This window comes from Mycobacteroides saopaulense (assembly GCF_001456355.1).
Lineage (GTDB): Bacteria > Actinomycetota > Actinomycetes > Mycobacteriales > Mycobacteriaceae > Mycobacterium > Mycobacterium saopaulense.
The window spans coordinates 4,484,972-4,542,642 of the sequence record NZ_CP010271.1; the positions used below are offsets into that span (position 1 = coordinate 4,484,972).

A 57,671-nucleotide genomic window follows, 5' to 3' on the forward strand; every position below is an offset into this window, starting at 1 on the left:
AAATGGGGCCTGGCCACCGGACAATCGCCGTGCCGATCCACCGCCACCGGCGGACCATCATCTTTCGCTTCGGCTCGAATAGTCCGAAACGACTACCGAAACCTATGACGGCCGGGACCAGCGTCACTGCGACGGCAACCGCCACCGCCATGCCGATAGCAGCGGGTACGCCCATCGTCTGGAAGTAGGGCAGGCGAGTGAAACTGAGACAAAATATCGCGCCCGCAATCGTGAGCCCGGAGGCCACGACAACCTTCGCGACACTGCTATAGGTGATGTAGAAGGCCGCCTGGCGATCTTCGCCGGACTGGCGTGCCTCCTGATACCGCCCGGTGAAGAATATGCCGTAATCCGTTCCCACCGCGATGCCCAGCGATACCAACAGGTTGACCGAGAAAGTCGAAAGCCCAATGACCCCATGGTCACCCAGAAGCGCGACGATTCCCCGGGCCGCCTGTACCTGCATCCCCACCATGATCAGCAGCAGCACGACGGTGACCACCGAGCGGTACACGAAAAGCAACATCGTGAAGATCACCACGAGTGTGACGACGGTGATCTTCACGATGGACGAGTTGCCCGCATGGTTCATATCCGTCACCAACGGCGCGGGCCCCGTGACGTAGGCCTGCACCCCGGGCGGCGGAGCAGTGCGGTCCACGATGCTCCGGACCGCCTCCACGGATTTGTTCGCCAGGGCCTGCCCTTGGTTACCCGCGAGGTTCAGCTGCACGTACACGCTCTTGCCGTCGGCGCTCTGCACACCTGTCGCCGTGAGCGGATCGCCCCAATAGTCTTGAACGTGCTGCACATGGGTCGTATCGGCCCTCAGTTGCCGAACCAGGCCGTCGTAGTAAGCGTGAGCGTCGTCCCCGAGGGGTTGCTGCCCCTCCAACACAACCATCGCCACGCTATCGGAATTGGATTCACCGAAAACCGCGCCCATGCGCTGCATGGCCTGAAACGACGGCGCCGCTTGAGGAACCAGGGACACCGAGCTCTCACGTCCGACCTGTTCCAACGACGGAACGGCGAAGGTGACGATGGCGACGACCATCAGCCAGCCCACGATGATCGGCACAGAGAGCTTACGGATCAGCCCGGCTGCGAACGGCGGCCTGGCCGGCATCCGGTGGATACTCATGCGGTTGTCACCCCGCGACAGACAAAGACACTCATCGCGTTTAGCGCTCTTCCTTCTGGAGAAGGAAGCTCACCAGCGGTCGTGGGCCGGCCGAAGCCCGGATTGTTCTGGCCGGACGCTGAAGCACTCGTTGGGGCCACCAGAACCACCGCCCCAGCAGCGCCGCGATCGACGGGGTCATGAACGCGCGCACCACCAGGGTGTCGAACAACAATCCGATACCGATGGTCGAACCGAGCTGCCCGATGGTCACGAGGTCACTGACCACCATGGACATCATGGTGAAGGCGAACACCAGACCCGCCGAGGTGACCACCTTGCCGGTACCACCCATGGCCCGAATGATGCCCGTATTGATCCCGGCGCCTATCTCCTCCTTCATCCGTGACACCAACAGCAGGTTGTAGTCCGAACCCACCGCCAACAAGATGATCACCGACATCGCAAGGACCACCCAGTTCAACGGGATACCCAGGATGCTCTGCCAGATCAGCACCGACAACCCGAATGCGGCGCCCAGCGAAAGTGCCACTGTCCCAACGATTACCAGAGAAGCGACAAAACTACGCGTCATCACCAGCATGATGCCGAAGATCAGACACAGGGCGGCCGTCGCCGCGATCAACAGATCGTATGTGGAACCGTCGACGATGTCCTTCACTGATGCCGCAGTGCCTGTCATGTAAATCTTGGCGTTTCGTAGCGGAGTGCCCTTGAGCGCTTCCGCCGCCGCCGTCTCTATCGGCTGAACCAGTGACATGCCCTCACGTGTCGCGGGATCACCACGCTGTGAAATCAGTAGTCGAGCGGCCTTCCCGTCCGGTGACAGGAAGATGTTCATCATGCGTTTGAAATCTTCGTTCTCGAATACCTCGGGAGGCAGATAGAACGAGTCGTCGTTCTGCGCGGCGTCGAAAGCCTTACCCATGGCAGTCGAGTTATTGGTCGTTTGTTCCATCTGGTCGAAGATCCCCGACATGGTGCTGTGCATGGACAGCATCATTTTTCGTGTGGACTCCATCGTCTCGATCATCACCGGGAACTGCTCGGCCATTTGCGGGAGCAGTTCATCCAGACGGTCCAGATTCGCGACCAGATCACTCAGCTTGTCGGAGACCTCATCGACGCCGTCGAGCGTGTCGAAAACCGAACGGATGGCTTGACATACCGGAATGTCATAGCAGTGCTTTTCCCAATAGAGGTAGTTGCGAATCGGCCTGATGAAGTCATCGAAATCCATCACGTGATCCCGCAGGTCATTCATGATGTCCTCGAGCTCATGGGTGGTCCCGACCATGTCGTGGGTCGTGCCGACCATCTGCTCGGTCAGCGCTTGCATGCGCTTCATGATCGCTATCGTCTTCAGCATGTCGTCGGCCTGTACCAGGAGGTCGTCCATGCGATTCCGCTGAAACGGCATCAAATGCGATTGGCTGGCGCTGCTCATGCTGAGCATGTACGGAATGGTGGTGTGTTTGAGAGGTTCGCCGCCAGGTCGCGTGACCGCCTGGACCCGCGAAACACCGGGGACGGCTTGCACTCCCCTGGCCAGCTTGTTCAGTACCAGAAAATCGGTCGGATTGCGCATATCGTGGTCCGCTTCGACCAACAGAATGTCGGGGGCCATCATCAACGACTGCGGGAAATGTCTTGATGCAGCGGCATATCCAACATTGGCGGGAATATCTTGGGGTATGTACTTCTGATCGTTATAGCTTGGCTGGTACACCGGCAACGTCAAGAGTCCGACCAGCGCCACCGCACACGTCGCGACGAGAATCGGTGCCGGCCATCGCACGATCGCGGTGCCGATCTGTCGCCACCGGCGGACCGCGACCTTTCGTTTGGGTTCAAACAATCCGTAACGGCTACCGACGGCGATGACCGCCGGGACGAGCGTGATGGCGACCGCCACCGCGACGACCATGCCGACAGCGGTAGCCACGCCCAGCGTTTGATACACGGGTAGCCGCGTGAAGTGCAGGCAGAGAACGGCGCCGGCAATCGTCAGACCCGAACCCAGGACCACCTTGGCGACACTACGAAAGGTGGTGTAGAAGGCGGCTTCCCGGTCCTCGCCGGCCTGACGCGCCTCCTGATACCGCCCGGTGAAGAATATGCCGTAATCGGTTCCGGCCGCGATGGCGAGCGCCACAAGCAGGTTGACGACGAACGTGGTGATACCGATGAGTCCGAGATTCCCGAGGAGCGCCACAAACCCCCGTGCCACCGTCAACTCTATTCCGACGACTACCAACATGAGGATGACGGAAACAATCGATCGGTACACCAGGAGGAGCATCGTGAAGATCACCGCCAGGCTCAGCCCCGTCACCAGCAGGACGGTCCTGTTGCCGGCCGGACCCAGATCCGCCGCGAAGGCGGCCGGACCCGTAACGTAGGCATTGACTCCGGGCGGGGCCGGTGTCCTGCCCACAATCGCACGTACGGCTTCGACGGACTGGTTAGCCGAGGCCCCTTGCCGGGGATCGGTAAGGGCCACTTGCACATAGGTGGCTTTGCCGTCGAGGCTCTGCGCGGCGGCCTGCGTCATCTGATCGCCCCAGAAATCCTGCACATGCTGCACATGTGTCGCGTCGGCCTTCAGCTGGCGAATCAGGTCGTCGTAGTAACGATGTGTGTCGTCGCCAAGGGGCTGTTGTCCCTCCACCACGATCATCGCGACAATGCTGGAATTCGACTCGTCGAACAGCTTGCCCATCCGCTGTGTCGCCTGAAACGACGGAGCCGCGTCGGGGTTCATCGCGACCGCGTGCTCCTTCTCGACCTGTTCGAGTGAGGGAACGCTGATGCTCAGGATGACAGCGATCGCCAGCCAACCAAGGATGATCGGAATCGACAGACGACGGATCGTCCGCGCCAGGAACGGTGGACGGCCCACCACCGGCAACGGCTCTGTCGGGGGTTCGCCGGGAGTACTCATGCAGCCTTCAGCATGCAGAAGGTCAACGCGCTGACGCCATACCGGATTTTCTCGTCCTTGACTTTGTCGCCCACCAAGATGCGGCATCCGATGCTGTCGGCGTCGCCCTGCGCCGTGATGTTTCCCATCGCGGTCGCCTCGGTGATCGGAAACTCCACCGACCAGGGAAGTGCGGCCTGCTTGATGACCTGCGGTTCGGCATCTGCGTCGAAGTAGCTGATAGTGGCCACCGTGCCCGGCGGTCCGAACACTTCGTACACCAGATACTTGGGATCATGCGGTCGCTTCTCTTCGCGTTCAGCGCTGGCGTATTCGGGGCGACGTTCGTTACCAAAGACACCGTGCAGCCGCGACACCGTAAATCCGCCCGCAACTCCCACCACCACAAGGACCAACGGAATCCACACACGCTTCAAGATCCTGAAAATCTCGAGTCCCTCCGACTGTCATTCGCGCTTGGCAGCATGTCAGCTGCACAAACATGTATCTCCAGATCGGATGTGAACACAACGGATAACCGAACCTCGAATGCAGCGGCACCCATGCTCGGTCTTGTGCGAAGCACCGCCAACCTGCGGCACGCCTCGTCGCGCGCGACCCGATTCCGACGAGTAAATCATGTCGTTGCGTACCGAAGGGCACAATCAGAAATCTAGGTCTGGCAACGTCTAATGCCTTGATATCAACCGATTTTGGGAATGGACTGCTCGTCCAGAAATTCGCCTTGTGCCGTGCCGCCGGCTCGCTGCACTATTCGTCCGCAGCCACCGAATCCGGATCGATCTCCGGCTGGATCCATCGGAATCCCGACTTGTCACGATCCATGAATCGGCGCTCGTATGTCCCGTGGATCTGCTTGCCGTCCACCTCGCCGCTGAGTACCAGCAGGTCGGCACTGGGCTGTCGTACGTCAATCACCTGTTGCGGCGCATCGGATTTGCGCTTACGTAACTCCAGCCGGTCGCCGTTGACCTCCAGCATCCACCGCGAGATGCGGCCGTCGGGTGTCTGAGAAACAAATGTCTCCACACCGAACTCCTGCACCTTGTCGCGATGGGCGATGGCGATGTTGGTCCACGGCCCGGGGTTAGCCTGATTCAACGTGGCCTCGCGCCCGTCCACAGTGAATGACGTTGCGTGCCAAACACCGTCGAGTGTCGAGGTCGGAGTCTTGTAGGTCGATTACACGAGGACGCTCTGATAGACGCAGAGGATCGTCAAGGCCGATGCCAGACCGAACTTCAGCACGATGCCCGTCTTCAACAGCCACCGTCGGCCCGAGCCCAGTGGCGACCACAGCTGTACCGGCTGGGTCTCTCTGTTGAAGACCACCCGGACTAGATTCGGCCAGAGCGGCGCGGTGATGGCCACCGCAATCAGGAAGAGCTCACCGGACACCTGCTTGACCTGTACGTCATAGGTCATGTTGAGCAGGAATACCTGACCCATGGCGAAGACCGATCCCAAGGCGCCCAAGATCCACGTACGGTTCCACAGCAAGAGTAATCCGGATACCAGTTCCACGAGACCCGTGGCTATCGAGTAGGGCTCCGAAGCTCCCATGAACCCCCATAGTGTGGTGAAAAGACTTGTATCGCCCACTAATTGGAGTTGACGATCCGGCAGGGCCATGAATCCCATTTGCGTGGGGATGGTCTTGGCCATCCCATACAGGATCATCGACAGCGCCAATCCGTATCGCGCGAACACCCACAGCGAGGCATCCAGTGATCGGTAGTTGGACCGATCACGATCCAACAGCGTCCATATCGCGGTGATCGCCAGTGCCACCACTATCCATCCGAGGTGATAGCACCACATCCACAGCAGGTCACCACCCGCCGACACGGTCAGTTCGATGCCCCGGCCGCGGACGAGGAGGCTTCCGATCTGAGCAGTCAGCCACAGTGCCGGCTCGAACACACCGAACAATCCGAGGTTGTCGTATACGGACAGCAGCAGGATGCCGCCGCCCACCGTGAACAGCAGGCGAAATCCACACTTCTGCAACGGAGTCCATCGCGCTGCAGTTTCGGCTCCATCGCCTTCGGCGGTGCCGGGTTGTTCGGGCGCAACGGTTGTCATGCAAGCGAGCCTAGTCGTCCGCCGGGCACGTGCGCCTCCGGGAAAACCCTGAGACACATCCTGATTCGATGAGCGCTAGTCCCCCAGTGCGCTTCGTATCCAACGCAGGACGCTGGGCATGGCCCAGCCGGCCGCAATCAGATGTTCGCCGGGCACCGGCAGGTAGTCCACCATCGCGCCCTGTGATCGCCAGCTCTCGGCGAGCTCGGTGGCGCCCTCCTCCGGAATGAACTGGTCGCCCATGAAACGATCACGCGAACCGTGGTACAGGAGCACCGGCATGATCGGCGCCGAGGCACCCGGCTTGTTCGCGGCGATCACATCCTGCGCGATCTCAGAATCGAAAGGTGCCGGGATCGCGGCCAACACGTCCAGATCGATGCGTGCCACCCCGGCCGCTGCCAGTGCGGGCTGCGGCAGGTCCTTGATACGGGTCGCCATGTAGAAGGCGAAGTCACCGAAGAGCTCCATCATGCCCGGGTACTCGCGTGCCTGGCCGATCGTGGCCGCAGCGAACAGGCCAGAACCCAACGCCGCGTTCATACTGCGATACAGCAGGGCGTAATCCGTGGGCGTTCCACCGGCGACGGCACCACTGAATCTCAGCTCCGGCGCATAGGTCGGCTGCTCCTGCGCGGCCCATACCGTCGCGATGGCTCCACCGCTGTACCCATCCATCACCATGGGCGATTCGAGGAGATCCGTTCGCAATCGCTGCATTCCGCGCACCGAGTCCAGCACCGCGTGCGCAGCCATGATGCCCGCCGAATACGCCATCCGCGGTCCCTCATGGTCGGGTATGAGCACCGCATAGTTGCGGGCTAGCAGTAAGGGCGCCAGCGGCGGGACATCGATGTACATGCCTCGTTCGATCCGGTAGGAAGGCGCCGCCTTGAATCCCAGTGAGTTGATCGGCTGGTTGCGCACGACCACCGGCCGTGCGCCCGGGCCTCGCCACGGACGACTCGGCTCGATCAGCGTCGCCGTCACGGGAACAGAGTTGCCTGCAGTGTCGGTCGAGCGCACCATGAATCGTTCAATGGTGGTCCCTGGCAAAGGGACACGCGGCAGCACATACTGCCGACGGACGACTTCTCCGTTGACATGACCGGTGAGGTCACCCGGGCTCGAGTAGAAGTCAAGCCCAGGGATCGGAGTCGGCAGGATGGCGGCATGCCGGTCCGCTCGCTGTTCATCGGTCAACCGGCGGGCGGCCCAACTGTTCAGCCGCCGCAGCACCGCAGGACTACGCAGGGCCGCGGCCGAACCCGCGACCCCGGCGACGGCGGTCCCCACACTAGCCAGTGCGGTTCCACCGAGTACCGCCATGGGACTCCTTGCCATGAGTTACCTCCTGGGTCACACAGAGTAGATCTGCGGCCTTGTCTTCCCCTAGATACCCACGTACTCGGCCAGGTGCTGACCCGTCAGCGTCGATCGCCCGGCGACGAGATCCTCTGGTGTGCCCTCGAAGACAATGCGCCCGCCATCATGCCCGGCGCCCGGTCCCAGATCGATGATCCAGTCGGCGTGTGCCATCACGGCCTGATGGTGCTCTATGACGATCACCGACTTCCCCGAATCCACCAACGCGTCCAGCAGGTTGAGCAGCTGCTGGACATCGGCGAGGTGCAAACCCGTTGTCGGCTCGTCCAGCACGTAGATGCCCCCGTCTGAGCCCATATGTGTGGCAAGCTTCAGACGCTGTCGTTCTCCCCCAGACAGGGTGGTGAGGGGCTGCCCCAGGCTCAGATAGCCCAGCCCGACATCGTTAAGGCATGTCAGAATCTTATGTGCAGTACTAACTTTCGCATCTCCGTCACCGAAGAACATCTGGGCTTCGGCGATCGGCATGGCCAGCACCTGACTGATGTCACGACCGCCGAATTGGTAACGCAACACCGCGGCGTCGAATCTCTTGCCTTCGCACACATCACATGTGCTGGCGATTCCCGCCATCATGCCCAGATCGGTGTACATGACGCCCGCGCCGTTGCAGTTGGGGCACGCCCCCTCCGAATTCGCGCTGAACAGTGCGGGCTTCACTCCGTTCGCCTTCGCGAATGCCTTGCGGATCGGTTCCAGAAGGCCGGTGTAGGTCGCCGGGTTGCTACGGCGTGATCCGCGGATGGGGGCCTGGTCGATGGCGACCACCTCGGTGAGCTTGGACACCGAGCCGTCGATCAGAGAGCTCTTCCCCGACCCCGCCACCCCGGTGATGACCACCAACACACCCAGCGGGATATCGATATCGACCTTCTGCAAATTGTGCGCATCAGTGCCACGAATTTTCAAGCAGGACAATGACTTACGTAGAGATTGCTTCAGCGCGGCGCGGTCGTCGAGATGCCTGCCGGTGATCGTGTCGCTGGCGCGCAACTCCTCCACGGTGCCCTCGAAACAGACGTTCCCTCCCTCGGTGCCCGCTCCGGGCCCCAGATCCACGACATGGTCGGCTATCTGAATGGCCTCCGGTTTGTGCTCCACTACCAGCACCGTGTTGCCCTTGTCCCGCAGCTGTAGCAGCAGCTTGTTCATCCGCTGAATGTCGTGCGAATGCAAACCGATCGTCGGTTCGTCGAAGATGTAGGTGACATCGGTGAGCGAAGACCCCAGATGGCGAATCATCTTGGTGCGCTGCGCCTCTCCACCAGAGAGTGTTCCCGCGGGGCGGTCCAGGGAAAGATAGCCCAGACCGATCTCCACAAAGGAGTCGAGCGTATGCACCAGTTTCTCCAGCAGCGGGGCGACCGATGGCTCCTTGAGACTGCCCACCCACTGAGCCAGATCGTTGATCTGCATTGCGCATACCTCGGCGATGTTCTTACCCTCGATCTTCGACGAGCGCGCCAGCTCCGATAGTCGTGTGCCGTCGCAATCCGGGCAGGTAGAGAAGGTGGCGACCCGATCCACAAAGGCGCGGACATGCGGCTGCATAGACTCAATGTCCTTGGACAGGTAAGACTTCTGTATCTGCGGGATCAGACCAAGGTACGTCAGATTGACACCGTCGACCTTGAGCTTGGTCGCCTCCTTGTAGAGGAAGTCATGCAGTTCCTTCTTCGAGTACTTGCGAATCGGCTTGTCGGGGTCCAGGAATCCGCAGCCGCGATAGATGCGCCCGTACCACCCGTCCATGCTGTACCCGGGAATTGTCAGCGCACCCTCGTTGAGCGACTTGCTGTCGTCGTAGAGCGCGGAGAGATCGATGTCGTTGACCGCACCACGCCCCTCACAGCGTGCACACATCCCTCCGACGATGCTGAACTCGCGACGTTCCTTTGTCGGCTGCGAGCCGCGTTGAACGGTGACCGCGCCGGCGCCGCTGATGGAGGCGACATTGAACGAAAAAGCTTGATCTGAACCAATATAAGGCTGACCGAGCCTGCTGAAGAGAATGCGCAACATCGCGCTTGCGTCGGTGGCGGTGCCGACCGTGGACCGCGGGTCGGATCCGATGCGTTCTTGATCGACGATGATCGCCGTCGTCAACCCGTCAAGCACGTCGACATCCGGTCGGGCCAGCGACGGCATGAATCCCTGCACGAAGGCGCTGTAGGTCTCGTTGATCAGGCGTTGGGATTCGGCGGCGATGGTCCCGAAAACCAACGAGCTCTTTCCCGAACCGGATATGCCGGTGCACACGGTGAGACGACGTTTGGGTAGCTCGACACTGACATTCTTCAGGTTGTTGACCCGGGCGCCGTGTACCCGGATCAGATCATGACCATCGGCAGGGTGGATGCGGGTTGCCTTGGACATCATCGCCATTCAGGACAGTTCCTGTATGCGGACGGTACATCCCGCCGGATCCCGGAATGCACAGTCCCGCGATCCCCAGGGCTGATCGGTGGGTTCCTGCATGACCTCGGCGCCGGTGGCCTGGACACGCTCGAACAGACCGTTCAGATCGTCGGTGGCCAGCATGATGCCGGCGTAGGTGCCCTTGGCCATCATCTCGGTGATGGTCCGACGCTCCTCATCGGTGACTCCGGGATCTGCGGCGGGTGGCGTCAGCACGATGTTCATCTCGGGACGTCCGGCAGGTCCCAGGGTGATCCACCGCATCCCTTCATATCCGACGTCTTTACGGACCTCGAATCCGAGGGCGTCACGATAGAAGGCCAGAGATGCCTCGGGATCGGTGTGGGGAAGAAAGCTCGCATTGATCGTGATGTCCATGCCGGTCACGCTAGCCGTGCCCCGCAGGGGTTGCTTCTCGATTCCTGATCGGTCTGGTGACTTGTTTGGCGACACAGGAGGGGATTCCGACGATGTGCTCGACGGCGCGTTCCCGGTAGACGCTCGGCGGAACACCGACCAGCTCGGAAAAACGGGTGCTGAAGGTACCCAGCGATGAGCATCCGACCGCGAAGCAGACTTCGGTAACGCTCATGTCCCCGCGGCGCAGCAGCATCATGGCGCGCTCTATGCGCCGCGTCATCAAATAGGAGTACGGCGACTCTCCGTAGGCGCTCTTGAACTGTCGACTGAGATGGCCCGCCGACATGTGTGCGTCGCGAGCCAGCGCTTCGACGTTCAACGGTTGGGCGTACTCGCGGTCAATGCGGTCGCGCACCCGGCGTAACCGAGCGAGGTCGCGCAGCCGCTGCCCCTCGCCTGCATTGGTCACAGCGCCAAGATTAGTCCCGGCGGTCCAGAAGTCCTGCCACTATTCGCATCACGCTTCGCCTCTGCGAATCTTCGTCCACCACCCCACGAACCGCATAGGCCAATGCCAGTCCATCAAGACACGCGATGAGATCGGCGGTGCGCTCGGTGGCCTCGCGAATTCCCAGCGCCTGCACCCGTTGCTCCACGAGCGCTCTGATGTGTTCGGTCGCGGCATCGAGAATGCGCCGCGTCTCGGGATGATGCGCGGATTCCAGCAGCAGTTCATGGCGCGCGAGGACCAACACGCCGCCGTTGGCCGTCCACGTCTGCGCGGCCAGTACCGCCAGTTGCGCCAATTCGGAGTCGTCGAGGTCCGCGCCGGCAGCCAGTGGATTCACCACTGTCATCGTCCGCTCCCCGAGACGGACGGCGCAGGCTCGCAACAGCGCGGCCCGGGTCCGAAAGTAGTAGGAGGTGGAACCCTCCGGCAGTGCGGCGGCCCTGTCGACCGCGCGATGAGTCAGACCCCGCGCGCCGGCGGCTGCGAGCACACTCAACGCGGCGTCAGCCAACTGAAGTCGCCGGTCGTCGATCATCTTGCCTCCTCTACATTCGTAGAGTACCGTCCCTCTACAAATGTAGAGGGAGCTGTCATGGGCATACACGTCGTGGTGGGCGGCAACGGAGCAACCGGAACCGTTCTCTGCAGGGAGCTGCTGGCCGCCGGTCACACCGTGCGCGCAGTCAGCCGGACCGGGAAAGGCGCGCCCACAGGAATCGACGCGATCGCGGCGGATGCGACGGATACCTCACGGATGATCGAGATCAGCTCCGGCGCCGTCAGCATCTATCACTGCGCGCTGCCGCCGATGCAGTCGTGGCTCCCGACTTATGTCGATATCACGCGTTCATTGATCGCGACGGCCGGCAGCGTCGGAGCACGACTCGTCTACGCCGACGACACCTGGATGTACGGCAGGGTCGACGGCCCGATGCGCGAGGACAGCCCGATCCGTCCGGTGGTCTACAAAGGTGCGCTGCGCGCACTCGCCGCCGAGATGATCCAGTCGGCCCATTCGCGAGGGCAAACCGAGACCGTGATCGGGCGGGCGGCCGAACTGTACGGCCCACGGGTCGAATCGTTACTCGGCGCAGCGCTGTTCACCGCCGGGTTGAGCGGCCGAAGGGCAACGTGGCCGGGCGATCCCGATCTTCCGATGACGGCGACCTTCATCGAGGACTTCGGCCGTGCGCTGGCCGACCTCGGCCAGCACCCGCCGGCAGCGGGGCAGGTCTTCCATGTTCCGGTCGCGCCCGCCATCACCGGAAGAGAATTCATCGAGACCATCGGCAAGATCGCCGGCACGTCACCCCGCGTCGGCCGGCTCACCCCGCGACTGATCGGGCTCCTCAAGTTGATAGCGCCCATAGCACGCGAAGGTGCCGAACTGCTCTATCAATTCGAGCGGCCATTCCTGGTGGACGACACCCGGTTTCGTGCGCTCACCGGGCGCGGCGCCACCAGTTGGGAGGTCGGCATCGGCCGGACCCTCGATTGGTACCGCGCCGATCCCGACCCTGCCCGATATCGGCTGCTTCCGGAAGACGCCGGTAGCGCCCCGAACGGATACCGACTAGATCAGACCCAACAGTTCGATGTCGGTGGCGTACTTCAAGATCAGGTCCTTGGTGACATGCGGTATCTCGCCCGGTGTCTGGTCCAACCCGCCGACCTTCGCCTCACGCACAGCACCACTGAATTCTGCTGTGGGTAGGGCGGATCCATCGATCGCACGCTGCGGCTTCTGGTACATCTTCAACAACGGCAGCACGGATTGTTGGCGCTGCTGCTCCGGCAGGCTCTTAAGGGCCGTCTCGAATCGTGCGAGCCACTGCCCGTAGTCGTCGATCCGCGCGATCCTGTACCCGGCTTCGATCAGCCAGTCCACGAAGGTGTCCATCGAGACGCCGTCGTGGTGCGGGTTGAACACGTCGAAGCTGCGGTAGCCATCGGTCACATTCACACCGCCGATCGCGGTGATCGACGCTGCGGTGAAATCACCTGGCACACCGTCGTAGTGGGCCCGCTGACGATTTCCATCGGCGTCCAGCTCGTAGAAGCTGAACGGTGCGACACCGGTGAGCAGCAGGCTCTGAATGGTTCGGGTAAACACGTCGGTGACATTGAGCTGGCCACGGTAGTCGCTGTGGGCCAGGATCATGTCGGAGCGGAACACGCGCACCGGCAGCCCTACCGAGTCGTGGGCCTCGCGCAGCAAGACCTCGCCTGCCCACTTCGAGTTGCCGTATCCGTTCGCGTACCCGTCATTGATCTGGCGCTGCGCGGACATCACGCGAACGTCGGAGTCCTCTTCGAACTGTGTCACCGGTATCTGGTCGGCGATACCGACCGTCGACAGGTATGTCACCGGCTTGAGCCGCTCGGAGATCGCCAGCTTGATGATCTCGGCAGTACCCGCCACGTTGGGGCCGAAGAGCTGGCTGTACGGCAGTACGTGATTCACCAAGGCGCCGGAGTGGACAATCAGATCCACATCCTTGGCCAGCTTCTGCCATACATCCTGAGACAGGCCCAGATCCCGGTCGCCGAAATCACCGGCGATCACCTCAAGGCCCTTGTCCGCCAACTGGCGGAAGTGCGCAGACAGCTTGGGGTCACCCGACTCGTAGACGGCGTCCAGCCGCGCGCGCGCCGACTCGGCGTCGGCACCGCGAATCAGCGCGTAGACCTTTCCACCCTCGGGCACCAGCCGTTCGAGCCAATCCAGCACCAGCCACCGCCCAAGCCAGCCGTTGCCACCGGTCACCAGCACCGTACGTACGTCGGCGGTCGGTGCCGCAGCATTCTCGGCAGCCTTCAACAGAGACTCGTCGATGAACTTGTCCAACGTGAGCTCGGCCGCGGTGATGGTCGTGGCGTCTTTACCGTGCACCGATGCGAACGTCGGCTGGGTTGCGGCCCCTGACTGCTGTGCCTCGATGTGCCGGGCGATCGCCGCGAGGTCGTTTGCGGCGCTGTTGATGACACCCACCGGCACGTCCACCTCGAAGATGTCGCGCAACAGCTCCGAATACGACAGCGCCGACAACGAGTCACCGCCGAGGTCGATGAATCGCACATCGGGAGCCAGGTCGGAAGATGAAGCACCCAGCAGCGCGGCCGCCGCGTCAGTGACCGTGTCCAGCACCGGACGATCGGAAGCCTCCCGCGCCAGCTGACGCAGGCGCTCATTCTGGCTTTCCGCCAGCTCGACGTACAGGGCCTCCAGACGCTCGCCGTAGTGATCCTTGAGTTTGGGGCGCAATAGCTTTCGGGCATCCGACAACAATCCGGACTCGACCGTGAACGGCACGGTCTCGACAATGAAGTCGCGCGGGATCTCGTACGACTGCAGCTCCGCGTCCTTGGCAACCTGCTGCAGCGAGTCTTGGATCAACGGCTTGAGCGCATCGGGTGAATCCGCATACCGCTCAAGTGCTTCCGGTGTCGGGACCACGACGGCGAGCAGGAACGAGCGCTCGCTGTTGCCGTAGACGAAGATCTGGCGAACCAGCGGGCTACTGGTGTAGGCGGCCTCCAACTTCGACACCGCGATGAACTCGCCCTGGGCAAGCTTCAGCACGTTCTTCACACGATCGAGGTATTTAAGGTGATCCGGACCGAGCTCGGCGACCACGTCGCCGGTCTTGTAGTACCCGTCCTCGTCGAAGACGTCGGCCGTGGTTTCTGGGCGCTTGTAATAGCCCGGGAACATAGTCTCCGACTTCAGCCGCAACTCGCCGCGCGGGTGCGGGGAATCTGTTGTGAAATAACCCAGTTCGGGCACATCCACCAGCTTGTAGTCGGTGACGGGCGGGCGCTGCAGCACTCCGTCACGCCACACCCCGCCAGCCTCAGTGGAGCCGTAACCGTCACGCAGCGGAATCTGCAACAGAGACTCCATGAACTCGGTCATCTCCGGGGACAACGGCGCCGAGCCGGAACCTGCGCTCAATACCCGTCCGCCGAAGTCCTCCTCGCGGATGCGGACTTTGATCTGCTCGGCAACATCGGCATCGCTCTGTCCCGGGGCAAGGTTGCGATCCAATTCGGCCTGATAACGCTGGAAGACCATCTCCACCACGCGGGGCACGAACAGCACCTCGGTGGGGCGGATAAGCGCGATGTCCTCGAAGAACGTCGACAGGTCACTGGAAGCGATGTAGTACGCCGCCCCTCCGCCGGAGAGCGTCCCCATGAGAGTCAGACGGCCCGCCAGGTGACTCATCGGCATGAAGTTCACACCGATTGACGGGATCACGTCATCGGTGAGCCACTTCTTCTGCCACAGGTTGGCAACCAGCCACTGCGGGTACATGGCGCCCTTGGGGGTTCCGGTGCTACCGGAGGTGTAGATCAGCAGGCGCAGCGCGTCAGGGTCAGCATTGGGCAGCGGTGCCGGAGCCAGCTCGCGTCCCCGTGCAAGAGCCTCGTTCAGGGTTTCGATGGTGATGGTCCGGCCCGCGGCCGCCAGGCGAGTGCGCACAGCGTCCAGCGCCTCGCGGTGGCCATCCAGCTCAGGGTGGTAATCGAACACGGAAAGCAGGCGCACCGACGGCGTCGCGAGCACCGATTCCACTGCGGCGTCGAGGTATTCGACGCTGGCCGCGAAGACTGTGGGCTGCGTCTCTTCCAGGATCGCATTGCGCTGCTGCAGTGAGGCGCCGGTCTGCAGCGGTACCGAGACGGTGCCGTGCCGCAATCCGGCAACATCCAGGGAGGCGAAGTCCGTGCTGGTGAAGCCGAGCTGGGCGACGAAGTCACCGTCGCGGATTCCGTGGTCTTCCCAGGCCGCGGCGATGGCTTCGGCACGGTTCCACAGTTCGCGATAAGAAACGGTGGCGTATTCGGGCTTGAGTACGAGCACGGTCGCGCCGCTGTCGCCGGTGACGAATTCGTAGGCGCGCTGTCCCAGGGCCGGGCGATCCCCATAGCCCTCCAGTAACCGGCGAATCACCTCGACGAGGGGCAAATTAGGCTCGTTGACAGCGGCGGTGACCGCCCCATCGGGAAGCAGCGCCTGCAGCTGCGGGTCGCCGGACACGACCTCCGCAATGCGTCGTCGCACCTGCTCCTCGAGATCCGGCGTGGTCGGGACAGCTGTGGTGGAGATCGTTTCAGTCATGCCTAGATACCTCGGGAGAATTAGGTGTTACGTGAGGGGCGCCACTGCCCACATGATGAAAGTACATACCTAAGCTAACTATTCCCTGTGAGCGTCGACGGACTCACCCCCGGCCAGTGGACATTCATGCTGGTCTTCGGCCGCGGCCACCCCCATGAGTGTCATCTCGACGTGAGCAGGATCACCACCGCTTGACGCGAAAGTGTCAACTGGTCACCGTGATTCGCCACAGTCGACGCGGCAAATCACCTTCTTCGAATGCGTGCACTTCGTGGAGGGTCCACCCCGCAGCCAGGTCCTCCACGAGTTCACGCGGGAAGAAGTGCACCGCGAATCCGCCGTGCTCGAAAATGTCGTCGCCACGCGATTCGCCGGCGCAGTAGTGCGCATCACCGGTGTGGCGAACCGTGTAGATGAGTGTTCCGCCTGGGCGCAACACCCGACGAATCTCAGCCATGGCGCGCTGAATCTCGGCTGTGGAGAAGGCCATGCACAACGCCATGTGCGCGAAGACCGCGTCAAATGCGCCATCGTCCACCGGCAGTGGCTGACGCAGGTCATGCACCGTCGCCACGAGATTGGCGGCGACACCCTGAACCTGGGCGGTGTGCCGGATCTGCTCGACCGCAACCTCGCTGAAATCGGTGGCCACCACCGAGAATCCCTCCCGCGCGAAGTAGAGCGCGTCACGACCGTGCCCGGCCGCCAACTCGAGCACCGATTCGACGCCGGCGTCCTTGAACACCTGCGCCGCATGCACTGCCGGTGACGAAGGCTCGGTGCCGTACATAGCGGGGTGCGCCTGATAGGTGCCATCCCAATGTTCGCGCTGAGCGGCGGCCAAGTCCGCCTGCATATCGGCCCCTTTCATGCCCTCTAAGTCAGTTTTCAATAATTCTATTGAATAGTGGATCCGAGGATCTATAGTAATCCCGTGCCCGTTGCACCAGAGGTCAAACGCGACTTCAAAAACCGGCTGTACGGCGAGTTCTCTCGCATCGGCAAGGCCCTGTCGAGCGGGCCCCGGCTAGAGATTCTCGACGTGCTGGCGCAGGGGGCACGGACCGTCGAGTCACTGGCAGTCGAGACCGCGCTCTCCGTCGCCAACACCTCGCGCCACCTCCAGGTACTGCGCCAGGTGCAGCTTGTGACGTCCCAAAGGGACGGGACATATGTCCGCTACCAGCTTTCCGGTCCGGAGGTCACCGCTGTCGTGTTGGCGCTGCGGCACACCGCCGAGCAGCACCTGGCCGAGGTGGACCGGGTGGTGCGTGACTACCTGGGCGACCGCGACAGCCTTGAGCCGATAACCCCGGACGAGCTAGCCCGTCGCATGGCGCACGACGACGTCGTGCTGCTTGATGTGCGCCCCGCCCAGGAGTATGCGGCCGGTCATATCGACGGGGCGGTGTCCCTACCCGTCGACAAGCTTCACGAACGACTCGCTGCACTCCCCCGCGACAAGCATTACATCGCCTATTGCCGCGGCCCGTACTGCGTGTACGCCGACGAAGCCGTTGACCTACTGCAGTCCAGCGGCATTCGTGCACAACGTCTTACCGAGGGATATCCGGAATGGAGGTTGGCCGGACGCCCGGTGAGTCCCATTAGGAGGCCAGCATGAAACGCGTGGTGATCGTCGGATACGGAGTCATCTCCTACCTGATATTCCTTGCGGCATTTCTCTATTCGATTGGGTTCGTCGGAAATTTCGTGGTGCCGCGTACCGTCGACAACGGCCTGCCGGCATCGACCGCCACTGCCCTGGCGATCGACGTCGTGCTGCTCGGACTGTTCGCCGTGCCGCACAGTGTGATGGCCCGCCCCGGCTTCAAGCTCTGGTGGACTCGGCTGATTCCCGACACCATCGAGCGCAGTACCTACGTGCTGGTGTCGAGCCTTCTTCTGATCCTTCTGTTCTGGCAGTGGCGGACGCTCCCCGCACCTGTCTGGGAGATCGGCTGGACACCAGGACGCATCGCCCTACACGCCCTCTTCTGGATCGGGTGGGCCATCGTGCTTGCGTCGACCTTCATGATCAACCATTTCGACCTGTTCGGGCTACGTCAGGTCTACCTCGTATGGCAGGCAAAGCCTTACAGCCACCTTCCATTTCGCGCGACCATGCTCTATCGGCTGGTGCGCCACCCCTTGATGTTCGGTTTCCTCATCGCCTTCTGGGCAACCCCGTCGATGTCCGCCGGTCACCTTCTCTTCTCGGTGGCGACCACGGCCTACGTATTGATAGCCCTGCGCTTCGAGGAGCGTGATCTGCGCGCGGCCCTGGGCGAGCCGTACCGGGAGTACAGCGCTCGGGTACCCATGTTGGTCCCGGGCCTACGCCCTCATAAGTCGTCGTAATATTCAGTGCTGCAATGCTTGTGGTACGAACTCCCGTGCCGCCGCGAGCACCTGACGCTTCGACGGATTGACCATGGCCCGGCCCGCGACGCTGACGGTCGGGACGGTCTCATTGCCGTCGGCGACGGAGCGTACATAAGCGGCCGCGTCCGGCGATTCCCAGATGTTCACCTCCGAGTAGCGCAGTCGAGTAAAGCGCAACTGAGCCCTCAGCTTGATGCAGTACGGACACCCGGGCCGCCAGTACACGACGACCTCATCCGGGCCTGGAACAGAACTCGTCATGACTCCCTGTCTACACGCGCGTGCCCGCGGTAGCACCGGGCTTGAGCGTGTAGACGTCGTCGACGGCGATCACCACGGCGCACCGAGGGGGCTTCATGCCGCGCTCCTCGGCGAACGCGATGGCATCGTCGAAGGCCGGGCCCGATTCGAAAATCCGCGCCCGACCGACGAATCGATAACCGTCGAGCGCCTCACGGTCGATGACCGCCACCGAAACCCTCGACCCCGCAAGGATGTTGGCCAACGTCTGCCCACCGGTGTTCTCGTTGAATATGAGCGAGTGGTCGTCATAGACCCGCAGCGAGCGCTTGGGGCCGATGTTGGGAGTTTGGCCATCCGTCACCGTAGCCAGCACCGCAAGCTGTGCACCCAGCATCCGCTTCATGTCGTCGGTAAGAGCAGGCATGGTATCGATGGACTCCTGGACTAGTTGTGCTGGAACAAATTCGGGTATGCATGGCGGAGCAGCCGAGGCCCGGGCGATATCGATCAATCGCCGGATGCCGGGTAGCGGTGCCGCCCGAATCAACACCGACAGCAGATGCAGTAGCCCCTCGGACACCAACAACTGCTGACCGCTCGTGCGCAATATGTGCGCCGCCGAAACCTTGTCGCCGGTCGAGACCGCCTGAACCACCGCCACGGTCTCCAACCATGCCGCCTCGCGTAGCTCCACCTCGCGTCCATGATTTCGGGTCACCGAACTATTATATTCGTAACTCCAAAAATGAATCAACACCTTCGTTCTTGCCGCTCACGGGGAGTAGTGGCTCCCCAGACTCCGTAGGGCTCGCGCGCGTCGATGGCGTGGCGGCCGCACGGCTCGCGCACCGGACACTGATGGCATATCTGTTTTGCGCGTCGCTCCCTGACCAACCGCGCGTTGCCACGTTCATGATCAGGCGAGTAGAAGACCTCCGAGGGCATGCCCCGGCACAACGCTTCCTCGTGCCATGTGATGAATATCTGCATGGTGTCATTCCCGTTGCTGCACAATGCTATTGGCCGGGCGCTACCCGATAATGGTCTGCGCGACCTTGACGCCGACCAGCACCACAGCCACCACAAGATACCCGCGCAGGGCGATCATCCCCGCGGTCCGCAACGGCGACCACGCGGGACGCTCCAACGTGTCAAGTGCCGGCGTACGCCAGGTTTCACGTTGCTGCCGCAGGACTTCCCGGCGCAGGGCGCGATCACGCGGTGCAGATTCCAGGTCCTCCACCTGCTCTGGATCCAACCCACCGAGATCCGCGGCGGTAACACGGGCGGCGGCGCGATCGGCCCGCTTCCTTGCGGCATAGATCACCGCACCACCGAGAAGCCCGACAACCGCGCCGACCACGAAGAATGCCTTGAGCTGGGCCGTGCTCAGGTCGGGAAAGAAGGTCGCCGCGGTCAGCGACAACGACAGCAGTACCAGGGCCCAGACAATCAGTCCCGCAACGACATTCTGACGTGCCGTATTGACCCATGGACCCAGAACCGCTTTGTCGTTGCAGAGCAGCACCAAGAAGACCGTTGCGGACGGCAAGAGCACACCGGCCAGCGCCTGCACACCCTGAGTGAGCACGCCCAACACCGGATCGGGGCTGAACGACACCGCGGCGGCGACCGCGAGCAGCACGCCGTAGCCCAGGTAGAAGGCCGGCGCCTCACTCAGCTTCCAGTGCAGTGAGTGACGCTTGCCGAAGGTGTCCCCCAGCGCGTAGGTAGTGGCCAGGCCCACTGCGTTGGCACCGATGAGAGAGGCATCCAGTAACAGGATGGCGAACAGTGCCCCGACCGTGGGGCTAACATGCTCATGCAGCAGCCGTGCCACGGCACCGGCGTCGGTGAAGTTTCCGACGGCATCGGTGCCCGCCAGCCCGAACGCCGCCGCCCCCATGATGCAGACCGCACCAATCATCACCACGACGATCCCCACTGCGAGATCGATTCGCTCGTAACGGATCCAGCGCGGTGTCAGTCGCTTGTCGACGATGTTGGACTGCTGGAAGAACAACTGCCATGGTGCCACCGTGGTGCCCACGATCGCGACGATCAGCATCAGTAGTTCGGCATTGAGGCCACCCGGGAAGGACGGCACGAACCCGGACGCCGTGGTGGTGAGCGATGGGCGTACCAGGATCACCATGGGAACCATCACTACGTTGAGTGCGATGAGCGCGAAGAGGAATCGCTCCCAACGCCGGAACGAACCACCGGCGACCACCGCGAACAACAGCACCGCGGCCAGCGGCACCGAGATCCAGCGGGGCAGACCGAAGTAGCTCAATGCCATTGCCACCCCGATGAATTCGGTGACAATGGTCAATGCGTTGACCACAAACAGGTCACCGACGCTGAAAGCGCCCCAAAAACGTCCGAACCGGCTGAAGATGAGCCGCGCATGGCCCACCCCGGCGACCGCTCCCAGCCGGACCACCATCTCCTGGTTGACGTAGAGCACGGGAATCAGCAGCGCCAACGTCCAGAGCAGCGCCATGCCGTAGTTCTGGCCGGCCTGCGCGTAGGTGGCCACCCCACCCGCGTCGTTGTCGCCGACCATGACGATGAGACCGGGACCCAAGACCGCCAACAACATCCGGAACCGCTGCCAGCGGCTGCGACCTTCGGTGCTCTCGTGTTGTCCGATGGTGCCCAGCGCGCCGACGATGTCGCCGACATGCGCACTGTCCATCACAGCGCCGTTGGGCGCATGCCCGTCGCCGTCGTATCGGCGTGGGACGCCGTTGAAGAATGCCATTGCAGTTGCCGCCCTTTCTCAGGGTTTGGTCCGCTGCGCGCATATCCGGGCACGCCAAATTAGGCCTGGCGCAAAGATTCTCGCGGCAGGTCAGGCGTGTGCGGTGTCGCAGCGGAAGGCTGGGAACACGTGTATGTGCTGGCTTAAGCCAGGTTTTCGATCCGGACTGGGATACGGACTATCGCCGGACTGCATGTCGTCCCTCACCTCCTCGCTGCCAGGGCGGTTGTGCCGCAAAGGTTTCACGTCAGCACACGTCAAGCGCGCTCAGACAGGAGAGACCACCCACCACCAGACGGGTTTACACCTCTCTCGTCAGAGCTTCGGCACTGCACGACGTGATCCCGGTAGGGAAGCCACCTCGGATCACCCCTTAAGCCGGGGAGATCTGTCCTAACCCTGGGCGTCTCTCGACGTCGTCGGATCAGTGGCCTGTGTTCGTGCAGGAGCCTCGCCTAGCGAGGTGCTGACGTTCCGTACTGTATGCCCGAGTGGTGCTGTGCGTCAACGCTCCTGGTTAATGGATAGCCCCAAGGCCGATGCACCTGAAAAAATGCCGATCATGTACGTACCGAAGAACTTCGCAATGAACGACCGTGAAACCGCGGTCGCTTTGACTGAGGCGCGTCTCGCCCAACTCGTCAGCCATGGTTCCGCAGGCTTCATGGTGACGCCGCTGCCCCTGCTCTACCGACCGGCGAGCCATACTCTTGTGGGGCACGTCTCGCGCGCCAATCCACATTGGCAGCAAGCCGGTGACTGCGTCGCGATCTTCTCCGGTCCGCAGGCATACATCTCGCCCAGTTTCTATGCCACCAAGTCGGAAACCGGCAAAGTCGTGCCTACGTGGAACTACGAAGTGGTTACCGTGTACGGCGAGCTCACCGCGCGCGACGATCCTCATTGGGTCCACGCCCTCGTCACCGAGCTCACCGCGCACCTCGAGCGAGGCAGGCCCAAGCCATGGGGAATCGACGATGCTCCAAGGGAATTCACAGCTGCGCAAATCCGGGCCATCGTCGGGGTGGAATTGAGCATCGACCGCATCGAAGGCAAAGCAAAGATGTCTCAGAACCAACCCGAACGGAACCGGGTTGGTGTCATCGACGGATTGCGCCGCTCCCCCGACCCGTCCGACCATCGCGCTGCGGATTGTGTGGAGACTTTCAACACTCGGTGAGTCCGACGATCAGCCCACGTCCCCGTATTCGTCGAACCAGTAGGCGAGCTTGCCGCGTCTGCTCACCGCGCGCAGCCGCGACTCGGTCAATGCCCTGGTCTTGCTGGTAGTGACGATCATCAGTTCGTCGTCCGACTCGATTCGGGTATCCGGCAGCGGGACGAAGGTGTGGCCCTGCCGGATGATCAGCGTGACGACGGCAGGATCGGGCAGCCTAAGTTCGAGGATGGTGACGTTGCGCAGCCGAGATCCCGGTTGCACTTTCATGGTGAGTAGCTCGGCATCCAGCACATCCAAAGGAGCTGCCTCGACCTGGATCTCACGCGTGGCCTCGCGGGTGATCAACCCCAGCAGATGCGCGACGGGCCGCAGGCTCGGTCCCTGCACCAGGGTGAACACCACCACCAGGACGAACACGATGTTCAGCAGGCGATAACTGTTCGGCACGCCCTCCACGATCGGGAAAGTCGCCAGCACCACCGGGACCGCCCCGCGTAAACCGGCCCAGGACAGAAATGCTTGCTCGCGCCATGGAACACCAAATCCAACAAGCGATCCCAGCACGGACAACGGCCTGGCGGCCAGTAGCAGCACCAGACCCACCACGATCGCGGGAACCAGATCGTCCAGCAGCTCACTGGGATTGACCAGCAATCCCAGCAGGACGAAGAGCCCGATCTGCGCCAGCCAACCCAAACCCTCGGCGAAAGAGCGGGTGGCAGAGCGGTGCGGCAGACCTGAGTTGGCGAGCACCACCGCCGCCAGGTAGGCGGCGATGAAGCCGCTGGCATGCACGCTGCCGGAGGCTGCGAACGCCACCAGACCGATGCCGAAGGTCGCGATGGGATACAGCCCCGAGGCGGGCAGGGCGACGCGGCGCAGCGCCATCGCGCCGAGGAAGCCGCACACCAGGCCTATGGCCGATCCGGCCAGCAGTTCGTACACGATCTGAACCACCGCGCTCTTCGGCTCGAATACGAAGGGCACGATGCTGAACATCAACACCAAGATCACCGCAGGTGCGTCGTTGAATCCGGACTCCGCCTCGAGTAGACCGGCCAACCGCCTCGGCAGCGGAAGCACTCGCAGCACCGAGAAGACCGCAGCGGCGTCCGTGGACGACACGATCGCCCCGAGAAGCAGTGCCAGCTGCCAGTCCATCCGCAGCAGAACGTGCGCGCCGACCGCGGTCACCAGCGTGCTGATCACGACACCGACCGTCGCCATCGCACCGGCAGGGGCGAGCACCTTTCGGATATCGGAGAACCGTGTGGTCAGACCGCCCTCGACAAGGATGACCGCGAGCGCGGCGGTACACACATTGCGGGCCAGCTCCACATTGTCGAACTCCAGACCCAGCCCATCCTCACCGAGCACGACGCCGACCAGGAGGAAGAACAGCAGGCTGGGAAATCCGATGCGCGTGGCCACCCGGGTGCCGACGATGCTGGCGAGCAGCACCAGCCCACCGATGAGCAAGGCCAGGTACAGCTGGTGCAGGCTCACTTCGTTCCCGTCGGTCGACTCCGGTTAATAGGGCACGATAGCGGGGTGGTGGAACGGAAGATGCGAGTCGCGATCGCCGGGGCAGGCAAGGTCGGCCGTTCCGTGGCGCGCGAGCTGCTCGACTACGGCCACAAAATCCTGCTGATCGAACGTGAGCGCACCAACTTCGAACCCCCAGCGGTACCCGGGGCCGACTGGCTCAACGCCGACGCCTGCGAGCTGGACACCCTGGAGGAAGCGGGAATACAAACCTGCGACGTCATGGTCGCCGCCACCGGAGACGACAAGGCCAACCTCGTCGTGGGGCTACTGACCAAGACCGAGTTCGGCGTACCGCGAGTGGTCGCTCGCATCAACGACATCCGCAACCAATGGCTCTTCGGCCAGGCCTGGGGGGTCGACGTCGCGGTCTCCACACCCGGGGCCATGGTGGCGGGAATCGAGGGCGCGATCGACATCGGACACCTGGTGCGCCTGATGGGGTTGCGCGGAGGCCACGCGGATCTGACAAAACTGACTCTGCCCCAAGATAATCCGCTGGTGGGTCGGCGCGTGGCAGACCTGGATATGCCGCCGAACGCCGCGTTGGTCACCGTGGTTCGCAGCGGCACGGTGCTACTGCCCACCCCCGAAGATGTCTTGGAGGCGGGCGACGAGATGCTGTTCGTCGCGAACAGTGCGGCCGAACTCGCGATTCGCGCCGCGATTCACGGCGCCGGCGCATCGCCCGACCAATAGCTCGCTACACGCTGAGCAGGGCAAGTTCCTCGCGTGCGCGCCGCTCAACCAGCAGCGGAACGTAATCGCGCAGTGGACTGTCGTCGAAGCGGGAGTGCTCGGCGCGAACCACTGCCTCCACGATGTCGCGGGTCAGACCGGGATGCCGACCATGTAACTGCTCCACCAGGTCACTGATCCCTGCCTGCTCACTGAGTACCGCCACAGGGACAAAATTTGCACCACGTTTACAGTTTCGTCAACTGCCCGTCGTGGCGCTAGAGGCGGCCAGCCAAGCTTCCGACAATCGGGTTTGTACACTTTGGTGACGGACCCGACGGAGGTGGATGCCACGGTGCAGGTCGGCTGTAATACGTTTATCGCCTGCGACTTTCGTGATAGCTATATGCGCGCCACGGTGGCCCGATGAGCAGGGCCACTGTCGTCGGCAGCGGACCCAACGGTCTGGCCGCAGCAATTACTCTCGCGCGCGCGGGGATCTCGGTCACAGTGTTGGAGGCCACTGACACGCCGGGCGGTGGATGTCGTTCCTCGGAGATGCTGGCACCCGGACTGATCCACGACGACTGCGCTGCCACGCACCCGATGGCCATCGGCTCGTCCTTCCTGACGAGTCTTGACCTGGCTCGTCGCGGAGTGCGTTGGCTGCTGCCTGAAGTCGACTGCGTTCACCCGCTCGATGACGGCTCTGCAGGCGTCCTGTACCGGTCGATCGATCGCACGGCCCTCCAGATGGGACGTGACGGCAATCGTTGGCGTGCCCTGTTCGGCTATCCCTCGAGACACTTTGACACCCTTGCTCAGGACATCACGGCACCGCTGTTGCGCGTGCCCCGCCACCCGATCCAGATGGCCCGATTCGGACTGCCGGCTGCCCTGCCCGCATCCGCGGTCGGCAGACTGCTTCGCACCGAATCTGCCCGGGCCCTGTACGGCGGTGTCGCCGCGCACGCCTTCCGCCCCCTGCACTACCCGATGACGGCAGCGGTGGGCCTGGGAATCATGACGGCCGGACACCGCTACGGCTGGCCCGTGGTCTCTGGCGGCACCGGATCCCTCGTCGGGGCCATGACCGCAGCCCTCACCGAACTCGGCGCGACAGTCCACACTGGGGTCCGCATTGACAACGCCGCGCAACTGCCCGATGCCGATGTGACGCTATTCGACCTCGAACCCGGCTCTGTGGCAAAGATTCTTGGCGAGCGGCTGCCTGCACGGGTCTTCCGTGCATTGACGCGGTTTCGTCACGGTCCCGGCGCTTTCAAGGTCGACTTCGCGATCGACGGCGGGGTCCCGTGGACCAATGTCGATGCCAGCCAGGCCGGCACAGTGCACCTCGGCGGCCCCTACGCTGAGCTCGCCTCCACCGAACGGCAGATCCACGCCGGCACCATGCCCGAGCGACCATTCGTACTCGTCGGCCAGCAGTATCTGGCCGATCCGCAACGTTCGGCCGGCACGATCCACCCGCTATGGACCTACGCGCACGTGCCTTCCGGATATACCGGAGATGCGACCGAAGCGATCATCGGCCAGATAGAACGATTCGCCCCCGGTTTCCGTGAGCGCATAGTCGGCACGGCGGTGCGCTCGACGACCGAACTGTCCCGATACAACGCCAACTACGTCGGCGGAGACATCATGACGGGCGCCAAAGACATTCGGCAGCTGGTGTTCGGTCCCCGCATCACGCTCACCCCTTATGGCCTCGGCACCCGCGGGATGTTCATCTGCTCGGCAGCAACCCCGCCCGGACCCGGGGCTCACGGCATGTGCGGGGTGCACGCCGCCAACGCCGCACTCGCGGAAATCAGCAGACGCTGACTTCGACAAGCTTATAGTGATCATCAATTCCATTGTCGGGCAACCAGTTAGCGGAGCCCAAGCGCCCAGCCCAGGCGGCCGGGTGCTGATTCTTCAACTTCTCCCCCAAAGACACTGTGCGGCGTATAGTTGACGTCGTAAACAAATGCATCACGCGTGAAAACCGGCATTGGGATAGGTGAGGGCCATGATCATCCTCGGAGCCATCGCGCTGGCAGCCGGTTTCTTCCTCGACATCGGGTGGCTATGGACCGGCGGGGTGGTACTCATCGTCATCGGCCTGATCTTGATGGTCGCGGGCCGGATGGGACACGCCATCGGCGGCCGCCGCCACTACTACTGACCCGCGACCGAAAACTGGGAGACACCATGCGATACGCCGGAATACTGTTGGCCATCTGGTTGATCGTGGGGGCGATCGCGGTGGCCCAGCGCGGGTACTTCACCAGCAGTCCGCAGACCTGCGCCAGCGCGGGAACAATCGCACTGACCGTCATCGCCGGCCCCCTCAACTATGCGGGACTCAATCCGACGGTCAATCAGTGCAATATCCCTCAGCCCAGTCCCTGATCCCCGCGCAGCGCCGCACCTACGCGAACCAGTACGTCGAGCTGGGCGGGATTGAACAGATCCCACAGTGCCTGCGCCACGGTTCGTTCAGCGAACTGTTGCCCCCGGGGGGCGTCCGCGGTCGAGTCCAGCATCCCCGGATGCTCGGCGTACAACTTGCGGGCGTGCAGGGCCATCCGCTGGGCAAGATCGGCTCGTGTCGGCTCGTCGGCATCGGTGGGCAGACTTTCCAGTTCATGATCGAGGTCGCGGTCCTGCTGGTCCAGGAACATCCCGATGAATGCCTGCATACCGATGGGACCGAGCACCCTGGACATGACGAACGCGAGCGAGCGGTCCGTATCGGATAGCTCCATATTGACTGCAGCCGAACCGAATTCGGGCGGTAGGTCAGCCGCCATCTCGCTGGAGAGTATCTGCCCCAGCTCGTCGCGCACCCGCTGTAGCCGCTCGATGGTGGCGGCCAGCTCCTCATCGAGCGCCCTAAGCGCCTCGTGCGGATCCTCATCGGCCTCGTCCATCTCCGCAATCTGCTTCAAGGAAAGGCCCAGCCCAGTAAGGCGTTTGATCTGCAAGACCCGGACCAAATGCGCGACGCCGTAACTCTTGTAACCGTTGGAACGACGTTCGGGCTCGCCGAGCAGTCCGATGTCGTGATAGTGACGCACAGTGCGCAGGCTGGTGCCGGCGAGCTCAGCAAGCTCCCGAGTACTCCAGCCCACCGTCACTCCTTCTGCATTCGCCTGCACACCTTCTACTGGACACTATGCCGCCGCGGCATGGTCAATTCGCGAAACCCTCGCCCCATCAGCCATGACGCGCAACCTCACACCATGTGGTTTGCCATACATTCAGGTTAGGTTAGCCGAAGAATTCATAAAGGGCGCCACTACCTGCTAGTTTTCCGATCACATGTGTGTCACGCAGGGTTATCAATGTGTTGCTGAGGGCGTGTGGCGGTGCTAGCTTGTGTCTGCGACCCGATGTGCAGGGCTCACCCATGTCCCTGCCCTACCCAAGAGAGGAAGCCGTGCAGACCATCGCGAGTACGCCCGACGTGGTTCGTGAACTGCGTCGGCGGCTTCTCCGGTCGGTGTGCATCACCGCGCTGTTCATGGCGCCCGCACTGGTCACACGGATCGGCGGGCTACATCCGAATCCGGTGGCGGCACTCGTCATCTACGGCGCTGCCGTGGTGGCCGCGAGTTTCATCCTGGCCTGGGCTGCGGAAGCCGCGCAGATGGACGTATCCGGCGGCTTGGCCATCGCGGTACTGGCCCTGATCGCGGTACTACCCGAGTACGCCGTCGACCTCTACTACGCCTACATCTCCGGCCGAGTTCCCGAGTACAGCCAATACGCGGCGGCGAACATGACCGGATCAAACCGGCTGCTGATGGGCCTGGGCTGGCCTGTTGTCGTCCTCATTGCACTCGCGGTGGCCCGCAAGACATCCGGACGTCCTACCAACCTGCTGTCGCTGGAGCCGTCCAACCGCATCGAGCTGGGGTTCCTGATGGTGGCCGGTGTGGTGGCATTTGTCATCCCGGCAAGCGGTCACATTCACCTTGTGCTGGGCATCGCCTTGCTGGCCTGGTTCGGGTTCTACCTGTTCACGATCAGTCACGGCGAGGCCGAGGAGCCCGACTTGGTGGGCACAGCGGCGGCCATCGGCATGCTGCCCAAGCACATGCGCCGCAGCACCGTCGTCACGATGTTCATTATGGCCGCGTCGGTCATCCTTTTGTGTGCCGAGCCCTTTGCCAACAGCCTGGTAAGTGCCGGAACACAATTGGGCGTCGATCAGTTCCTCCTGGTGCAGTGGCTCGCACCGCTGGCATCTGAAGCGCCAGAGTTCATCATCGCCGCGATCTTCGCCGCCCGAGGCAAGGGAACCGCCGCCATCGCCACGTTGATCTCGTCCAAGGTCAACCAGTGGACTCTCTTGATCGGTTCGCTGCCGATCGCCCATCTCGTGGGCGGTGGCGGTTACTCACTGGTTCTGGACTCCCGTCAGATCGAAGAAACCCTGCTGACCGCAACGCAAACCATGATGGGCGTGGCCCTGATCCTGGCCCTGCGATTCCATCGCGGCACCGCATGGGCTCTGTTGGCGCTGTTCATCATCCAGTTCCCGATCACCTCTACCCACGGCCGGCTCATCCTCTGCGGGGTGTACGGCGTACTGGCGATCGTCGGCTTGATCGTCAACCGCCGCCACGTCATCGCGACAATCCGTGCACCGTTTAGCAGGTCAGCGCACCTGCACTTGACTGTGCCGTAGCGGCATAGTTTCTCCTGGTGTTACCCGACACCGAGAGGAACTTCCCATGGCGCTGCCCGCGCTCATCACCGTCGAAGAATTCTTCGATCCGCCCGTCCGTGCCTCCGCGTCGATCTCACCGGATGGCACCAAGATCGGATACCTGGCGCCGCGCGACAATCGCCTCAACGTGTGGGTACAGAGTCTCGATTCGGACGACGCCCGCTGTGTCACCCATGACGAAACTCGAAGCGTCACAGGTTTTCTCTGGACAGACGATCCGCGCTGGCTGCTCTACGTGCAGGACTCCGGGGGCGACGAGAACTGGCATCTGTATCGGGTGAACTTGGACGACCCTGACACGCCGCCACTGGATCTGACGCCGTACCCCGATGTGCGCCTGCTGGGCCTGGAGCGCCCGCACGGGCGACCCGGGAAGCTTTTCGTCCAGCTCAACCACCGCAAGATCGACGAAATCGACTTGTACGAACTCGATATCGCATCCGGTGAGCTGACCATGCTCGCCGAGAATCCCGGCGGCGTCATGGCCTGGTTCTGCGGACCGAACCACGAGGTGTTCACGCAGTCGCTGACACGCGAAGGCGATATCGAGTTCTCCCGATACGAGTCCGGAACCCTGCATCCTCTCGTCGTCTACAACGGTGCGGACTACCCGGTCGGCATGCACCCGACGCAGATCACACCGGATGGCACCGGGTTGTGGATGGGATCCAGCCGCGACACCGATCGCACACGTCTGGTCCGACTAGACCTGTCCAGCGGTGAGGAATCCGAGGTCGACAGCCACCCCACCTTCGACCTATCCGCAGCACTGGGTCTGGCCCCGGCCCTGATCCGGCATCGGAGAACCGGTGAACTACTGGCAGTTCGATATCTGGGCGAGCGACAGGAGATCCGGGTACTCGATCCAGATTTCGCTCCGGTGCTGACGAAACTTGAGGGGCTTTCGGAGGGAGACCTCGCGGAGATCTCCTCCGACGAGGACGGCCGACGTTGGGTGGTCAGTTTTACGCATGACCGCGATCCAGGGGTCACGTACTTCTACGACCATGCCACGGGCGAGAGCAGACAGCTCTTCCGGCCGTTCCCCCACCTGGACCCGGCGACTCTGGCGCCGATGGCTCCGGTCACCATCACCTCACGTGACGGCCTGAGCCTGCATTCCTATCTGACGCTGCCCGTCGGGGTGGAGCCCGCGGGGTTGCCGCTGGTGCTCGTCGTCCACGGTGGTCCGTGGCATCGCGACAGTTGGTGCTTCGATCCGGCGGTGCAGTTCCTCGCGAACCGCGGATACGCGGTGTTACAGGTCAACTTCCGTGGATCTACTGGTTACGGAAAGGCCTTCACGAAGGCCGCTATCGGAGAGTTCGCCGGCAAGATGCACGACGACCTGATCGATGCGGTGGACTGGGCGGTCAAGCAGGGCTACGCCGATCCCAGCCGCGTAGCGATATTCGGAGGCTCGTACGGCGGATACTCGGCGCTGGTGGGGGTCGCCTTTACGCCAGATGTCTTCGCGGGCGCTATCGACTACGTGGGCATCTCCAATCTGGCGAATTTCATGCGTACCCTCCCGCCGTTCGTGCGGCCGAACCTGGCCAACAACTGGTACCGCTACGTCGGCGACCCTGCGGTGCCGGAACAAGAGGCGGACATGCTGGCTCGATCCCCCATCAGCCGGGTGGACCAGATCCGCACTCCGCTACTGGTTGCCCAGGGCGCCAACGATGTACGCGTAGTGCAAGCTGAATCCGACAACATCGTGGCGGCCCTGCGTGCCCGGGGTGTCGAGGTCGAATACATGGTCAAGGCGGATGAGGGCCACGGATTCCTCAACCCGGAGAATCAGATCGACCTGTACCGTGCGACGGAAAGATTTCTGTCCGAGCATCTAGGCGGACGGCAGGTCCTGTGACCGGGGTTTCCGAACCTTCCGAACCGACCGAACGCAAACTGACACTGCTCGAACAAGCCGGTGGGCTCCCCGGGCTCATCTACGCTGGCCTGCCGAGCGTGACGTTCGCGTTGGGCAACAGCGCTTTTGGCCTGGCTGGTGCCATCTGGATCTCCACCGCGACCGCAGCGGCAATCGCCGCATGGCGGTGGTTACGCAGCCAGCCATTGCAACCGGCTGTGTCCGGACTGTTCGGGGTGGTGATCTCGGCGGCAATCGCCTACCAGATCGGTTCGGCCAAAGGCTTCTTTCTCATGGGCATCTGGACCAACCTCATCGCCGCGATCGTCTTCACGGGCTCGGTGTTCATGGGTTGGCCGCTCGCGGGCGTGATATGGCACGGTTTCACCGGCACTGGGCAGCGCTGGCGCGACGACAAGCCGTCACGGTTCGCCTTTTCGGTGGCGACCTTGTCGCTGGCCACGGTGTTCTTATCCAGATTCATTGTGCAAGAGTGGCTATACACCCAAGATTCGGTGGGCTGGCTGGCCTTCACGCGGATCGCCATGGGATACCCGCTCTTCGGTATCGCGTTGCTCGTGGTCATCTGGGCTGTGCGGCGTTCGAAACGGCGGGCATATCGCTCTGATTCAGCCAGCGCGGCAGACGATCCCGCCCGATGAGCTCACACCTACTGGTCACGGCCAGTGCTTGGGCCTGGCGGGTGAAGTCCTGGTTGCTGACCACCATGGCGCGGGTGCAGTCGTAGTGCCGCGCGCCCGCGACGGCCTCCTGAACCGCCCTGACACCGACCGTTCTCGAATAGCGTTTGCACTGCACGGCAACGACATCGCGCCGATTCGTGGCTATCAGATCGACCCCGTAGTCACTGGACGCCGGGGTGATTTCGACATGCCATCCGGCATTCTGCATGCGCGCCGCCACGAAGGTCTCGAAATCGACGCCGGACATCTCGTCGATCTCCGCAAGCCCGGATAGCGTCGTATACCTTCGCAGTTGGGCATCGTATCGGCGCTCGGCCACAACCTCGCCCAGGCCTCGCAGACCCCACCCGGCAGCGCGCAGGAGCAGGTATACAGCGTAGGGCGCGGCGAGGTAGGCCACCTGCGCCAACGCCGCCAGCAGTGGGTCCCCGGTGTTCCGATACACGAGGATGCCTGGCCAGATGAGCAGCGCGACAACGGGCCCGGCCAGCACCACGACCAGAAACGTAACCAATGCGCGCGACAAACGGCGGCGCGCTCGAAGCGCTCTACGCCTCCACCTCCGCAGCATCATCGAGTCGAACCTTAGGCCAACCCTCCGACATCGATCATCGCTGGCAGCTAGGGCACCAATAGGCCACACGCGGAGAACTCTGGTCGCGTGCGATCGGAGTTCCGCAGCGGCGACACGGTTTTCCATGGCGACCGTAGACCCATAACTCACGCCCGGGCCGCCGGTCACCAGTCGTTGTCCGGTGGTAGTCATTCTTGTTCGCCTGCAGCAACGTGTGGGCGTGCGCGACGAGGCGCTCGGGGTCTGCCAGGTTCTTCACCGGCGTGGTGGGCACCACACCCGCCAGAAAGCACAGTTCGTTGCAGTACACGTTGCCAATGCCTGCCATGACCCTCTGATCGAGCAGCACCACGCTCAGCGGATCCTCCGACCGCACGATCAATCGCTCTACCGCGACGGCTGAATCCCAATCCGGCCCAAGTAGATCCGGGCCCAGATGCCCTACTACGTCGCCTTCACGTGCACGCTCGACCACATTCAAGACACCCAGGCTTATTCCGAGCGCTACGGACTCTTCCGTCATCAGTATGGCTCTGACTCGATGGTCCCAGGTAGGGACGGGCCGCTGGGCGGACACGATCCGCCAGCTGCCATCCATTTTCAGATGGGAGTGAATGCTGGCCCAGCCCACACGAATCAAGAGATGCTTTCCACGCGCAACCACACCGTCGACGCGTTCCCCGCTCACATCGACTGTGGCGAAACGCGGAACCCGGATATCGCAACCCGTGAGTATCCGACCGGTCAGCGCATCGTCCAGGCGCTGTGCTGTCCGGAAGACCGTGTCGCCCTCTGGCATTCCGACGACCTCCTCGCAATAGCGATCATAGTGCGCAGGTCAGACAGCGGACGGAATCTCACGTCCCGTGCTCGGCGCAGCCGAGCTCTCGGCACGACCCCAACGCCCCGCCAGGGCGGCGCAGGTGATCAGCTGGATTTGATGGAAGATCATCAGCGGCAGCACGATCAGACCGACCGGATGTCCTGCGAAGAGCACCGTGGCCATCGGCAAGCCCGTCGCCAGGCTCTTCTTGGAGCCGCAGAAGATCACGACAATGCGGTCGGCCCTGTCGAACCGCAGCAGCCGCGCCACGCCCGCCGTGACACCCAGCACCACCGCCAGTAGCACGATGCTGACCGCGACGACGGCCAACAGCCGGGAGATCTGTAGGTCCTGCCAGACGTGTTCGACCATCCCGGCGCTGAACGCCGCGTAGACCACCAGGTAGACCGAACCACGGTCGACGACCTTGGTGAGCGTGGTGTGCGACAGCACCCGATACAGCTTGGGCCGCAACAACTGACCGGCGACAAATGGCAGCAGCAACTGCACCACGATCTCGAGAATCGCGGTGGGTGAGACCGTCGCCTCCCCGGTGGTCTGCATCAACAGCATCACCAGCGCGGGGGTCAGGAAGACGCCCAGCATGTTGGACACCGACGCGCTGACCACCGCTGCCGCGACATTGCCGCGGGCGATGGAGGTGAAGGCGATGGAAGACTGCACCGTCGAGGGCAACAGGCACAGGTACAGCACACCCGTATAGAGATCATCCGTCAGCACGGAGGGCACCAGCAGTCGCATCGCCAGCCCGAGCAGCGGGAATAGCACGTATGTCGCAGCCAGCACCGTGGTGTGCAGTTTCCAGTGTTTGAGACCCTCGAGTGCCTCGCGCGGCTCCAGCCGCGTTCCGTAGAGGAAGAACAGCACCGCGATGGCGATCTTGGTCGCCCAGCCCAGCACGTCGGCGGCCTCACCCCGCGCGGGGATCAGCAGACCGATCCCCATCGCGACGAACAGTCCCAACAGGAACGCGTCAATACGGAGTTTGGCCAGCCACTTCACTATGCCACCGTACGAGGACCAATACTGATTACAAAAGCCGATAGAAACGATATCTATAAACGCGTATCGTGATGGGGATGCTGGACCCTGAGTTGTTGCGGACTTTTCTGACCGTTGAACGCGCAGGAGGATTCACCGCGGCCGGCCGCATTCTGGGACTGCGTCAATCCACCGTCAGCGGGCATATCGCGCGATTGGAGCAGTCGGTCGGCCGTGAGCTGTTCCGCCGCGATACCCGCAACCTGGCGCTGACCGCCGACGGCGCGGCGATGGTCGGCTTCGCCCGCTCGATCCTGGACGCCCAGGCCCAGGCCGATCGGTACTTCGCGAGTTCGGAGCTGACCGGGCTCATCCGGCTGGGCGCATCCGATGACCTGGTGGCCCGGGAGCTGCCCGATGTACTGGTGGAGTTCCAGAACTCCCATCCAGGCGTGGATTTAGAGCTCGTCGTCGGACTGAGCGAGTACCTCAAGACACGGATGACCGCGGGTGAGCTGGACCTGATGGTGGCCAAACGCATGCCAGGTGAAACACACGGCGAACTGCTCTGGCGCGACCGGCTGGTGTGGGCGGGGCGCCCCAATACCCAAGACGTGCGGGACCCGGTGCCCATCGTCACCTACCCGCCGCCCAGCCTGACTCGTCATGCGGCCCTTCGCGCCCTCGAACGCGAGGGCCGCACCTGGCGCATCACCTGCGTCAGCGACAGCCAGTTGGGCCTGCGGGCGGCCGCGCTCGCAGGCATGGGCGTGATCGCACACGCCGAATCTCTTTTGCCCGCAGGCCTTGTCCGGGTCAGCGACGACAGCCTGCCTGATCTGGGTGAGCTGGAATTCGTGCTGTTGCGCCGACGCAGCGTCCTCTCCGAACCCGAGCAGGCCCTCTGCGAGGCCATCATCGCGGGTACCCATCGGCTACACCGGTGAACTCGGCAGCTCGTCAGCGCTAGGCGGTCGGCAGCGCGAAGTAGGCGACGGACCCCACGGCCAGCGCGAGGAAGACGCCCGGAAATGCGATGTTGTACAACACCTTGGCGCGAACGTGCACGGCGATGGCGACGATGAAGAACACCACCAAGCCAATCGCCGCCGCCAGACCCAGCTGCCGCACACCGGCGAGTCCGATGACCAGACCCACCACCCCGGCACCCTCGATCACCGCGAGATAGGGAAGCCAGCGTGGCGCCACTCCCACCTCACCCGAGTTCTTCAGTACGGCTTCGGCCTTCACCGCCTTCGCACCCACCTCGAACCCATTGGCGAGGACGCACAGAACGGTCGTGACCAACAGCACCACTTGGAGAATCGACATCAGCCCTCGTACCTTCCCAACACGGTGAACAGCTGGGGAGCTACCGCGGTCTGCACCTCATCCACCCGTTCCTTGTCGGTGCTGAACCGGACCATCTGTACGCTCATGTTTGCCTCCTATCTAGTCGGTTTCGTTGACCTCATCTCTCTTGACGACCGACATGACGGAAAGGTGACCTCCTCGTGGACCTGATCCAAGAATTCGACGCCGCGCGTCCCCGGCTGTTGTCCATCGCCCACCGAATTCTGGGCTCGGTTCACGACGCGGAGGACGCCGTACAAGCGGCCTGGATCCGCGCTCAGTCCGCGAACCCGGAGCAGCTTCGCAATCCGGATGGGTGGCTCACGACGGTGACCGCTCGCCTGTGTCTGGATCAGCTCCGGTCCCGCGAACGCCGCGGAGAACTTCCGCTGACCGCCGCGCACATTCCGGGTGCACAGCTCGCGGCCGACGAGGAAGTCCTGCGCCGCGAAGATGTTTCGCGCGCGATGCTGGTGGTGCTTGACGAGCTGTCTCCCAGGCAGCGTGTGGCCTACGTGCTGCACGACCTGTTCGCGGTGCCGTTCGAGGACATCGCCGCGATACTCGACACCACGGTCGTCTCCGCGAAGAAGCTTGCCAGCCGGGCACGCGTGCGGCTGGACGACGCCGATCCCGAAGAATCGCGCGATATGGCAGGCCAGCTGGAAATCATCGACGCATTCCTGTCGGCGGCGCGCGGCGGCGACATCCAGCGACTGATCACCCTGATGGCACCCGATGTGATCCGCACGGTTGACCCCACACTCATCCCCCAGGGCGCGGCGACGCTCGTGCGGGGCGCCACGGCCGTCGCCGAGGAGACACAGACCTTCATCGACCGTATCGCCGTCGCGGCCACGCTGTTGGTCGACGGTCGTGCGGGAGCCGTCATCGCGCCCGGTGGGCATCCCTTCGCGATCATCAGGATGGACATCCACGACGGACTGGTCACGCGCATAGACATCGCTCCGCACATAGTCGGTAGCGCCGAACTGGCTCTGGCGCATTAGAAAACCGCTGCCGCGCGTAGTGCTTGCATTTAGGCTCCGGGAGCTACGATCTGCCTGCCGCACACCTCCAGCCCCAGGAACGAGAAACCGTGCAACAACAAGACTCCACGAACGCGTCCACGCACGGCCCTACCGGCCTGTCACACGGCATCCGGTTGGCCGTCGTGGTCGCCGCGCTGGGCGTGGTGTTCGGCGATATCGGCACAAGCCCGATCTACACCATCCAGACCGTGTTCAACCCCGCCGATCCGCACCCGGTGCCCTTGAACGTCAACAATGTTTACGGCATTGTCTCGCTTATCTTTTGGTCAGTCATGTTGATCGTGACGCTTACCTACGTCACCCTGGTGATGCGGGCAGACAACGACGGTGAAGGCGGCATCATGGCGCTTATCACCCTGCTCAAGCGATGGAGCGGAGCCCGGGGCCGTGGCGCCGCGACCGTCCTGGCAGGATTCGGACTATTCGGCGCTGCACTGTTTTTCGGTGACAGCATGATCACCCCTGCCATCTCAGTACTCTCGGCGGTCGAGGGCATCAAGGTCATTCAGCCGGATCTCGAGGCGTGGATCGTGCCGATCACCGCCGTGATCATCATCGGGCTTTTCATGGTGCAACGCCACGGCACCGCCGCCGTGGGACGGTTCTTCGGTCCGGTGATGATGCTGTGGTTCACCGCGATTGGCGCCTGCGGAGTGTCGGGGATATCGGCACACCCCGAAATCCTCAAGGCGCTCTCTCCCACCTATGCCATCGGCTTCATGGCCGGGCACTTCCACATCGCCTTTTTCGCCCTCGCCGCCGTGGTGCTTTCGGTGACGGGCGCAGAAGCGTTGTACGCCGATATGGGTCACTTCGGACGCAAAGCCATCACCTACGGCTGGCTCGGCCTGGCGCTTCCGGCATTGACGCTCAGCTACTTCGGCCAGGGCGCGCTGATCCTGGGCGACGAGGCGACCATCAGTGCGCCCTTCTTCCTACTGACACCGGAATGGGCCCGCCTCCCCATGGTGCTGTTGGCTACCGCAGCAACGGTAATCGCGTCGCAAGCGGTAATCACCGGTGCGTACTCGGTGGCGTCGCAGGCCGCCCAGCTCGGGTACCTACCGCGCCTGCGCATCGATCACACCTCCGAGTCGACGATCGGCCAGATCTACGTGCCGTGGATCAACTGGGTGCTGATGGTGTCCGTCCTCACCCTGGTATTCGCGTTTCGCAGCTCCGCCGCGTTGGCCTACGCGTTCGGCATGGCAGTGACCGGCACCATCACCATCACCACCCTGCTGTTCTTCTACGTCGCCCGCATCCGTTGGAACACCCCGCTGTGGCTGGTGGTGCTCAGTGCCGGCGCACTTCTGTCCGTCGACCTGCTCTTCCTCGCCGCGAACATGACCAAGCTGGTGCACGGAGCCTGGCTGCCACTCCTGATCGCGCTCACCGCATTCACCGTGATGACCACGTGGCAGCGTGGCCGCGCCATAGTCACACCCGCGCGCGAGGAGGCCGAGGGCCCCCTGCGCCCGTTCGTGGACGCACTTCACAACGCTCCCCCACAGGTCGTGCGGGTTCCCGGTACCGTGGTCTTCCTCAACCGGGGAAGCGAGACAACGCCGTTGGCCATGCGCGCGAACGTCGAGCACAATCACGTCCTGCACGAGCACGTCGTCATCCTCGCCATAGAGACACCCCCGGTACCACGGGTCGCGGATGCGGACCGCACCACCATCGATCACCTCGGCTATGCCAAGGACGGAATCATCCATGTGACAGCACGTTTCGGATACATGGAGACGCCCAACGTGCCACACGCACTGAGCCTGCTCGATGCCTCCGAGACCGAAGGTCCGGTCCAATTCGACGACGCCACCTATTTCCTGTCAAAGCTGGAGCTGACCAAGGGGAACGAACCGACCATGGCACGCTGGCGCAAGAGTCTGTTCGTCGCGACATCGCACATCACTGCCGATGCCGCCGAATTCTTCAGCCTGCCGCGGGACCGCACCGTGATCATGGGCTCCCGCATCGAGGTCTAGAAACCTCCATTTTTCTGGAATGATTCCAGAAATTGTCTGGTTGCACCTGACATGACCACTACAGCTCGAATCTCCGAATCGGACGTCACTCCCTTCCAGGCCTCGCCGGAACTGGCCGGAAGCCTGCAACGCGTGTTGGTGGACCTCATCGAACTGCACCTACAAGGCAAGCAGGCGCACTGGAACGTCGTGGGAAGCAACTTCCGCGATCTGCATCTACAGCTCGACGAGCTGGTGGACTTCGCCCGCGAGGGCAGCGACACCGTCGCCGAGCGGATGCGTGCGCTCTACGCGGTGCCCGACGGCCGATCGGACACCGTGGCGGCGAACACCACCCTGCCCGAATTCCCGGCGTACGAACGCAGCACCGGCGATGTCGTCGACCTCGTCACCACCCGAATCCACGCGGCCATCAACACCCTGCGCGGCGTACACGATGCGGTCGATGACGAGGACCCCACCACCGCCGACATCCTGCATCAGTTGATCGACGGTCTGGAGAAGCTCGCCTGGCTGATCGCCTCGGAGAACCGCAAGGTCTGACGGTATCGGTCCTAGACTCGGCCCAACAATCGAGTCACGGACAGTCAGGCATAACGCTGAACAGCACACCACCACCGCCGGCATCGTCGGTTCTGGACGCCCTTCCGGTCAGCCGATGGCACTGGCGGCTGGTGGTGCTGATCGGCCTGGGATCGTTCTTCGACCTCTACGAGGTGTTCCTCGGCGGAGTGCTCGCACCCGTCCTTGCGGCACAGTTCCACCTGGACGTCACGGGAAAGGCGGCGGTGATCTCCGCCGGATTCGCCGGGATGTTCCTGGGCGCGAACCTGCTTTCCATGGCCGCGGACCGGTTCGGGCGCCGACGAATATTCATTGCGAATCTGTTGATGTACTCCCTGTTTTCGTTGGCGGCTGCGTTCTCGCCCAACATCGAGACGTTTCTGGTGCTGCGGCTGCTATCGGGCATCGGGCTGGGCGCCGAGTTGGTGCTTGTCGACACCTATCTGGCCGAGTTCGTGCCCGCCCGGGTCCGCGGACGAATGACCGCGTGGGCGTACACCATCGGATTCCTGGGTGTGCCGTTGGCGGCACTCCTCGGCGGGAAGCTGGTCGCGCGTCACACCCTGTTGGGTATCGACGGGTGGCGTTGGCTGTTGGTGTTCGGTGGGCTCGGTGCCGTCTTCGTGCTGGCGATACGCACGGTGCTCCCGGAGTCGGCGCGTTGGCTGGAGAGTCGTGGCCGACACACCGAGGCACGTGCTGTGGTGGCCGCCGTGGCGGCCAAGGTCGCTCCGGGCACCCCTATCCCCGCGGCACGCAGTGTCACCGATTCCACGCGCGCTGCCCCCAATGTCGCCGAGGTAATCGGGATCGCCTTTCGCGACTACCGCACCCGCACCCTCATGCTCCTGGCCTTCCAGGTGCTCCAGACTGTGGCCTACTACGGTTTTGCCACTCTGGCCCCGCTGGTACTGGTCGGCAAGGGATTCACCGTCACGGAATCGCTGGGCTATGCGGCACTGAGCTTCGCGGGATATCCGCTGGGGTCACTGCTGTCCGTCCAGCTGGTCGAGCGGTTCGAGCGCAAGTATCTGATCATCGCCTCGGCCCTGGGAATAGCCTTGTGCGGCATCATTTTCGCCGCTGCGGGCAACGTCGTGACCATCGTCGTCGCAGGATTCCTACTCACCGCGGTATCCAATGTGTTCTCCAACAGCTACCACATCTACCAGGCAGAGATATTTCCCACCGCGATACGGACCACCGCAGGTGGCGTGGCCTATTCGCTCTCGCGCGCGACGTCGACGGTCCTGCCTTTCGTCGCGGTGCCGGCACTCTCGTCATTCGGACCGGTCGCGGTGTTCACCGGCTCGGCGGTGCTCATCGTGCTGTTGTGCCTCGATGTAGGCCTCTTCGGGCCCCGCAGCACCGGACTCCAGCTCGACCGTGTGTGACTACGCCATGATGGACTGATGCGCGCACTGAAACGGCTCACCACGCTCATCGGTCTCGTCGCCGCCGTCCTGGTCGTGGGGCCGACTACCGCCCTGGCTCATGCCGCCGACGCCTCGCCCGCCGGAGACGTTCTCTCCCTCGGCGACCCCGCCGCGCCCGGACAGATCGACCTTTACCTGGACCCCCTGTGCCCGTACAGCGGCAAGATGGTCCAGGACCAAGGCGCGGAGATCGGCCGGCGCCTGGAATCCGGTACGTTACACATCAACCTGCGGTTCGTGGACTTCCTCGATAAGTACTCTGCCAGCGGCACTTACGACAGTCGGGCGATCTACGCGACATATGTCGTGGCCGACCAGTCACGGTCCAGCGACACCACCTGGCGGTTCATCCAGCAGATCTACACCCGGGGCCAGCAACCCGAAGAAGAGGGCGACACCGATCTGAGCAACGACCAGCTGGCGGAGTTGGCCGGGCGCGTCAACGCACCGCAGGGCGCCCAGGACCAGATCCGGCTGGGACTGCCGATTCCCTTCGACGCCCGTGCCATCGCGGCGAACAACCTTCCGATCCTGCGGCAGTTCCCCAAATCTGGTGTGCCGCTTGTTGCTATCGACAATCAGCCGGTGGACGGTGAGTCCGACTGGCTGAGTCGGATTCCCCGTTGACGGGCGACACGCTAGGAACCCAACCGTGACAACGCCGCCACGGTAAGTGCCTCCACGCCCGTGCGAAGTGTGGGCTCGAGCACGGGGGCGAACTCCGGAGAGTGATTGGAAGGCACCGGCTTTCCTGCTGCTGCGGCGTCTTCGAAGCGCTGTTGCTCGTATCCGCCCCAGAACCAGAAGGCGGTCGGGACGCCGGCGGTGGTCCCAAAGATTCCGACATCCTCGCTTCCGGTGAGCGGGGTCGGTAGCTCCATCACTCGGTCGGCCACGAAGTACTCGCGGAACACGCGAGCGATCTCCCGCATCGCCCCATCGTCGACAACGGTGGCAGGAAGGGAGTACATAGAGGTAACAGCCGGTTCCCTGTCGGCGCCTGAGGCCCTCGCTTCGGCCTGAGCGATCCGAGTGATCGAGGCCAGTGTCTTGCTTCGGACATCCTCACTGAAGGTGCGGACATTGATGCCGAGCTCTGCCTCATCGCCGATGATGTTGTCCTTCGATCCGGCGTGCAGGTACCCGACGGTGACCACGGCCGGCTCGAAAGGAGACAGCTCGCGCGAGACGATGGTCTGCAGGCGCTGCACCACATTGGAGGCCATCACCACCGGATCGATCGTCGATTCCGGTTGCGAGCCATGCCCACCCCGCCCAAATAGTTGCATCTTGAGCCCATCCGCTGCCGCAAGCAACGTACCGGTCTTGTACCCAATCATCCCCGCGGGCAGCGGACCTACGTGCTGACCTATCACGATGTCAGGCTTGGGAAAGCGATCCAGGATCCCGTCGGCGATCATGGCGTTCGCGCCGCCGCCCACTTCCTCGGCGGGCTGGAACACCGCAACCACCGTTCCCGACCAGGTTCCCTTGAGTTCATTCAGCAACCGAAGGGCGCCCACCAACGCCGAGACGTGCATGTCATGACCGCACGCGTGCATGACGGGCACGTCCTCACCGTCGGCGGTGGTGGCGCGCGCGGTACTCGCATACGGAAGACCGGTCTGCTCCTGCACCGGAAGCGCATCAAAGTCCGCGCGCAGCCACACAACCGGGCCAGATCCATTGTGCAGCACAGCCACAACCCCGGTGCCGCCGACGCCCGGCGTCACCTCCAACCCGAGTGGCGCGATGATCTCCTGGATCTTTTCCGCGGTGCGATGTTCCTGGAACGACAGCTCCGGATGCTGATGCAGATCGCGATAGAAATCAGCCAGATCGCCCAAGCTGTCAGCCCAGCTGTCGGGCAATGTGATCGGCATCCGGCCTCCCCGTTCGTTGGTCTACGACTCAGTGGAGACGATACGGCGGTTTACAAGACCTACCCTCGAACTCAAGAGATCATCTCCCCACGCCGAGACGGAGGTCACGTGAGCCACTCCATCGAGACCGAATTCTCCGTCGACGTCATCGTCGTCGGCGGCGGCATGTCGGGCGCGTCGATCGCCTACGAGATCGCCCAACATCGAACCGTCGCACTGCTGGAAAGAGAGTCGACCCTGGCCTTCCACACCACCGGCCGGTCGGCGGCGACCTTCATCGAGAACTATGGAAATCCTGTCATCCGAATGTTGACGGCAGCGAGCCGCGACTTCTTCACCGACCCGCACGACGGGTTCGACGCCCCCTTGGCCACCTCGCTGCCGCTCTTGATCATCGCCGATGAAGCCCACGCCGATTCGCTGAGGGAACTACACGGTCAAGCGCGGCAGCAGGGCTGCCACACAGAGTTGGTCGAGGGCGTGGTCGCCGAGGAGATCAACCCCTACCTGCGCCCCGGATACACCCAGCTGGCAACGGTCGACCTGACACCGATGGAGCTGGATGTCCACGGGCTGCACCAGGGTTACGTGCGCGGACTGCGCCGGCGCGGCGGAACCATCGTGAAGTCGGCGGGAATCGTTAGCGGCACCCGCAGGCAGGGCAGATGGGTCCTGCACGACGCGTCCAGACGAGCATTCCAGGCAACGACCGTCGTGAATGCGGCGGGCGCGTGGTGTGACGAACTTGCCCATGTCATGGGCGCTCATCCGGTGGGAATCCAGCCCCTGCGACGAACGGCGTTCATGGTGTCGGCTCCGCCCGACAGCTCCGCCGGTTCACTTCCCATGACCCTGGATGCTGCCGACGACTTCTACTTCAAACCCGATGGCGCGCAGTTCCTCTGCTCGCCCGCCGACGAGACCCCGCAACCACCCGGAGACCCCCGACCCGACGAGCTGGAGATGGCCCGGGCGATCGGGATGATCAACGAGGCAACCACTCTGGGTATTCGAAATGTGAACTCGGCGTGGGCGGGCCTGAGATCTTTCACCGCAGACCGCACGCCCGTCGTGGGCGAGGACCCGGACCTCGAGGGCTTCTTCTGGTACGCAGCGCAGGGAGGTTATGGCATTCAGATGGCGCCGGCTCTCGCTCGGGCCGGCGCGGCACTGGCAACGGGCGGCCCTATGCCGAGTGATCTGGCCGCACGCGGTCTTGCGGCGGCAATGCTGGCACCCGACCGCCAGGCGTTACGCACCCCGCACTAGCAGCCAACCCTGCGCATCCGGACCACATCGGGCGAATCCTGTTATGGTCGGCCACGATGGTGAACATGGATCGACGCCGCGTTATGGCGATATCAGGGCTTGGCATGCTGACGGCCGCGGTTTCGATGCCCCAGGCGTGGGCACAACCGTCGCAACCGCCCAAGCAACCTCCCGCCGCCCCTCCGAACGGCAAGTACGTCTTCGTCGACGAGTTCGACGGCCCGGCCGGGTCGGCCCCCGATGGATCCAAGTGGGCGATCTCCAAGGCTCGCGAATCCATGAAGGACCCCACGTTTTGGGAGCTCCCCGAGAACGTCGGCCAGTACCGCGACGACCGTAAGAACGTCTACCTCGACGGCAACTCGAACCTGGTCATCAAGGCCGCCAAGGAAGGCAACACGTACTACGGCGGCAAGATCTATAGCACCACCGAACTTGGTATCGGCTACACCTGGGAAGCGCGCATCAAGTTCAACTGCCTGACCCCGGGCGCGTGGCCCGCGTTCTGGCTCGGCAGCGACCAAGACGGTGAGATCGACATCGTCGAGTGGTACGGCAACGGCAGCTGGCCGGCCGCAACTACGGTGCACGCCAAGGCAAACGGCTCGGAATGGAAGACCCACAACCTGACCCTGGACAGCGGCTGGCACACCTGGCGCACCCAGTGGGACGACAAGGGGATTCGCTTCTGGCGGGACTACACCGACGGGGCGGCGCCGTATTTCGATGTCCCGGCCAACTCCCTGGCGGACTGGCCGTTCAACAATCCCGGGCACAAAGCTTTCGCGGTGCTGAACCTGGCCGTGGCCGGATCCGGCGGCGGTGATCCGCGCGGCGGGACGTATCCCGCGGACATGCTCGTGGACTGGATCCGGGTCTGGTAGCTAGTCGCTGACGTTCAGCTCGGTCTTGATTCCGAGCGGTCGGCGAACTCCCAGATGCCACGCCATTGGGACTCCTCTTCCTGCTTGTCCCGATGCTGGCCCGCGGACGGTTCGGTGAGCGTGATTGCCGGATGCGGCAGCGTGAAGAAGTCGCCCTTGCCCTGTGCCGCGCGGTGCTGACCGGTGTCGAGGTAGCAATACCCCAGCCCCGAGAGCACAGCGGTCTCCGCGGACATGTCGAGATAGTGAAGTAGGTTCTGGGCAGCAGCTTTTGCACCGTTCTTGGCGAAGATGGCGGCCTTCGGCAGCGGTCTGCCGGAGGGCGAGGTCACCGACACCGTGTCGCCGATCGCCCAGATCCCCTCATACACGGTTTGCATGGTCTGAGGGTCGACACCGATCCAGCCAGTCCCGTCGATGGTGACCGACGGCTCGTGCGGTGGTACGAACACCAGCAAGTCGAAACCCACGGTGGTCCCATCCGTGAACACGACGATCTTTTTCTCCGGGTCAACGCGTTGGGTCGTATGTTCACCATAAAAGGCGATGCCGTTGTCGTTGAGCATCTGCACCAACTGCGGCCCCGCATAGGGCCCCGCCGAGGGCATGGGATGTGCCTCCGGGCTGTACACGCTGATCTCGACGTCCGATCGGATGTCTTTCTCACTCAGGAGATCCGATGCCAGCAGGGCGCCCTCGTACGGAGCCACCGGGCAGCGGTAAGGCTGCGATGTCACCAGAAAGACGAGCTTTCCTCCCGAGAAATTCGCCAGTGCGCGTTGCGCATCACCGGCCGCGGCAACACCGTAATAGTGCACCGCGTCGCCCCGGTCGGCAGCCTCGCTCAGACCGGGCACCTTCTCGAGGGCATTGCGGGCTCCGGTGGCGATGACGAGGGCATCGAACGACAGGGTGGATGCGTCGGACAGGGTTATCGTGCGTGTGCTGGGGTCGATGCCGGCCACAGCACCCGCGATGGTGGTTATCCCGGAGAGTGCCTCGGCACTGGGCCTAATCGGCACACTGTCAGCTTCGCGCCAGCCCCTCATCACCCAGGGCAAGGTGAAACCCAGGAAGTGTGAAAAGTCCTCGTCCACCACGGTGATGTCCAAGTCATCTAGCGGCACGCCGGACTGGCGGATTTCGTTGATCACGCTGAGTCCACCGATACCGGCACCCAAAACGACGATCTTCTTCATGTTCTGCACTCCCTCTTCCTGAATAGGCCGAGCAATTGGTTCAGTGCGCCGGACGTGGCCGCTGCAACTGTGTGAACTCCGGCACCCGGGCGAGTGCGGTGACCGCGTCGAAGAGCTCCCGTGCGCTGTCTTCCTCGGGTAGTGCCGTCAACACCGGACCGAAGAACGTGCGGCCCGCTATCTGCAACAGCGGGCTACCGCCCACATCACCCAAAGCCCGCTGGCCGGCCTCGTGTGAGGACCGCACCAACGGGTCCAGCGAGGTGTCCGCCAGCGATTCGCTTGACGTCTCCAGTGGCGCAACCTTGGCCAGCACTCGCTCAGCCAGGTCAGCGCCGACGGCCACCGACTCGTCGAAGTACAACTCCCCGAAGACGAAATACGCTGTGTACAAGCCCTGTTGACCCAGATCGCGGTGGATGCCTGCCATCAATCGCCCCACTCGCCGCGAGTCGTCCATGCGAGCCCGCTGAGCGGGCGGCAGCTCTCTGCCCTCGTTCAGCACAGCCAGGTTCATCAGCTGCCAATCGACCGAGAGGCCGGACCGACTCGCGACCGCATCCAGCCACCGTGCGGTATTCCACGAGAAGGGACACACCGGGTCGAGCCAGATCCTCGCATCGAACGTATCGCCACGTGTTGACATGCGGCATCTCCCATCGCTGTGAAACACGGTCGACGCCAAGAACCGAACCGCATCGGCGTCAACCCTCAGATTCGTTCTGATTCCATTCATACCATACCCCCTAAGGTATTTGCGAAGACCAGGCGCAGGGGTGAATAGTTTGGAATAGATACCCTAGGGGGTATGGTATGAATGAGACTCGTCGTTGCCCAAAGGCGTTGATCTGCAGCAGAAAGGTGGTTAGCCGCATGCGTAGCGCCCTAGTTGGTGGATTGAAACGGGCCTGGGTGCCGATAGCCGTCACCTGCGCGGTCGGACTCGGCGCGGTCGCCGTGCATGACCTGCGTGGTGCATTCGGCTCCGAACCGATCTTTTCGGCATCGGGCGTCAGCGCAGAACCCCTTGCCGCATCCACGATCAAGCGCGTGCGATACGAGGTCTACGGCCCCACCGGCACCACCGGCACGGTGAACTACCTGGACAAAGAGACCCGTCCGCGGCGGGCCGATTTCACCGGCTTGCCGTGGACGTACACGATCGAAACGACCGTGCCCGCAGTGATCGCCAGCGTTGTGGCGCAAGGTGATAGCACCGCCATCGGCTGCCGGATCATCGTGAACGACCAGACCGAAGCTGAGCAGTCCGCGGACGGGTTCCACGCCCAAACCTCCTGTCTGGTGAAAGCCGCATGAACACCAAGCAGCAACGTCCGGCTTTCATGCGCTTTGTGCGCAGATTCGCCGCCCCCATTCTGGTGGGTTGGCTGCTGCTAACCGTGGCCGTGAATGTGCTTGTGCCACCTATTGAGTCAGTGGCACGAGAACATGCCGTCACAATGTCGCCGCACGACGCACCGGCCATGATCGCTGCCAAACACATCGGCGAGAAGTACCAGGAATCCGACTCGGACAGCATCGCGATGATCGTGCTGGAAGGTGCCAATCCTCTTGGCGAAGAGGCGCACTCGTACTACGCCGGGCTGGTGCACGCATTGCGGGCCGACACCGCTCACGTGCAGCATGTCCAGGACGTGTGGGGGGATCCGCTGACGGCCTCCGGCGCCCAGAGTCGTGACGGCAAGGCCGCATACGTACAGCTCAATCTGGCCGGCGACCAGGGCAGCACCCTGGGCAACGCGTCGGTGGCAGCCGTCAGGAAAATCGTCGACGGCTCGGCCCCGCCGCCCGGGGTCACGGTGTACGTCACCGGGCCTGCGGCGTTGACCACGGACATGAACGAGGCCGCCGACAAGAGCATGTTCATCATGATGGGCGTTACCGGTGCCGTCATCATGATCATGCTCCTCATCACCTACCGCTCCGTCAGCACGATGCTGCTGGTCCTGGTCATGGTTGGCTTCGAAATGGGCACGGCCAGGGGAATTGTCGCGCTTCTGGGCAATGTCGGACTGCTGGGGTTCTCCACATTCGTGGTGGCCATGCTGTCGTCGCTGGCGATCGCGGCCGGCACCGACTACGCGATATTTCTCATCGGCCGCTACCAGGAGGCGAGACAAGCCGGTCAAGATCGAGAAGCCGCGTATTACACCATGTTCCGTGGCACCTTTCACATCATCCTGGGCTCGGGCCTGACCATCGCCGGAGCAACCTTGTGTCTGCATCTCGCGCGGCTTTCCTACTTCAAGGCTCTCGGCATCCCCTCCGCACTGGGGCTGCTCGTCGTAGTTGCCGGTGCGCTGACCGCCGCGCCCGCCGTGGTCGCTGTCGCCAGCCGGTTTGGGCTGCTCGACCCGAAAAGGGTTGTGAAGGTTCGGCGGTGGCGGCGCATCGGCACCGCAACCGTGCGCTGGCCCGGTGCGATATTCGCCGCATCACTGGCCATAGCGCTCATCGGTATCGCCATCATGCCGACCATGAAAGTCAGCTACAACGACCGCTTCTACATTCCCGACGACCTGCCGTCGAACATTGGATACACAGCGGCCGAACGCCATTTCAGCGCCGCCACGATGAATCCCGACATCCTGATGATCGAGAGCGATCATGACATGCGCAATACCGGCGACATGATCGTCCTGGACAAAATCGCCAAGGAGGTGTTCCGGACACCGGGAATCGCAATGGTGCAGAGCATCACGCGCCCACTAGGAGGTCCGATCGAGCACACCTCCATACCGTTCCAGATCAGTGCCCAGTCGATTCCCATCCAGCAGAACCTTCAATTCATGAAGGAGCGCGCCGCTGACATGCTCACCATGAGCAAGGACCTGGCCGCGCTGATCAGTGCCATGGAGCGCATGCGATCCCTGGTCGGCAAGATGGGTAGCACGACCCACCGCATGACCGCTGACATGTCAGCAGCCCAGACGACGCTGGACGAGATTCGGGACCATCTGGCCGACTTCGACGACGTGGTACGGCCCTTGCGTAACTACTTCTACTGGGAGCAGCACTGTTTCGACATCTCGGCGTGCTCTGCCATACGGTCGGTGTTCGACGCAATCGACGGCGTCGACACGTTCAGCGACAACATGCGCGCACTGACCGCAGATGTCGGAGACATCGATACGGTCATTCCCCAAATGGCTGCTCAGTTTCCACCGATCATCGCGGTGGCCAGGTCCATGCACGACACCCTGCTGACCATGCACAGCAGCTTCTCGAATCTGATCACTCAGATGGCGCAGATGACCGATACCGCCAGCGCCATGGGGCAGGCCTTCGACGCATCCCGCAGCGGTGACTACTTCTACCTGCCCCCCGAGGCATTTCAGAATCCCGACTTTCAGCGCGGTCTGAAACTGTTCCTCTCTCCCGACGGAACGGCCGCACGCTTCGTCATCACCCACGACAAGGACCCGGCCACGCCCGCGGGAATCTCCTCGGTTACTTCCGAATTGGAAGCGGCCCATCAAGCCGTCAAGGGGACTGCCCTGACCGATGCCCGGTTCTACCTCGCCGGTACCGCTGCGATCTACCGTGACATTCAGTCCGGTTCTCGCTATGACCTGTTGATCGTCGGGATCGCAGCTTTGACACTGATTTTCGCCGTAATGGTGATCATCACCCGGGCACTGATCGCCTCACTGGTCATCGTGGGCACCGTGCTGCTGTCCCTTGGCGCCGCCTTCGGGGTCTCGGTGCTGGTGTGGCAGTACATTTTCGGTCTCGAACTCAACTGGATCGCGCCCGTCTTCGGACTGATCATCCTGCTGGCCGTCGGCTCGGACTACAACCTGTTGCTCGTGTCGCGCTTCCAGGAAGAGATCGGCGCGGGGCTCAAGACCGGCATCATCCGCTCGATGGGAGGAACCGGTGGAGTCGTCACGTCCGCGGGATTGGTATTCGCCTTCACCATGATGTCCATGGCGGCAAGTGATTTGAGCTCGATCGGCCAAGCAGGAAGCACCATCGGCCTGGGCCTGCTGTTCGACACCCTGATCGTGCGCTCACTGATGACACCGTCCATAGCCGGGCTGCTCGGGCCGTGGTTCTGGTGGCCGTTGAAAGTTCACACACGTCCGCGCACGTCATATACCCAGGCGGGTATACTGCCAGCAGTAGCCAGGGGCCCCGAAAGGTAGATTCATGATCGACGATCAAGACAGCATCGCCGCCATCCTCGGCAGACTGCGCAGGGCACAGGGGCAGCTCAACGGGGTGATCAACATGATCGAAAATGGCCGCGACTGCAAGGATGTCGTGACGCAGCTTGCCGCGGTGTCACGCGCACTCGACCGTGCCGGATTCAAGATTGTCGCCACCGGTCTGCGCGAATGCATCACCGCCGACAAGAACGGCAACAGCGCACCCATGACCGAGGCCGAACTCGAGAAGCTGTTCCTGGCCCTGGCGTAGGTGCTGTCCGGACCGATAGGCCAGGGTCAGAGGTCGTCGGAGAAGTCCGCGGTGAACCAGCGATCCGGCCGGATCGTGAACAGCACGGTCGCGGCGTTGTCGTAGCCGCGCGCGAACTCGCGCCCCGCCTCCTCACCGAGGTAGCGGATCGCAATGGCTTCGCGCGCATCCGCTGGCGCCGGTCGCACCGCGTCGACAACCGAGCCCTCGACGATGACGTACTGGTAGGGCGGCTCTTCATGCTGCACGGTCAGCGTCACCGCGCCGGCCTCCTCGATGAGGCGCGCTTTGCGATTGCCCGTGCTTGTGCTCACCCGGATGTTTCCTCCGGGCGTGTAGTCGTACCAGATCGGCACGCTGGCCGGCGGGCGCTCACCGGCGGCGACGGACAGCACGGCGATGTGTTTCGCAGCGAGAAACTCTTGGCGTTCGGCTTCGGTGAACTGACGTGGCATACCGCGTCAAACCACCGGTCGTGCCAGGCCTATTCCCCGTCGCGCATCACGCCTTGATCCCGCCGAACAAGTTATCCAGCAGAGCATCCACGAATTCCTCCGTCAGCGGTTGGCCGGGTACCAGGAGCCGGTGATAACAGGCGCCCCACAGTTGGTCCACGACGACCTCCGGGTCGACAGTCGAACGAAGCTGGCCGCGTTCCTGCGCCCGGCGCATCGACGTAACCGCGAGAGCTCGCCGGGGACCTGAATAGTGTTGCACAAAGGCCGCTTTGAGCTCCGGATCGATCTGAGCCTGACCGATGAGTTCGCCGATGATGCCACCCCCGGCGGTGTCCCGAATGACGCCCAGGAAGGCACGCATCTGGGTACGTAGGTCGCGTTCGATGTCGCCGCTGTCCGGGAAGCTCAGCCCTGGTTCAACCTTCCGGAAGTAGCCGTCGAGGGCAAGGGCCCCCTTGGACGGCCACCATTTGTAGATCGTCATCTTGCTCGCACCGGACAGGGCCGCGACCTTGTCGATGGTGAATCCGGCCATCCCCTCGGCGAAGAGCAGCTCCCCGGCCGCCTGAAGCACCTCCTCGCGCACTTCCTCAGCCGGTCGACGACCTCGGCGAGGTTGCTTCACCTCGCCCCCTCCCGCATCAGTCACCATTGCCTCCCGCTTCGCCTTGCCAAGTATGTGTACGTACCGTACATTACTTATGTGTACGGTACGTACACATAATCGAGCGAAGGGTTTCCGATGAAGATCTCGGGCAACACCGTGTTCATCCCAGGAGCGACCAGCGGGATCGGCCTGGAGCTCGCGTTGGCCCTGCAGGCCAAGGGCAACACCGTGATCGTGGGTGGCCGCCGTACCGAACTGCTGGAGCAGATCTGCGCCGAACACCCCGGCATCGCGGCCGTCCACATCGATACTTCCGATCCGGAAAGCATCCGCAGCGCGGCCCAACAGGTAATGGCCGATCACCCCACCGTGAACGTCCTGATCGCCATGGCCGGGATCATGCGCGTCGAGGATTGGCATCGCCCCGAGACGTTCCTCCAGTCGGCCGAGGAGATCGTCACCACGAATGTGCTCGGTCCGATTCGCTTGATCGCCAACTTCATCGAGCATCTCCAAGAACAACCGGCGGCCACCATCGTCACCGTGTCATCAGGGTTGGCCTTCGCGCCGCTGAAGGTGACTCCGAGCTACAACGCGTCCAAGGCGGCTGTTCACATGCTCAGCGAGTCGATCCGGCTACAGCTCGCGGACACTCGGGTCGAGGTCAAGGAGCTCCAACCGCCTGCGGTCCGCACGGACCTCATGCCGGGGCAACAAGACAGCGAGTTCGCGATGCCCCTGAAGGACTTCGTCGACGAGGTGGTCACGCTATTGGAGACGCGGCCCGATGCCACCGAAATCCAGGTAGAACGGGTGAAGTTCCTGCGCTACGGCGAGGCCCGGGGTGACTACGACGAGGTCGTCGCGACACTCAACGCCTCCGACCCACACGCCCGTCAGTAGCCGGGTGTCGCGGACCTCACCTGGCCAGGCCGCCGCGCTCTTGCCAAGATTGACCTGATGACTGGCGAGGCGGGCACGGGTGCACCCGGCACGAAGATCGCGCTGGCGCTGGGCGCCGGTGGGGCACGCGGCTACGCGCATATCGGCGTGATTCAGGAGCTTCACGCGCGCGGCTTCGAGATCTCCGGGATTTCTGGATCGTCGATGGGCGCGTTAGTCGGCGGTCTGGAAGCGGCGGGAGCCCTCGACGAATTCGCCTCGTGGGCCACATCGTTGACGCAGCGCGCGGTACTTCGGCTCCTGGACCCGACCTGGACCAGCCCCGGGTTCTTTCGCGCGGAGAAGATCCTGGACGTGGTACGTGAGCTGCTCGGTGATGTTGCGATAGAAGATTTGCCCATACCGTTCACCGCGGTCGCCACGGACTTGATCGCCGGTAAGTCCGTGTGGCTGCAGAACGGTTCGCTGGCGTCCGCCATTCGCGCATCCATCGCGATTCCCGGGATGATCTCGCCGCATGTTCTGAACGGGCGGGTACTGGCCGACGGCGGTGTTCTGGATCTGCCCGCGGTGGCACCGCTGGCCGGGGTATATGCCGAACTGAGGGTCGCGGTGACACTCAGTGGGGGTGATGAACGGCGCGCCCCCGCGCCGCCACCGGAGCCAGAGCCTCGGGAGCCACGGGTGACGACGGAATGGCTGAACCGACTGATGCGGAGCACCTCGGCACTGTTCTCCGCCGACGAGACCGAGACGGTCGGCCAACCAGATCCTGCCGCGAAACTGACGAGCTTCGAGGTGATGAACCGCACCATCGAGGTGATGCAGTCACAACTTGCTCGCATGCAGCTCGCCGCACACCCACCGGATGTCCTGATCGAAGTACCGCGCAGCGTCAGCCGCAGTCTCGACTTTCACCGTGCCACCGAGGTCATCGAGGTCGGACGTCGTTGCGCCGCCGATGCTCTCGACGCATACGCAAACACGAACTAACACGCAGGACCGCAGCCGATACCAGCGGTTATCCACAATCCGAAGTTCATCCACAACGACGGCCGCGCGGCGGGTCTGGCGCGCAGATTCCACTAAACTCGCACATGTGTTCGATTCATTGCTGGACGGCGATCTGCTCGACGTGATCACGTCGGCACAGCGTGCCGAGGCGCGGGCGTGTGCCCGGCGGCTGGACGCGATCGGTGTGCTCGTGGACCGGCACGCCGACCTGGACAAACCCGATGAGCGTGACCGCCACCTCTTGGATCGCTGGGACAGGGTTGCCGCGGAAATCGCGGCCGCGCAGGGCATCACGCAGGCATTGGCCTCCAGCCAGATGCGCTACGCCCAGGTTCTGCGTCACCGCCTCAGGGCAGTCGCGGAACGTTTCGCCGCCGGCGATCTCGACTTTCGGACTGTCGCCCTGATCATCAATCGCACCGAACTCGTCGACGGCGATGCGGTGGTAGCCCGGCTGGATACGGCCATCGTGCAGGCCCTGACCCGCTGGGCACGCTGGTCACACAAACGCATCTCCGCCGCGCTGGACGCGCTGGTACTCCGGTTCGATCAGGACGCCGTGCGGCGCAACAGATCTGCCAACGAGGGGCGGCATGTCGAGATCCGCCCCGTCGGTAACGGGGAGCCGGTCGCCGAAATCTGGGGCACCCTGCAGGCGACCCATGCCGTGGCGTTGGACAAACGTCTCGACCTACTGGCCGACACCGTCTGCCCTGCGGACCCGCGCACCAAGGCACAGCGCCGCGCCGATGCTGTCGGAGCATTGACCCGCGGGCTTGATCAGATGCGCTGCACCTGTGGACGCCCCGCCTGCACGGGCCGCGACGTCGCCGACGTGGCGGTGGTTGTGAGCGTGGTCGTCAATCAGTCCACCCTCGACGGCTGTGACGATATCCCCGCATATGTGCCGGGCTTCGGAGTGCTAGCCGCCGCGCAGGCCCGTTCCGCGGCCGCAGGTGCCCGCACGCGCGAGCTAACCGATTCCCACAGCTCCGGATACCGCCCCGCGGGCGGACTGGCTGCCTTCGTACGCGCTCGCGACCAACTGTGCCGATTCCCCGGTTGTGAGGCCGCCGCCGATCGGACCGACCTCGATCACTCGGTGCCCTGGGCCGCCGGTGGAGCCACGACCGGAACCAATCTGAAGGCCCTGTGCCGCAAGCATCATCTGCTGAAGACCTTCGGTGGCTGGACAGAGATTCAAGAACCCGACGGCACCGTGTTGTGGAAGGCACCCACGGGGCACGCCTATGTCACCACACCCGCGAGTGGGTTCCTCTTCCCCACGCTCACACGTCAGCGCACCCGGAAACAGGAACGCAACCATCGGCGTCAGGCAGAACGAAACCTCAACCGCCAAGAGCGACTACAAGGCGAGGCGGCCCTGGCCAGTCTCGCCACCAAACACCCGCCGCCCTTCTAGACGCACGCTAGTGTCCGCGCGCTACCCAGTCGTCGTAGTGCACGATCTCGTCGCCGATGGTGGTGGTGTCGCCGTGGCCCGTGTAGACCACCGTGTCCTCGGGAAGCGGGCCGAGTCGCCCTGAAATGGAGCGCAGAATCGTCGGGAAATCGGAGAACGACCTACCGGTGGCGCCCGGTCCGCCCTGGAACAGGGTGTCCCCCGAGAACACGGCGCGTAGCTCGGGCGCGTACCAGCACACCGACCCCGGCGAATGCCCCGGCGTGTGTAGGGCATGCAGTTCCAGACCGCCCACCGCGAGCACCATATCGTCCTTGACGCCACGGAACTCTTTGTCCGGGTGCGTCATTCGCCACAGCACGTCGTCGGCCGGGTGCAGGAGGATAGGCGCGTCCAGGGCCTGACTCAACTCGGGTGCGACGGTGATGTGGTCATTGTGGCCGTGAGTGCACACCACCGCGACCACATTGCGGCCCCCGACCGCTTCGACGATGGGTTCGGCGGTGTGGGCGGCATCGAACACGACCACGTCATCGCCTTCACCAACGATCCAGATGTTGTTGTCGACTTCCCAACTGCCGCCGTCGAGTTCGAAGGTTCCGCGGGTGACGACCCGTTCGATTCCGCTCATCCATCGCCCTTTCGCATTGCCTCAGTATTGCGGATCGCCCCAGCACCGTTCGATCGCACGCCACGGATCTGCGAATTGTCCGCTCATCCCGCGATACGGCGACTGGGTTTTAAGCACGGACCGCACGATCGGCGCCGCCAACCGGATCGGCATGCGCTTCCACCCGACCGCGGCGCTGGTCTCGGCGTGCATCGCGGGCAGCGAATACCGCTGGAAGCCAAGCACCTGCTGCGAGCGTTCCGTGTCCATCCAGTCGGTGACAAACCAGCTGCGGGGATCGTCGGGGTCGCCCGGGCGTCCCGCCGGGATACCGCCGGCCAGCCCCATCGCGGCGGCGGTCTCCGACGCGACTGCGGACTGCGTGGTGCGGTGAGAGCTATCGCCACCGATCAGGAAGACCTCGCGGACGTGGCTTGTACCTATCGCGGCGCCGAAGGCCCGCGCGACGTCGCGGACATCGACGGTCTGGATCCGGCCGTCCGACGGCAGTACCGCCTCGAAGCGCAGCAGGTTGGGATCGATGCTCCAGCGAGGAGTCGCCGTCAGGACCCCGCCAAGGCGGAGCACCACCCACTCCAGGCCTGAGGACCGCACCAGATTCTCTGCCGCCACCTTGTGGGCGCCATAGAGGTCGCTGGGGTTGACCGGGGTGTCAGCTGTGAGCAGTCCCGTGTCGCGGTGTGGATTCCGCGCACCGTAGACCGCGACACTCGACGCCAGGACGAACCGTGGCGGGCAGGGCAGGTTCTCGGCCGCGGACACCAGCAGGCCCGTCGCATCGACGTTGACCGCCTGCGCCAATCGCCGATTCGCGTAACAGAACGGTGGAATCAGCGCAGCCAGGTGAACGATTGCGAGCGGTCGGGTGGACTCGACCAGGTCTGCTACCTCGGAGTGGGAGGTGAGGTCCGCCCACCGCACCTCGACCCCGGGCGGGAGATGCTGCGCACTCTGAAGATTCGTCGGGCTGCGCAGATCCGTGGCGACCACCGCATGGCCCCGCGCCGCGAGCGCATCCACGACAGCGGACCCGACCAGGCCGAACGCACCGGTCACCAGCACCCGATCCCGAGTCACAGCTACCTCCACAATAGACAGGTGTCCAGAATGTTCGACGACGCCGACACAAGGTCACACCGAGACTAAACACCCTATTTTTTCAGTGCCTTCAACGAATCTGGCCCCTGACGCCCAGAGTTGGATCACCACGTCGCTCTATCCACTATTGCTCAATATCGGACACCTGTCCAGAATGGGTCTTGCGGCGATCAGCGTCGATGGTGATCGCTAGTCTTGCGCTATGACCACGGCGTTCGTGCTGTCCGGTGGCGCCAGCCTCGGGTCGATACAAGTCGGCATGCTGCTGGCGATGACAGAGGCGGGCATCGCCCCCGACCTGATCGTCGGTACCTCGGTGGGCGCGCTCAACGGCGGCTGGCTGTCCGGTCGGTCCGACATGGACGGCGTGAAGGCGCTGGCCGATCTGTGGCGTTCGCTCTCGCGCGATGACGTCTTTCCCACCAATCTGTACACCGGCTTCCTCGGATTCATCGGTCGTCGCCGCAGCCTGGTTTCCGACTCGGGTCTGCGCCGCCTCCTGCGCGAGAACCTGCAGTTTCGTCGGCTGGAGGAGGCACCCATTCCCCTGCACGTCGTCGCGACGGATGTGCTCACCGGCCAGGATGTACTGCTGTCCGGCGGCGATCCGATCGACGCGATCGCCGCCAGTGCCGCCGTCCCGGCCGTGCTGCCCCCGGTCACCATCGACGGACACGTCTACATCGACGGCGGCGTCGTCAACAACACCCCTCTCTCCCATGCTGTTTCGTTGGGCGCCGACGAGATCTGGGTGCTGCCCACCGGATACGCATGCGCTTTGCGCGAGCCACCGAAGGGAGCGCTGGCCATGGCGCTGCATGCGACAACGTTGGCCATCAATCAACGCTTGGCGGTCGACGTGGCTCGCTTCGAGCAGAAGGTCGACCTGCGAGTGGTGCCGCCCCTGTGCCCGGTGCGCATCTCGCCTGCGGATTTCTCGCATTCGGGCGAACTCATCGAACGCGCACGTGCGCA

53 protein-coding genes, 2 pseudogenes and 1 riboswitch (2 of these 56 running past the window's edge) are annotated in these 57,671 nt (G+C 63.3%); of the genes and pseudogenes, 26 read left to right on the top strand and 29 right to left on the bottom strand.

What is annotated here, in order from left to right; translation table 11 throughout:
• From MYCSP_RS22175 to MYCSP_RS22215, 9 genes and pseudogenes are all read right to left on the bottom strand, one after another.
• Window positions 1–1,144, bottom strand: the 5' portion of a protein-coding gene (locus MYCSP_RS22175) for an MMPL/RND family transporter (protein ID WP_162266281.1). The gene continues 1,718 nt to the left of window position 1, outside the view; the window shows 1,144 of its 2,862 coding nt (coding positions 1–1,144); the start codon lies at window positions 1,142–1,144; its stop codon lies beyond the left edge, outside the window.
• Window positions 1,145–1,184: 40 nt separating this feature from the next.
• Complete coding sequence (locus MYCSP_RS22180; RefSeq protein ID WP_088415179.1) at window positions 1,185–4,088, bottom strand: MMPL/RND family transporter; 2,904 nt, start codon at window positions 4,086–4,088, stop codon at window positions 1,185–1,187.
• Window positions 4,085–4,495: an MmpS family transport accessory protein gene (locus MYCSP_RS22185; RefSeq protein WP_083019184.1), complete on the bottom strand. Its 411-nt coding sequence runs from the start codon at window positions 4,493–4,495 to the stop codon at window positions 4,085–4,087. The genes MYCSP_RS22180 and MYCSP_RS22185 overlap by 4 nt, the downstream gene beginning before the upstream one ends.
• Window positions 4,496–4,838: 343 nt before the next feature.
• Window positions 4,839–6,173 (bottom strand): annotated as a pseudogene (locus MYCSP_RS22190) (hypothetical protein).
• A gap of 75 nt (window positions 6,174–6,248) precedes the next feature.
• Complete coding sequence (locus MYCSP_RS22195; protein WP_083019180.1) at window positions 6,249–7,517, bottom strand: lipase family protein; 1,269 nt, start codon at window positions 7,515–7,517, stop codon at window positions 6,249–6,251.
• Window positions 7,518–7,565: 48 nt separating this feature from the next.
• Window positions 7,566–9,938: an ATP-binding cassette domain-containing protein gene (locus MYCSP_RS22200; RefSeq protein WP_209435419.1), complete on the bottom strand. Its 2,373-nt coding sequence runs from the start codon at window positions 9,936–9,938 to the stop codon at window positions 7,566–7,568.
• Window positions 9,939–9,944: 6 nt separating this feature from the next.
• Window positions 9,945–10,355: a VOC family protein gene (locus MYCSP_RS22205; protein ID WP_083019208.1), complete on the bottom strand. Its 411-nt coding sequence runs from the start codon at window positions 10,353–10,355 to the stop codon at window positions 9,945–9,947.
• Window positions 10,356–10,365: 10 nt separating this feature from the next.
• Complete coding sequence (locus MYCSP_RS22210; RefSeq protein WP_070911668.1) at window positions 10,366–10,806, bottom strand: helix-turn-helix transcriptional regulator; 441 nt, start codon at window positions 10,804–10,806, stop codon at window positions 10,366–10,368.
• Window positions 10,807–10,816: 10 nt separating this feature from the next.
• Complete coding sequence (locus MYCSP_RS22215; RefSeq protein WP_088415183.1) at window positions 10,817–11,383, bottom strand: TetR/AcrR family transcriptional regulator; 567 nt, start codon at window positions 11,381–11,383, stop codon at window positions 10,817–10,819.
• Window positions 11,384–11,440: 57 nt separating this feature from the next.
• Here MYCSP_RS22215 and MYCSP_RS22220 point away from each other — a divergent pair.
• Window positions 11,441–12,388 (top strand): annotated as a pseudogene (locus MYCSP_RS22220) (NAD-dependent epimerase/dehydratase family protein); the annotation flags it as partial.
• 33 nt (window positions 12,389–12,421) lie between these two features.
• On the opposite strand, the gene car reads toward MYCSP_RS22220, so the two are convergent.
• Complete coding sequence (gene car / locus MYCSP_RS22225) at window positions 12,422–15,973, bottom strand: carboxylic acid reductase (RefSeq protein WP_088415185.1); 3,552 nt, start codon at window positions 15,971–15,973, stop codon at window positions 12,422–12,424.
• Window positions 15,974–16,178: 205 nt separating this feature from the next.
• A complete protein-coding gene (locus MYCSP_RS22230) occupies window positions 16,179–16,844 on the bottom strand; it encodes a class I SAM-dependent methyltransferase (protein ID WP_088415187.1) in 666 nt (221 codons plus the stop codon).
• 63 nt (window positions 16,845–16,907) lie between these two features.
• Between MYCSP_RS22230 and MYCSP_RS22235 the strand changes: the two genes are divergently transcribed.
• Together MYCSP_RS22235 and mddA are read left to right on the top strand one after the other, a co-directional pair.
• A complete protein-coding gene (locus tag MYCSP_RS22235) occupies window positions 16,908–17,597 on the top strand; it encodes an ArsR/SmtB family transcription factor (protein WP_083019166.1) in 690 nt (229 codons plus the stop codon).
• Window positions 17,594–18,334 (top strand): methanethiol S-methyltransferase, encoded by a 741-nt coding sequence (mddA, locus tag MYCSP_RS22240; protein WP_083019164.1) that lies wholly within the window; start codon window positions 17,594–17,596, stop codon window positions 18,332–18,334. Before MYCSP_RS22235 ends, mddA begins: the two co-directional genes overlap by 4 nt.
• Window positions 18,335–18,337: 3 nt before the next feature.
• On the opposite strand, the gene MYCSP_RS22245 is transcribed toward mddA, so the two are convergent.
• The 4 genes from MYCSP_RS22245 to MYCSP_RS22260 all read right to left on the bottom strand — a co-directional run bounded on the left by MYCSP_RS22245 (window position 18,338) and on the right by MYCSP_RS22260 (window position 21,368).
• The gene (locus MYCSP_RS22245; protein WP_083019162.1) at window positions 18,338–18,619 is read right to left on the bottom strand and encodes a glutaredoxin domain-containing protein; all 282 of its coding nucleotides are present in this window, start codon (window positions 18,617–18,619) and stop codon (window positions 18,338–18,340) included.
• A gap of 10 nt (window positions 18,620–18,629) precedes the next feature.
• Entirely contained in the window at window positions 18,630–19,025 is a 396-nt protein-coding gene (locus tag MYCSP_RS22250; RefSeq protein ID WP_083019207.1) for a pyridoxamine 5'-phosphate oxidase family protein, read from the bottom strand.
• A 326-nt stretch (window positions 19,026–19,351) separates the two neighbouring features.
• Window positions 19,352–19,591, bottom strand: a complete 240-nt coding sequence (locus MYCSP_RS22255) for a WhiB family transcriptional regulator (RefSeq protein WP_083019161.1) — start codon at window positions 19,589–19,591, stop codon at window positions 19,352–19,354.
• A 40-nt stretch (window positions 19,592–19,631) separates the two neighbouring features.
• Window positions 19,632–21,368: an NRAMP family divalent metal transporter gene (locus MYCSP_RS22260; protein ID WP_083019159.1), complete on the bottom strand. Its 1,737-nt coding sequence runs from the start codon at window positions 21,366–21,368 to the stop codon at window positions 19,632–19,634.
• A 300-nt stretch (window positions 21,369–21,668) separates the two neighbouring features.
• Window positions 21,669–21,838, bottom strand: a riboswitch (M-box (ykoK) riboswitch).
• 92 nt (window positions 21,839–21,930) lie between these two features.
• On the opposite strand from MYCSP_RS22260, the gene MYCSP_RS22265 reads away from it, so the two are divergent.
• Window positions 21,931–22,548, top strand: coding sequence for an FMN-binding negative transcriptional regulator (locus tag MYCSP_RS22265; protein WP_070912013.1), 618 nt, complete (start codon window positions 21,931–21,933; stop codon window positions 22,546–22,548).
• Window positions 22,549–22,557: 9 nt separating this feature from the next.
• On the opposite strand, the gene MYCSP_RS22270 is transcribed toward MYCSP_RS22265, so the two are convergent.
• The gene (locus MYCSP_RS22270) at window positions 22,558–24,054 is read right to left on the bottom strand and encodes a potassium/proton antiporter (protein WP_070911663.1); all 1,497 of its coding nucleotides are present in this window, start codon (window positions 24,052–24,054) and stop codon (window positions 22,558–22,560) included.
• A gap of 60 nt (window positions 24,055–24,114) precedes the next feature.
• Between MYCSP_RS22270 and MYCSP_RS22275 the strand changes: the two genes are divergently transcribed.
• Window positions 24,115–24,792 carry a potassium channel family protein gene (locus tag MYCSP_RS22275; protein WP_083019204.1) on the top strand — a complete coding sequence of 226 codons (678 nt, stop codon included), beginning with the start codon at window positions 24,115–24,117 and terminating at the stop codon, window positions 24,790–24,792.
• A gap of 4 nt (window positions 24,793–24,796) precedes the next feature.
• On the opposite strand, the gene MYCSP_RS22280 is transcribed toward MYCSP_RS22275, so the two are convergent.
• Window positions 24,797–24,997 (bottom strand): three-helix bundle dimerization domain-containing protein, encoded by a 201-nt coding sequence (locus MYCSP_RS22280; RefSeq protein WP_083019157.1) that lies wholly within the window; start codon window positions 24,995–24,997, stop codon window positions 24,797–24,799.
• Window positions 24,998–25,197: 200 nt separating this feature from the next.
• On the opposite strand from MYCSP_RS22280, the gene MYCSP_RS22285 reads away from it, so the two are divergent.
• The 3 genes from MYCSP_RS22285 to MYCSP_RS22295 all read left to right on the top strand — a co-directional run bounded on the left by MYCSP_RS22285 (window position 25,198) and on the right by MYCSP_RS22295 (window position 27,186).
• Window positions 25,198–26,616 (top strand): phytoene desaturase family protein, encoded by a 1,419-nt coding sequence (locus tag MYCSP_RS22285; protein WP_083019155.1) that lies wholly within the window; start codon window positions 25,198–25,200, stop codon window positions 26,614–26,616.
• Window positions 26,617–26,803: 187 nt separating this feature from the next.
• Window positions 26,804–26,959 (top strand): DUF6131 family protein, encoded by a 156-nt coding sequence (locus MYCSP_RS23375; protein ID WP_070911661.1) that lies wholly within the window; start codon window positions 26,804–26,806, stop codon window positions 26,957–26,959.
• A 26-nt stretch (window positions 26,960–26,985) separates the two neighbouring features.
• Entirely contained in the window at window positions 26,986–27,186 is a 201-nt protein-coding gene (locus MYCSP_RS22295; RefSeq protein ID WP_070911660.1) for a hypothetical protein, read from the top strand.
• Here the strand turns inward: MYCSP_RS22295 and MYCSP_RS22300 are convergent.
• Window positions 27,171–27,935: a helix-turn-helix domain-containing protein gene (locus MYCSP_RS22300; protein ID WP_088415191.1), complete on the bottom strand. Its 765-nt coding sequence runs from the start codon at window positions 27,933–27,935 to the stop codon at window positions 27,171–27,173. The two genes, MYCSP_RS22295 and MYCSP_RS22300, sit on opposite strands and share 16 nt — an antisense overlap.
• A 281-nt stretch (window positions 27,936–28,216) precedes the next feature.
• On the opposite strand from MYCSP_RS22300, the gene MYCSP_RS22305 reads away from it, so the two are divergent.
• From MYCSP_RS22305 to MYCSP_RS22315, 3 genes are read left to right on the top strand one after another with little or no spacing between them, the layout of a single operon-like run.
• Window positions 28,217–29,470: a sodium:proton exchanger gene (locus MYCSP_RS22305; protein ID WP_083019200.1), complete on the top strand. Its 1,254-nt coding sequence runs from the start codon at window positions 28,217–28,219 to the stop codon at window positions 29,468–29,470.
• Between the two features lie 46 nt (window positions 29,471–29,516).
• Window positions 29,517–31,385: a S9 family peptidase gene (locus tag MYCSP_RS22310; protein ID WP_083019153.1), complete on the top strand. Its 1,869-nt coding sequence runs from the start codon at window positions 29,517–29,519 to the stop codon at window positions 31,383–31,385.
• Complete coding sequence (locus tag MYCSP_RS22315; protein ID WP_088415193.1) at window positions 31,382–32,047, top strand: DUF3159 domain-containing protein; 666 nt, start codon at window positions 31,382–31,384, stop codon at window positions 32,045–32,047. The genes MYCSP_RS22310 and MYCSP_RS22315 overlap by 4 nt, the downstream gene beginning before the upstream one ends.
• On the opposite strand, the gene MYCSP_RS22320 is transcribed toward MYCSP_RS22315, so the two are convergent.
• The 3 genes from MYCSP_RS22320 to MYCSP_RS22330 are packed head-to-tail and all read right to left on the bottom strand — an operon-like array spanning window position 31,968 to window position 34,509.
• Window positions 31,968–32,663 (bottom strand): restriction endonuclease, encoded by a 696-nt coding sequence (locus MYCSP_RS22320; RefSeq protein ID WP_083019148.1) that lies wholly within the window; start codon window positions 32,661–32,663, stop codon window positions 31,968–31,970. The two genes, MYCSP_RS22315 and MYCSP_RS22320, sit on opposite strands and share 80 nt — an antisense overlap.
• A 34-nt stretch (window positions 32,664–32,697) precedes the next feature.
• Window positions 32,698–33,462, bottom strand: coding sequence for an endonuclease VIII Nei2 (gene nei2 / locus MYCSP_RS22325; protein ID WP_083019146.1), 765 nt, complete (start codon window positions 33,460–33,462; stop codon window positions 32,698–32,700).
• A gap of 39 nt (window positions 33,463–33,501) precedes the next feature.
• Complete coding sequence (locus MYCSP_RS22330; RefSeq protein ID WP_088415195.1) at window positions 33,502–34,509, bottom strand: bile acid:sodium symporter family protein; 1,008 nt, start codon at window positions 34,507–34,509, stop codon at window positions 33,502–33,504.
• 71 nt (window positions 34,510–34,580) lie between these two features.
• Between MYCSP_RS22330 and MYCSP_RS22335 the strand changes: the two genes are divergently transcribed.
• Window positions 34,581–35,435, top strand: coding sequence for a LysR substrate-binding domain-containing protein (locus MYCSP_RS22335; protein ID WP_070911654.1), 855 nt, complete (start codon window positions 34,581–34,583; stop codon window positions 35,433–35,435).
• Between the two features lie 19 nt (window positions 35,436–35,454).
• On the opposite strand, the gene MYCSP_RS22340 is transcribed toward MYCSP_RS22335, so the two are convergent.
• Window positions 35,455–35,820, bottom strand: a complete 366-nt coding sequence (locus MYCSP_RS22340) for a DoxX family protein (protein WP_070911653.1) — start codon at window positions 35,818–35,820, stop codon at window positions 35,455–35,457.
• Between the two features lie 182 nt (window positions 35,821–36,002).
• Here MYCSP_RS22340 and MYCSP_RS22345 point away from each other — a divergent pair, with 182 nt between their 5' ends.
• From MYCSP_RS22345 to MYCSP_RS22365, 5 genes are all read left to right on the top strand, one after another.
• Window positions 36,003–36,851, top strand: a complete 849-nt coding sequence (locus MYCSP_RS22345) for a sigma-70 family RNA polymerase sigma factor (protein ID WP_083017124.1) — start codon at window positions 36,003–36,005, stop codon at window positions 36,849–36,851.
• Between the two features lie 137 nt (window positions 36,852–36,988).
• The gene (locus MYCSP_RS22350) at window positions 36,989–38,884 is read left to right on the top strand and encodes a potassium transporter Kup (RefSeq protein ID WP_235629576.1); all 1,896 of its coding nucleotides are present in this window, start codon (window positions 36,989–36,991) and stop codon (window positions 38,882–38,884) included.
• Between the two features lie 51 nt (window positions 38,885–38,935).
• Entirely contained in the window at window positions 38,936–39,427 is a 492-nt protein-coding gene (locus tag MYCSP_RS22355; RefSeq protein ID WP_083017126.1) for a Dps family protein, read from the top strand.
• A gap of 131 nt (window positions 39,428–39,558) precedes the next feature.
• On the top strand, window positions 39,559–40,842 hold the full coding sequence (locus MYCSP_RS22360) for an MFS transporter (RefSeq protein WP_234795536.1): 1,284 nt from the start codon (window positions 39,559–39,561) through the stop codon (window positions 40,840–40,842).
• Between the two features lie 18 nt (window positions 40,843–40,860).
• Window positions 40,861–41,511: a thioredoxin domain-containing protein gene (locus MYCSP_RS22365; RefSeq protein WP_088415199.1), complete on the top strand. Its 651-nt coding sequence runs from the start codon at window positions 40,861–40,863 to the stop codon at window positions 41,509–41,511.
• 11 nt (window positions 41,512–41,522) lie between these two features.
• Here the strand turns inward: MYCSP_RS22365 and MYCSP_RS22370 are convergent, their stop codons facing one another.
• Window positions 41,523–42,767, bottom strand: a complete 1,245-nt coding sequence (locus MYCSP_RS22370) for a M20 family metallopeptidase (protein ID WP_088415201.1) — start codon at window positions 42,765–42,767, stop codon at window positions 41,523–41,525.
• 108 nt (window positions 42,768–42,875) lie between these two features.
• Here MYCSP_RS22370 and MYCSP_RS22380 point away from each other — a divergent pair, with 108 nt between their 5' ends.
• Window positions 42,876–44,036, top strand: a complete 1,161-nt coding sequence (locus tag MYCSP_RS22380; RefSeq protein WP_088415203.1) for an NAD(P)/FAD-dependent oxidoreductase — start codon at window positions 42,876–42,878, stop codon at window positions 44,034–44,036.
• Between the two features lie 56 nt (window positions 44,037–44,092).
• Window positions 44,093–44,920, top strand: a complete 828-nt coding sequence (locus MYCSP_RS22385; RefSeq protein ID WP_083017136.1) for a glycoside hydrolase family 16 protein — start codon at window positions 44,093–44,095, stop codon at window positions 44,918–44,920.
• 14 nt (window positions 44,921–44,934) lie between these two features.
• Here MYCSP_RS22385 and MYCSP_RS22390 read toward each other — a convergent pair whose 3' ends face one another.
• Both MYCSP_RS22390 and MYCSP_RS22395 read right to left on the bottom strand, forming a co-directional pair.
• Window positions 44,935–46,119 (bottom strand): NAD(P)/FAD-dependent oxidoreductase, encoded by a 1,185-nt coding sequence (locus tag MYCSP_RS22390; protein WP_088415205.1) that lies wholly within the window; start codon window positions 46,117–46,119, stop codon window positions 44,935–44,937.
• A gap of 40 nt (window positions 46,120–46,159) precedes the next feature.
• Window positions 46,160–46,765, bottom strand: a complete 606-nt coding sequence (locus MYCSP_RS22395; RefSeq protein ID WP_088415207.1) for a mycothiol-dependent nitroreductase Rv2466c family protein — start codon at window positions 46,763–46,765, stop codon at window positions 46,160–46,162.
• Window positions 46,766–46,992: 227 nt separating this feature from the next.
• Here MYCSP_RS22395 and MYCSP_RS22400 point away from each other — a divergent pair, with 227 nt between their 5' ends.
• Genes MYCSP_RS22400 through MYCSP_RS22410 form a run of 3 tightly spaced genes read left to right on the top strand, consistent with a single transcriptional unit; the run spans window position 46,993 to window position 50,562 of the window.
• Window positions 46,993–47,436 (top strand): MmpS family transport accessory protein, encoded by a 444-nt coding sequence (locus tag MYCSP_RS22400; protein ID WP_088415209.1) that lies wholly within the window; start codon window positions 46,993–46,995, stop codon window positions 47,434–47,436.
• Window positions 47,437–47,462: 26 nt separating this feature from the next.
• Window positions 47,463–50,288: an MMPL/RND family transporter gene (locus tag MYCSP_RS22405; protein WP_162266398.1), complete on the top strand. Its 2,826-nt coding sequence runs from the start codon at window positions 47,463–47,465 to the stop codon at window positions 50,286–50,288.
• A gap of 4 nt (window positions 50,289–50,292) precedes the next feature.
• Window positions 50,293–50,562: a metal-sensitive transcriptional regulator gene (locus MYCSP_RS22410; RefSeq protein ID WP_070911642.1), complete on the top strand. Its 270-nt coding sequence runs from the start codon at window positions 50,293–50,295 to the stop codon at window positions 50,560–50,562.
• Window positions 50,563–50,588: 26 nt separating this feature from the next.
• On the opposite strand, the gene MYCSP_RS22415 is transcribed toward MYCSP_RS22410, so the two are convergent.
• Together MYCSP_RS22415 and MYCSP_RS22420 are read right to left on the bottom strand one after the other, a co-directional pair.
• Window positions 50,589–51,017 (bottom strand): pyridoxamine 5'-phosphate oxidase family protein, encoded by a 429-nt coding sequence (locus MYCSP_RS22415; protein WP_083017140.1) that lies wholly within the window; start codon window positions 51,015–51,017, stop codon window positions 50,589–50,591.
• Window positions 51,018–51,063: 46 nt separating this feature from the next.
• On the bottom strand, window positions 51,064–51,606 hold the full coding sequence (locus MYCSP_RS22420) for a TetR/AcrR family transcriptional regulator (RefSeq protein ID WP_234809179.1): 543 nt from the start codon (window positions 51,604–51,606) through the stop codon (window positions 51,064–51,066).
• Between the two features lie 156 nt (window positions 51,607–51,762).
• On the opposite strand from MYCSP_RS22420, the gene MYCSP_RS22425 reads away from it, so the two are divergent.
• The 3 genes from MYCSP_RS22425 (at window position 51,763) to MYCSP_RS22435 (ending at window position 54,967) form a co-directional block, all read left to right on the top strand.
• Complete coding sequence (locus MYCSP_RS22425; protein WP_083017144.1) at window positions 51,763–52,530, top strand: SDR family oxidoreductase; 768 nt, start codon at window positions 51,763–51,765, stop codon at window positions 52,528–52,530.
• A 57-nt stretch (window positions 52,531–52,587) separates the two neighbouring features.
• Window positions 52,588–53,523 (top strand): patatin-like phospholipase family protein, encoded by a 936-nt coding sequence (locus MYCSP_RS22430; RefSeq protein ID WP_088415213.1) that lies wholly within the window; start codon window positions 52,588–52,590, stop codon window positions 53,521–53,523.
• 106 nt (window positions 53,524–53,629) lie between these two features.
• The gene (locus MYCSP_RS22435; protein WP_083017148.1) at window positions 53,630–54,967 is read left to right on the top strand and encodes an HNH endonuclease signature motif containing protein; all 1,338 of its coding nucleotides are present in this window, start codon (window positions 53,630–53,632) and stop codon (window positions 54,965–54,967) included.
• A gap of 7 nt (window positions 54,968–54,974) precedes the next feature.
• Here the strand turns inward: MYCSP_RS22435 and MYCSP_RS22440 are convergent, their stop codons facing one another.
• Both MYCSP_RS22440 and MYCSP_RS22445 read right to left on the bottom strand, forming a co-directional pair.
• Window positions 54,975–55,598, bottom strand: coding sequence for an MBL fold metallo-hydrolase (locus tag MYCSP_RS22440; protein ID WP_083017150.1), 624 nt, complete (start codon window positions 55,596–55,598; stop codon window positions 54,975–54,977).
• 21 nt (window positions 55,599–55,619) lie between these two features.
• Complete coding sequence (locus MYCSP_RS22445) at window positions 55,620–56,675, bottom strand: NAD-dependent epimerase/dehydratase family protein (RefSeq protein ID WP_234809175.1); 1,056 nt, start codon at window positions 56,673–56,675, stop codon at window positions 55,620–55,622.
• A gap of 223 nt (window positions 56,676–56,898) precedes the next feature.
• Between MYCSP_RS22445 and MYCSP_RS22450 the strand changes: the two genes are divergently transcribed.
• On the top strand, window positions 56,899–57,671 hold the 5' portion of the coding sequence (locus MYCSP_RS22450) for a patatin-like phospholipase family protein (RefSeq protein WP_083017152.1). Its footprint extends 73 nt past the window's final position; only the first 773 of its 846 coding nucleotides appear in the window; it begins with the start codon at window positions 56,899–56,901; its stop codon lies off the right edge, out of view.

Coding starts and splice junctions, on each gene's coding strand:
- MYCSP_RS22255 (WP_083019161.1), bottom strand. CDS start 19,591: ATGCAGATATTCATCACATGGCACGAGGAAGCGTTGTGCCGGGGCATG.
- MYCSP_RS22285 (WP_083019155.1), top strand. CDS start 25,198: ATGAGCAGGGCCACTGTCGTCGGCAGCGGACCCAACGGTCTGGCCGCA.
- MYCSP_RS22250 (WP_083019207.1), bottom strand. CDS start 19,025: ATGCCTGCTCTTACCGACGACATGAAGCGGATGCTGGGTGCACAGCTT.
- MYCSP_RS22430 (WP_088415213.1), top strand. CDS start 52,588: ATGACTGGCGAGGCGGGCACGGGTGCACCCGGCACGAAGATCGCGCTG.
- car (WP_088415185.1), bottom strand. CDS start 15,973: ATGACTGAAACGATCTCCACCACAGCTGTCCCGACCACGCCGGATCTC.
- MYCSP_RS22230 (WP_088415187.1), bottom strand. CDS start 16,844: ATGAAAGGGGCCGATATGCAGGCGGACTTGGCCGCCGCTCAGCGCGAA.
- MYCSP_RS22310 (WP_083019153.1), top strand. CDS start 29,517: ATGGCGCTGCCCGCGCTCATCACCGTCGAAGAATTCTTCGATCCGCCC.
- MYCSP_RS22405 (WP_162266398.1), top strand. CDS start 47,463: ATGCGCTTTGTGCGCAGATTCGCCGCCCCCATTCTGGTGGGTTGGCTG.
- MYCSP_RS22245 (WP_083019162.1), bottom strand. CDS start 18,619: ATGACGAGTTCTGTTCCAGGCCCGGATGAGGTCGTCGTGTACTGGCGG.
- MYCSP_RS22425 (WP_083017144.1), top strand. CDS start 51,763: ATGAAGATCTCGGGCAACACCGTGTTCATCCCAGGAGCGACCAGCGGG.
- MYCSP_RS22275 (WP_083019204.1), top strand. CDS start 24,115: ATGCGAGTCGCGATCGCCGGGGCAGGCAAGGTCGGCCGTTCCGTGGCG.
- nei2 (WP_083019146.1), bottom strand. CDS start 33,462: ATGCCAGAGGGCGACACGGTCTTCCGGACAGCACAGCGCCTGGACGAT.
- MYCSP_RS22415 (WP_083017140.1), bottom strand. CDS start 51,017: ATGCCACGTCAGTTCACCGAAGCCGAACGCCAAGAGTTTCTCGCTGCG.
- mddA (WP_083019164.1), top strand. CDS start 17,594: ATGAAACGCGTGGTGATCGTCGGATACGGAGTCATCTCCTACCTGATA.
- MYCSP_RS23375 (WP_070911661.1), top strand. CDS start 26,804: ATGATCATCCTCGGAGCCATCGCGCTGGCAGCCGGTTTCTTCCTCGAC.
- MYCSP_RS22195 (WP_083019180.1), bottom strand. CDS start 7,517: ATGGCAAGGAGTCCCATGGCGGTACTCGGTGGAACCGCACTGGCTAGT.
- MYCSP_RS22340 (WP_070911653.1), bottom strand. CDS start 35,820: ATGTCGATTCTCCAAGTGGTGCTGTTGGTCACGACCGTTCTGTGCGTC.
- MYCSP_RS22395 (WP_088415207.1), bottom strand. CDS start 46,765: ATGTCAACACGTGGCGATACGTTCGATGCGAGGATCTGGCTCGACCCG.
- MYCSP_RS22370 (WP_088415201.1), bottom strand. CDS start 42,767: ATGCCGATCACATTGCCCGACAGCTGGGCTGACAGCTTGGGCGATCTG.
- MYCSP_RS22265 (WP_070912013.1), top strand. CDS start 21,931: ATGTACGTACCGAAGAACTTCGCAATGAACGACCGTGAAACCGCGGTC.
- MYCSP_RS22260 (WP_083019159.1), bottom strand. CDS start 21,368: ATGGCATTCTTCAACGGCGTCCCACGCCGATACGACGGCGACGGGCAT.
- MYCSP_RS22200 (WP_209435419.1), bottom strand. CDS start 9,938: ATGATGTCCAAGGCAACCCGCATCCACCCTGCCGATGGTCATGATCTG.
- MYCSP_RS22400 (WP_088415209.1), top strand. CDS start 46,993: ATGCGTAGCGCCCTAGTTGGTGGATTGAAACGGGCCTGGGTGCCGATA.
- MYCSP_RS22385 (WP_083017136.1), top strand. CDS start 44,093: ATGGTGAACATGGATCGACGCCGCGTTATGGCGATATCAGGGCTTGGC.
- MYCSP_RS22355 (WP_083017126.1), top strand. CDS start 38,936: ATGACCACTACAGCTCGAATCTCCGAATCGGACGTCACTCCCTTCCAG.
- MYCSP_RS22440 (WP_083017150.1), bottom strand. CDS start 55,598: ATGAGCGGAATCGAACGGGTCGTCACCCGCGGAACCTTCGAACTCGAC.
- MYCSP_RS22320 (WP_083019148.1), bottom strand. CDS start 32,663: ATGATGCTGCGGAGGTGGAGGCGTAGAGCGCTTCGAGCGCGCCGCCGT.
- MYCSP_RS22335 (WP_070911654.1), top strand. CDS start 34,581: ATGGGGATGCTGGACCCTGAGTTGTTGCGGACTTTTCTGACCGTTGAA.
- MYCSP_RS22180 (WP_088415179.1), bottom strand. CDS start 4,088: ATGAGTACTCCCGGCGAACCCCCGACAGAGCCGTTGCCGGTGGTGGGC.
- MYCSP_RS22215 (WP_088415183.1), bottom strand. CDS start 11,383: ATGATCGACGACCGGCGACTTCAGTTGGCTGACGCCGCGTTGAGTGTG.
- MYCSP_RS22295 (WP_070911660.1), top strand. CDS start 26,986: ATGCGATACGCCGGAATACTGTTGGCCATCTGGTTGATCGTGGGGGCG.
- MYCSP_RS22410 (WP_070911642.1), top strand. CDS start 50,293: ATGATCGACGATCAAGACAGCATCGCCGCCATCCTCGGCAGACTGCGC.
- MYCSP_RS22205 (WP_083019208.1), bottom strand. CDS start 10,355: ATGGACATCACGATCAATGCGAGCTTTCTTCCCCACACCGATCCCGAG.
- MYCSP_RS22390 (WP_088415205.1), bottom strand. CDS start 46,119: ATGAAGAAGATCGTCGTTTTGGGTGCCGGTATCGGTGGACTCAGCGTG.
- MYCSP_RS22365 (WP_088415199.1), top strand. CDS start 40,861: ATGCGCGCACTGAAACGGCTCACCACGCTCATCGGTCTCGTCGCCGCC.